The sequence below is a fragment of the Cupriavidus sp. GW823-FHT07B10 genome, assembly GCF_058794355.1.
In genome coordinates this window covers 110,955-154,007 of sequence record NZ_JBXAGS010000017.1, presented here as the reverse complement: position 1 = coordinate 154,007, position 43,053 = coordinate 110,955, and the positions used below count along the sequence as shown (strand labels likewise).

The 43,053-nt window shown below is 65.4% G+C and carries 39 protein-coding genes and 1 pseudogene (1 of these 40 cut by a window edge); 11 read left to right on the top strand and 29 right to left on the bottom strand.

The genetic code is table 11. From position 1 onward, the window contains the following. Positions 1-214: 214 nt before the first annotated feature. Together AC1Q6V_RS27590 and AC1Q6V_RS27585 are read right to left on the bottom strand one after the other, a co-directional pair. The gene (locus tag AC1Q6V_RS27590) at positions 215-1,408 is read right to left on the bottom strand and encodes a CaiB/BaiF CoA transferase family protein (protein WP_454750486.1); all 1,194 of its coding nucleotides are present in this window, start codon (positions 1,406-1,408) and stop codon (positions 215-217) included. Between the two features lie 41 nt (positions 1,409-1,449). Next, the gene (locus AC1Q6V_RS27585) at positions 1,450-2,349 is read right to left on the bottom strand and encodes an enoyl-CoA hydratase/isomerase family protein (RefSeq protein WP_231881348.1); all 900 of its coding nucleotides are present in this window, start codon (positions 2,347-2,349) and stop codon (positions 1,450-1,452) included. Positions 2,350-2,420: 71 nt separating this feature from the next. Between AC1Q6V_RS27585 and AC1Q6V_RS27580 the strand changes: the two genes are divergently transcribed. After that, positions 2,421-3,275, top strand: coding sequence for a LysR substrate-binding domain-containing protein (locus AC1Q6V_RS27580; RefSeq protein ID WP_454750487.1), 855 nt, complete (start codon positions 2,421-2,423; stop codon positions 3,273-3,275). A 14-nt stretch (positions 3,276-3,289) separates the two neighbouring features. On the opposite strand, the gene AC1Q6V_RS27575 is transcribed toward AC1Q6V_RS27580, so the two are convergent. The 14 genes from AC1Q6V_RS27575 to AC1Q6V_RS27510 all read right to left on the bottom strand — a co-directional run bounded on the left by AC1Q6V_RS27575 (position 3,290) and on the right by AC1Q6V_RS27510 (position 21,125). After that, positions 3,290-4,336 carry a Bug family tripartite tricarboxylate transporter substrate binding protein gene (locus AC1Q6V_RS27575; protein WP_010810604.1) on the bottom strand — a complete coding sequence of 349 codons (1,047 nt, stop codon included), beginning with the start codon at positions 4,334-4,336 and terminating at the stop codon, positions 3,290-3,292. Between the two features lie 50 nt (positions 4,337-4,386). Next, a complete protein-coding gene (locus AC1Q6V_RS27570; protein ID WP_010810603.1) occupies positions 4,387-6,249 on the bottom strand; it encodes an acyclic terpene utilization AtuA family protein in 1,863 nt (620 codons plus the stop codon). Positions 6,250-6,328: 79 nt separating this feature from the next. Further along, positions 6,329-8,431: an acetyl/propionyl/methylcrotonyl-CoA carboxylase subunit alpha gene (locus AC1Q6V_RS27565; protein ID WP_454750488.1), complete on the bottom strand. Its 2,103-nt coding sequence runs from the start codon at positions 8,429-8,431 to the stop codon at positions 6,329-6,331. Positions 8,432-8,446: 15 nt separating this feature from the next. After that, positions 8,447-9,613, bottom strand: coding sequence for an acyl-CoA dehydrogenase family protein (locus AC1Q6V_RS27560; RefSeq protein WP_010810601.1), 1,167 nt, complete (start codon positions 9,611-9,613; stop codon positions 8,447-8,449). Positions 9,614-9,700: 87 nt separating this feature from the next. Beyond that, the gene (locus AC1Q6V_RS27555; RefSeq protein ID WP_234788214.1) at positions 9,701-11,254 is read right to left on the bottom strand and encodes an acyl-CoA carboxylase subunit beta; all 1,554 of its coding nucleotides are present in this window, start codon (positions 11,252-11,254) and stop codon (positions 9,701-9,703) included. Between the two features lie 461 nt (positions 11,255-11,715). Beyond that, positions 11,716-12,831, bottom strand: a complete 1,116-nt coding sequence (locus AC1Q6V_RS27550; RefSeq protein WP_037024070.1) for a CaiB/BaiF CoA transferase family protein — start codon at positions 12,829-12,831, stop codon at positions 11,716-11,718. A 131-nt stretch (positions 12,832-12,962) separates the two neighbouring features. Then, entirely contained in the window at positions 12,963-13,955 is a 993-nt protein-coding gene (locus AC1Q6V_RS27545) for a tripartite tricarboxylate transporter substrate binding protein (RefSeq protein WP_010810598.1), read from the bottom strand. Positions 13,956-13,980: 25 nt separating this feature from the next. Beyond that, positions 13,981-14,391 (bottom strand): Zn-ribbon domain-containing OB-fold protein, encoded by a 411-nt coding sequence (locus AC1Q6V_RS27540; RefSeq protein WP_010810597.1) that lies wholly within the window; start codon positions 14,389-14,391, stop codon positions 13,981-13,983. A gap of 3 nt (positions 14,392-14,394) precedes the next feature. Then, complete coding sequence (locus AC1Q6V_RS27535; RefSeq protein WP_010810596.1) at positions 14,395-15,555, bottom strand: acetyl-CoA acetyltransferase; 1,161 nt, start codon at positions 15,553-15,555, stop codon at positions 14,395-14,397. Positions 15,556-15,562: 7 nt separating this feature from the next. Continuing rightward, positions 15,563-16,723, bottom strand: a complete 1,161-nt coding sequence (locus AC1Q6V_RS27530) for an acyl-CoA dehydrogenase family protein (protein WP_454750489.1) — start codon at positions 16,721-16,723, stop codon at positions 15,563-15,565. A 14-nt stretch (positions 16,724-16,737) separates the two neighbouring features. Continuing rightward, complete coding sequence (locus AC1Q6V_RS27525; RefSeq protein WP_454750490.1) at positions 16,738-18,279, bottom strand: acyl-CoA synthetase; 1,542 nt, start codon at positions 18,277-18,279, stop codon at positions 16,738-16,740. Between the two features lie 13 nt (positions 18,280-18,292). Further along, positions 18,293-19,165 (bottom strand): MaoC/PaaZ C-terminal domain-containing protein, encoded by an 873-nt coding sequence (locus tag AC1Q6V_RS27520; RefSeq protein ID WP_058697963.1) that lies wholly within the window; start codon positions 19,163-19,165, stop codon positions 18,293-18,295. A gap of 18 nt (positions 19,166-19,183) precedes the next feature. Continuing rightward, on the bottom strand, positions 19,184-20,098 hold the full coding sequence (locus tag AC1Q6V_RS27515) for an SDR family NAD(P)-dependent oxidoreductase (protein WP_010810592.1): 915 nt from the start codon (positions 20,096-20,098) through the stop codon (positions 19,184-19,186). 40 nt (positions 20,099-20,138) lie between these two features. Continuing rightward, positions 20,139-21,125 (bottom strand): Bug family tripartite tricarboxylate transporter substrate binding protein, encoded by a 987-nt coding sequence (locus AC1Q6V_RS27510; RefSeq protein ID WP_010810591.1) that lies wholly within the window; start codon positions 21,123-21,125, stop codon positions 20,139-20,141. Positions 21,126-21,249: 124 nt separating this feature from the next. On the opposite strand from AC1Q6V_RS27510, the gene AC1Q6V_RS27505 reads away from it, so the two are divergent. Then, positions 21,250-22,074 carry an IclR family transcriptional regulator domain-containing protein gene (locus AC1Q6V_RS27505; protein WP_010810590.1) on the top strand — a complete coding sequence of 275 codons (825 nt, stop codon included), beginning with the start codon at positions 21,250-21,252 and terminating at the stop codon, positions 22,072-22,074. Between the two features lie 210 nt (positions 22,075-22,284). Here AC1Q6V_RS27505 and AC1Q6V_RS27500 read toward each other — a convergent pair whose 3' ends face one another. From AC1Q6V_RS27500 to AC1Q6V_RS27485, 4 genes are read right to left on the bottom strand one after another with little or no spacing between them, the layout of a single operon-like run. Then, positions 22,285-22,734, bottom strand: a complete 450-nt coding sequence (locus tag AC1Q6V_RS27500) for a MaoC family dehydratase N-terminal domain-containing protein (protein ID WP_454750491.1) — start codon at positions 22,732-22,734, stop codon at positions 22,285-22,287. Positions 22,735-22,764: 30 nt separating this feature from the next. Continuing rightward, complete coding sequence (locus AC1Q6V_RS27495) at positions 22,765-23,691, bottom strand: thiolase C-terminal domain-containing protein (RefSeq protein WP_454750500.1); 927 nt, start codon at positions 23,689-23,691, stop codon at positions 22,765-22,767. 8 nt (positions 23,692-23,699) lie between these two features. Continuing rightward, positions 23,700-24,719 carry a hypothetical protein gene (locus tag AC1Q6V_RS27490; RefSeq protein ID WP_454750492.1) on the bottom strand — a complete coding sequence of 340 codons (1,020 nt, stop codon included), beginning with the start codon at positions 24,717-24,719 and terminating at the stop codon, positions 23,700-23,702. A 29-nt stretch (positions 24,720-24,748) separates the two neighbouring features. Further along, entirely contained in the window at positions 24,749-25,336 is a 588-nt protein-coding gene (locus AC1Q6V_RS27485; protein WP_011615525.1) for a hypothetical protein, read from the bottom strand. A gap of 209 nt (positions 25,337-25,545) precedes the next feature. Between AC1Q6V_RS27485 and AC1Q6V_RS27480 the strand changes: the two genes are divergently transcribed. The 3 genes from AC1Q6V_RS27480 (at position 25,546) to AC1Q6V_RS27470 (ending at position 26,751) form a co-directional block, all read left to right on the top strand. Further along, a complete protein-coding gene (locus AC1Q6V_RS27480; RefSeq protein ID WP_454750493.1) occupies positions 25,546-25,749 on the top strand; it encodes a hypothetical protein in 204 nt (67 codons plus the stop codon). A gap of 5 nt (positions 25,750-25,754) precedes the next feature. Continuing rightward, a complete protein-coding gene (locus AC1Q6V_RS27475) occupies positions 25,755-26,324 on the top strand; it encodes an anion permease (protein WP_454750494.1) in 570 nt (189 codons plus the stop codon). Between the two features lie 151 nt (positions 26,325-26,475). Next, positions 26,476-26,751: a hypothetical protein gene (locus AC1Q6V_RS27470; RefSeq protein ID WP_454750495.1), complete on the top strand. Its 276-nt coding sequence runs from the start codon at positions 26,476-26,478 to the stop codon at positions 26,749-26,751. Between the two features lie 277 nt (positions 26,752-27,028). Here AC1Q6V_RS27470 and AC1Q6V_RS27465 read toward each other — a convergent pair whose 3' ends face one another. From AC1Q6V_RS27465 to AC1Q6V_RS27450, 4 genes are all read right to left on the bottom strand, one after another. After that, positions 27,029-27,493, bottom strand: a complete 465-nt coding sequence (locus AC1Q6V_RS27465) for a ferritin-like domain-containing protein (protein ID WP_439667985.1) — start codon at positions 27,491-27,493, stop codon at positions 27,029-27,031. A 67-nt stretch (positions 27,494-27,560) separates the two neighbouring features. After that, the gene (locus tag AC1Q6V_RS27460; protein ID WP_010810581.1) at positions 27,561-27,992 is read right to left on the bottom strand and encodes a universal stress protein; all 432 of its coding nucleotides are present in this window, start codon (positions 27,990-27,992) and stop codon (positions 27,561-27,563) included. Positions 27,993-28,124: 132 nt separating this feature from the next. Beyond that, positions 28,125-29,108 carry a Bug family tripartite tricarboxylate transporter substrate binding protein gene (locus AC1Q6V_RS27455; protein WP_010810580.1) on the bottom strand — a complete coding sequence of 328 codons (984 nt, stop codon included), beginning with the start codon at positions 29,106-29,108 and terminating at the stop codon, positions 28,125-28,127. Between the two features lie 148 nt (positions 29,109-29,256). Beyond that, positions 29,257-30,522 (bottom strand): alpha/beta hydrolase, encoded by a 1,266-nt coding sequence (locus AC1Q6V_RS27450; RefSeq protein ID WP_454750496.1) that lies wholly within the window; start codon positions 30,520-30,522, stop codon positions 29,257-29,259. A gap of 291 nt (positions 30,523-30,813) precedes the next feature. On the opposite strand from AC1Q6V_RS27450, the gene AC1Q6V_RS27445 reads away from it, so the two are divergent. Then, positions 30,814-31,797 (top strand): efflux RND transporter periplasmic adaptor subunit, encoded by a 984-nt coding sequence (locus tag AC1Q6V_RS27445; RefSeq protein WP_454750497.1) that lies wholly within the window; start codon positions 30,814-30,816, stop codon positions 31,795-31,797. Then, positions 31,785-33,305 carry an efflux RND transporter permease subunit gene (locus tag AC1Q6V_RS27440; protein ID WP_439667988.1) on the top strand — a complete coding sequence of 507 codons (1,521 nt, stop codon included), beginning with the start codon at positions 31,785-31,787 and terminating at the stop codon, positions 33,303-33,305. Before AC1Q6V_RS27445 ends, AC1Q6V_RS27440 begins: the two co-directional genes overlap by 13 nt. Positions 33,306-33,336: 31 nt before the next feature. On the opposite strand, the gene AC1Q6V_RS27435 is transcribed toward AC1Q6V_RS27440, so the two are convergent. Further along, complete coding sequence (locus AC1Q6V_RS27435) at positions 33,337-33,621, bottom strand: hypothetical protein (protein ID WP_439667989.1); 285 nt, start codon at positions 33,619-33,621, stop codon at positions 33,337-33,339. A 301-nt stretch (positions 33,622-33,922) separates the two neighbouring features. On the opposite strand from AC1Q6V_RS27435, the gene AC1Q6V_RS27430 reads away from it, so the two are divergent. Together AC1Q6V_RS27430 and AC1Q6V_RS27425 are read left to right on the top strand one after the other, a co-directional pair. Continuing rightward, entirely contained in the window at positions 33,923-34,606 is a 684-nt protein-coding gene (locus AC1Q6V_RS27430; RefSeq protein ID WP_010810575.1) for a heavy metal response regulator transcription factor, read from the top strand. Beyond that, positions 34,603-36,021, top strand: a complete 1,419-nt coding sequence (locus AC1Q6V_RS27425) for a heavy metal sensor histidine kinase (RefSeq protein ID WP_454750498.1) — start codon at positions 34,603-34,605, stop codon at positions 36,019-36,021. The genes AC1Q6V_RS27430 and AC1Q6V_RS27425 overlap by 4 nt, the downstream gene beginning before the upstream one ends. A gap of 18 nt (positions 36,022-36,039) precedes the next feature. On the opposite strand, the gene AC1Q6V_RS27420 is transcribed toward AC1Q6V_RS27425, so the two are convergent. After that, positions 36,040-36,957 carry a LysR family transcriptional regulator gene (locus AC1Q6V_RS27420; protein WP_439667992.1) on the bottom strand — a complete coding sequence of 306 codons (918 nt, stop codon included), beginning with the start codon at positions 36,955-36,957 and terminating at the stop codon, positions 36,040-36,042. A gap of 244 nt (positions 36,958-37,201) precedes the next feature. Here AC1Q6V_RS27420 and AC1Q6V_RS27415 point away from each other — a divergent pair, with 244 nt between their 5' ends. Together AC1Q6V_RS27415 and AC1Q6V_RS27410 are read left to right on the top strand one after the other, a co-directional pair. Next, a complete protein-coding gene (locus AC1Q6V_RS27415) occupies positions 37,202-38,965 on the top strand; it encodes an ABC transporter ATP-binding protein/permease (protein WP_439667993.1) in 1,764 nt (587 codons plus the stop codon). A gap of 44 nt (positions 38,966-39,009) precedes the next feature. Next, positions 39,010-39,117, top strand: a pseudogene (locus AC1Q6V_RS27410) (magnesium transporter CorA); the annotation flags it as partial. 34 nt (positions 39,118-39,151) lie between these two features. Here the strand turns inward: AC1Q6V_RS27410 and phbB are convergent. From phbB to AC1Q6V_RS27395, 3 genes are all read right to left on the bottom strand, one after another. Continuing rightward, positions 39,152-39,895 (bottom strand): acetoacetyl-CoA reductase, encoded by a 744-nt coding sequence (gene phbB / locus AC1Q6V_RS27405; RefSeq protein WP_010810571.1) that lies wholly within the window; start codon positions 39,893-39,895, stop codon positions 39,152-39,154. 243 nt (positions 39,896-40,138) lie between these two features. Next, positions 40,139-40,696 carry a TIGR01841 family phasin PhaP3 gene (gene phaP3 / locus AC1Q6V_RS27400; RefSeq protein WP_011615535.1) on the bottom strand — a complete coding sequence of 186 codons (558 nt, stop codon included), beginning with the start codon at positions 40,694-40,696 and terminating at the stop codon, positions 40,139-40,141. Between the two features lie 365 nt (positions 40,697-41,061). Next, a protein-coding gene (locus AC1Q6V_RS27395) for a copper-transporting P-type ATPase (RefSeq protein WP_492316417.1) crosses the window boundary here: on the bottom strand, positions 41,062-43,053 show its 3' portion. 87 nt of this gene lie beyond the right edge of the window; the window shows 1,992 of its 2,079 coding nt (coding positions 88-2,079); the start codon falls outside the window, past its right edge — the gene reads right to left on this strand; the stop codon is at positions 41,062-41,064.

Genomic DNA, 43,053 nt, shown 5'->3' with positions numbered 1-43,053 from the left:
TCGCAACTCCAAGATAACAGTGGTGGGCTTGTTGGCCCTTTTTGTTTCTAAACGGTCACGCAGATCGGCGATGAACCTTTTTTTTGCCGTGAGCGGAGCGGTATTGCCGAGGCCGCTGCAGCAGTCAACAGCAAAAAAATCGCTCCGACCGATGGCCGGATTTCAGTGCGGCCAAGATGTCGCCAGTGTGCGGCTCCGCTGTCGGGGTTGCACCTTACGGAGTGCGCTTGCGCTGAAGCGCCACCCCCTGCTCGAGCAGCTTTTCGATCTGTGATTCCGTAAGGCCCGCCTCGCGCAGCACCTCCACCGTGCTCGCGCCGATCTCTTGCGGAGCTTCACGGTACGTTGCCGGCGTGCGGCTAAGCTTGACCGGCGAAGCGACCGACTTGAATTTTCCAATTTCAGCCACCATGCCCCGGTGTGCCGTGTGCGGGTGGTTCAGCGCCTCGACCACGTTGTGGATGACACCGCACGGCACGCCAACTGCCACCAGGCATTCGAACAGCGACTGCGCTTCGAAGCGGCCGAAGGCGGCCTCAAGATCGCGCTTGAGCTCGAAACGATGCACGGCTCGCTGAGCATTGGTTGCGTAGCGCGCATCGACCGCCAGTTCCGTTCGGTCCACCGCTTCGCACAGCCGCTGAAACTGGCCATTGTTGCCGACCGCGAGATAGATGGGCTCGGTGGCAGTGGCATAGGTGTCGTAGGGCGCGATGTTCGGATGGCCATTGCCAGACCGCATCGGAGCCTTGGCGGTGAAGAGCGTGTTGATGGAGTGTGGGTATAGGGAGAACAGAGCGTTGTCATACAGTGCCGACTCAATGGACTGTCCTTTACCGCTGCGCTCACGCTCATGCAAGGCCAACAACACCCCGATCACGGCGCTCAGACCAGTCGTCACATCGACGATCGGCACCCCAACGCGCGTGGCCGTTCCATCCGGGTCACCGTTGATGCTCATGATGCCACCGAGCGCCTGTACCGCGGCGTCGTAGCCGGGCAGCCCACCGAGCGGCCCCGTCGCACCGAAGCCCGTGACACGACAATGGATCAGCCTTGGAAAGCGCAAGGAGAGCACGTCGTCGTACCCCATCCCCCAACGCTCCAGGGTGCCGACCTTGAAGTTCTCGATAAGCACGTCCGCTTCGGTGAGCAGCTGCATCAGTACTTCGCGTCCTTGCGGCAACGCGAGGTCGAGGCACACAGTGCGCTTGTTGCGATTGATGCCCGCGAAGTACGAAGCCATGCCAGCCTCATTAAAGGGCGGCCCCCAGGTGCGCGTCTCATCGCCCATCGGACCTTCCACCTTGATCACGTTGGCACCGTGATCCCCGAGGATCTGCGCACACAGGGGACCACCAAGTACGCGGGACAGATCCACGACCTTCAAGCCTTCCAGCGATGCCATGATTTCCAACCTCCGAAAAGTTGACGTTCGACGCGTGTGGTTCAGTTCGCCGCAAGCGGCGGCAGTTCGGCCCCCACGTTCCAGAGCGCCGGCCTGCGCTCTCGGGCGGCTGTCACGCCTTCCACCGCTTCGGAGCGCATCTGCTGCGCAAACTTGACGGAGGCAGTGTCCAGGTAGTGCGTCAATGCCTCGTGCGACTGTGCCGAAAGTGGGCGCATCTGCGTCAGAAGGCACTTGGTTGCAGCGCTGGCTGCGGGTGCCGTGGCAACGACGGATCCCAGAATTTCCCGCACGCGCGCAGGCAACGCCTCCTCGGATTCGGCAAGGTAATCCAGCAACCCGAGACGGTGGGCCTCCGCGCCATCGATCCGTTCACCGGTGAGCATGAGGCGGCGCGCTACTTGAACGCCAATGCGTGCGCTGACGAAAGGCAGGATTTGCCCGGGCACCAGGCCAATACCGGCCTCTGGAAAGCCGAACCGGGCCGCGGGTGAACCGATGGCGATATCCACCGCGCATACAAGGCCCGCACCTCCGCCCATGGCTGCGCCGTGCACACAGGCCACCGTGACCTTCGACGACCGGATGAGCCGGGCAAGGAACTCGCCATAGCGCCGGTTACCCACCGCGATGGGATCCTGGCCATCCGCGCCGGGCTTGACCGCCAGGCGGTCCGAGATATTGCCGAGATCCCCACCAGCACTGAAGGCCTTTCCCGCTGCGGTGAAGAGGATGATCCGCACGTCATCCATTTGCTCGGCCTGATCAACCGCCTTTGACAAGGCCGCAACCATGTCGGCGCCCAGTGGATTCCTCGCATCGGATCGGTTAAGCTCGATGCGAAAAACGGCTCCGTGAACGACGGTGCGAACGAACGGTGCGTCCGTGATGACAGACGGCCCTGTAGCTTCGATGGGTGTGGAGGATACGCTGGAAGTCACGCTGTTCAATCCTGAATGTTAATGTTGGGAATCACGACAACTTGCAAGCGGCAGCCGCAACGCTATTCGACATGAGCTTTCGCAACCTTGACATCGGCCTGCTTCGCACGTTCGTTGCCGTGGCAGAGAAAGAAAACTTCGCTGTGGCGGCAGAGCAGGTCTTCCGCACCCAGGCGGCCGTGTCGCAGCAGATGCAAAAGCTGGAGACCGCGCTCGACTGCGTGTTGTTCGAGCGCGTTGGACGCAGCAAACGCCTGACCACGGCGGGCACCAGGCTCCTGGACTACGCGCGTCGCATCGTCGGCCTGAACGATGAGGCTTATCGCGCCATGACCCAGAGAGCCTTCGACGAACCGGTGAAAGTCGGAGCTTGCGCGGATGCCGTCGACTCGCTCATTCCCGAATACCTGAAGATGTGTGCAGAGGTTTTTCCCGGCCTGCGCGTGGACATCCAGGTTGGCCGCCGCCGTTGGCTGACCTCGTCCCTGCGCCGCGGCGAGATTGACCTGGTCGTCATGCTTGACCCTGTGCCCAACCCGGAGTTCGATCAGGTCGTGCTGCGCACCTCTCCCGTAACCTGGATCGCAGGCGCGCGATACCACCATCAGCCCGGCGCGCCGGTACCGCTCGTGCTCATCGAGGGGGCCTGTCCGCTTCATAGCATGGCAATCAAGTCCCTGACGGACGCGAACATCCCCTGGCGTGTCGCTTTCCAGACCTCGACGCTGGCCGGTATCCGGGCGGCATTGCGAGCGGGCATGGGGGTCACGCCTCGCACCGTGGAGATGCTGGCTCCTGACCTGAAGGTCCTGGACCCTCACGCCGGCATGCCAGCGCTGCCGACCATCAGCTACCGGCTCTATGCGCGCACCGACAAGCTTAGCGAGAGCGCACTGGGCATCAGCCGCCTGATCTCGCCGCGCTGAACGTGCTACGGGCTTCATGGCTGCTGCATTCCCGCGTCAATGATGATTTTTCCCCAGAGCCTGGTGTCGCGCCGCTGCAACTCCTGCAGATGCATCGGGGCAACCTTGGCCGGAATCAGGCCCTTGCCGATGAGGAAATGACGACCATCGGGCGAGTCCAGCGTATCGGCGATCCAGCGCGACAACAGCCTGGCCACAGGCTGGGGCGTCGACGCGTTAGCGCTCCAGATGCCGATCCACGAACTGACGTCAAAGTCCGGGAATCCGCTTTCCGCCAGTGTCGGCACATCAGGTAATGACTGCACTCGTTCGGAGCTGGAGATTGCCAGGGCGCGCACGGTTCCGGCCTGGATCTGCGGCAGCGCGGTGACCATGTCGCACAGGTAGTAGTCGAACTGGCCGCCAAGCAGGTCCGTCATGGCCTGGCTGCTGTTCTTGTACGGAACGCTGACTGCCTTGACGCCTGCTCGTTGCTTGAACAACTCCCCGCTGATACGGCCTCCCACGTTGGCGCTCGCAAAGGAAAGCGGATTGCTCTCCTTCCTGGCCCATGCCAGGAACTCCTTGAACGTTGCTGCGTGAACACGCTTTGGATTCACGAGCAACACGAAGGGTGTGCTGGCCATTGTGGCCAGCGGCGTGAAGTCCGCTTCCGGGTCATAGGGAAGTTTGCGGTAGATGGTGGCGTTTGCCGCGTGCGTCGATGAGCCGGACACCAGCAGCGTGTAAGCATCGGTCGACGCGCGGACTGCAGCGTCGGCTGCAATGTTGCCGTCAGCACCGGACTTGTTTTCTACGATCACGGGCTTGCCGGCACGCCTGGAGAGTCCGTCGCCCACGAAACGCGCGATGCTGTCCGAAGCCCCGCCGGCGCCGTAAGCAACGATGATGCGCACCGGCTTGTCGATGCGATCAGTGCCGGGAGTGGACGTTGGCTGGGCGCTGGCTGCAGCGCCCCACAGGATGGCACCCAGCGCGCTCACGGCGACGCGGCATCGTCGCTTGGCGAGCCGCCGCGTGGTGCTCTGAGCTTGGTAGTCTGGTTGCTGTGTCGCTTGCATGGCTCATGTCTCCTGGTTCGTTGTCGGTCGCAAAGTGCCCTGCCGCCCGGTCAAGGTGTGGGCGCGGTCCCCGCTGTCCCCGCCGCCGTTTCTGGCAGAAGGTCCGCGGGACATTCGATTTCCATGTCCAGCAGCATCTGTGCATAGCACTTGCCCAGCGGATCGGAACGCAGGCTGCAGGAACCACCGCCACCCAGTGCCTTTTCCAGTACAAAGTTGAAGGCGCCGATTTCCGGCAGTTCGTAGCGTTTCACCGGGCCTTCAATCAGATGCGCAAAGTAGTCGCGTACCCTCTGCGCCGTCGCCTGCGCGCTGACCACAGGCAGCCACGCAGGATCGCGCACCATCAATCCGATGTTGGCATCGTTGCCTTTGTCGCCGCTGCGCCCGACCGCCAGTGTGCCGAGCGGAATACGCACGAGGCCGCGCGCGTCCTGCCGCGGCTCGTCCCCAGGCGGTCTCCGGGGCGTGTGCGAAGTCATTGCCGGCCGCTCCGAGGGCACACCACACGCCGGCACCGCCACCGTTGTCGCCGGCTCGTCAGCCAGCCTCCATTGCACCGTCACCTCCTGCTTGGGGAGCAGGAACGAGGCCGTGCGGATCACACTCTGGATATCCGAACGCCCGCCAAAGTGGCTGCGCGTTCCCGGCCCCATGGAGGTGCCGGCTGACGCCGCCTCCTTCTGCAAGAACGTCAACGCTTGCTTGTCATCGTGCTGGGCAGCAATGCGCAGCACCACCTCCCGGCTGTCTCGTACGCGACGATGCGGCCCGTACATGGATTCGGCGCCTAGCAACTCCACCAGGGTGTCGCTGTAGTCGGCATGGCCGGCCTTGGCCATCAGGCCGCGGCTACGCGCCAGCAGCGCTTGCGCCGTACGCTCGGCCTTCTCCAACGCCCGCTGTCCGCGAATGGCCATCATCAGTGCAATCTGGTAGCCCTGCTGGTAGGTCGCTGTCACCTTGTAGCAATCGCCGGGCGCCCTTCCCCGCGCCCCACTGACGCGCACGCGGCCGCCACTGGCTTCGAAGCCCGGCAGGTCCTCGATGCGGACCTCGGAGAAATCGCAGACCACATCAGGCAGCGCATAGGCCTGCGGATCACCGATCTCGTAGAGCAGCTGCTCGCCCACGGTCTGGCGCGTCACCAGTCCGCCCGCGTCACACGGCTGGTAGAGCTCGAATACGCCGTCGGCTGTCATGCGCACCAGCGGGTAGCCAATGTTGGTCCAGTCCGGTACGCGCTCCCAGTCCGTGAACAGCCCGCCCGTGGCCTGCGCCCCGCACTCCACCAGGTGGCCTGCAAGGCTGCCCTGCGCCAGCCGGTCGTAGTCCTGCATCGACCATCCGAACTCGTGGATGGCAATGCCAAGCAGCGCGGCGCTATCCACGCAACGGCCGGTGACGACAATGTCCGCGCCGCCGTCCAGTGCCTCGGCAATGGGCAGGGCACCGAGGTAGGCATTGGCCGACATCAACCGCGGGAGGCTGGCATCGGCCTCGTCACCGGGCCAAGGCAGGAATCTCCCCTGAAGTGCCAGCACGTCGTCGCCGGATACGATCGCCACCTTCAGCTCCAGCCCTTGCTCTCGCGCCAAGGCAAGGATGGCATCGCGGCAGCCTGCCGGGTTAAGGCCGCCTGCGTTGGACACCAGGCGCACCCCATGCTGCTTCAGAGCCCGCAGGTTGGGCCTCAGCGCCGCGCTGACAAAATCCGTTGCATAACCCAGCTCCGGCGCCCGAAGGCGCGCTCGCTGAAGGATCGCCATGGTGGTCTCGGCCAGGTAGTCGAAGACGAGGTAGCCCAGTTCCGGCTCCTGCAGCAATTGCGGGACGGCAATCTGCGAGTCGCCCCAGAATCCCGATGCGCCGCCAATGACAACCGCGCGGCCGGACTTTGCGTTTTGGCCCATTCATGCTCTCCTGTAGTGTGTGCGGACGTGTTTGTGGTCGTGCCCCGCGGGTCCGATCTGCGTTTCGGCTTCCGTGCAGTCAGGTCGCCTCCTGGGCTTGGACGGCACCCTCCTCGGCGCCCGCGCCGACTTCGATCAGCACCTGGCCGGCATTGAGCTGCATACCCTCCTGGACAAGCAGGCGCGCAATGCGTCCCGTGCTTGGCGCGGCCAGGGGCATTTCCATCTTCATGGACTCCATGACGGCCAGGGTCTGGCCTCGCTCGACGGCGTCGCCCTCACCCACCATGACGGCGATCACGCGCCCGCTCATCGGCGCCCGCACGCTGCCTCCCTGCGTCTCGCCGTCGCTGGCCTCGAAGCGCGCCAGCCGCCTGAACACGAAGGTATCCGCGCCATCCTGCAGCCACCATTCGTCGCGCCGAGGCGAATCGCACAGCAGCTGGCGGTACACGCCATCGACGGCCAACCCGAGCGTGCCGCCATGTCTCCCGGCTGAGCCGGCGATCGGCGCCCAGTGCACATTGCCGACGCTGCAGACAGGCTCGTCGTCACACGCTTCGGAACGCTTCCCGTCGCGCGCGGGCACCGCTGCGCCAGCCCGGAAGCTGATGAGAACTTCGCCCCCGTCATCGGACGGCCGCAGTTCGACTGCGCTGGCCGTCCCTTGCGCGGCGGCGCCTGCGTTGAGCGCATGGGTCGCGTCCACGAGCCACAACGCCCGCGTCTGCGCCGGGCCAGCCGGCAGCCGGCGAATGCCAGATGACTCGCGGCCGACTGCGCCTGACAGCAGCAAGGCCGCCGCGGCGCGTGCATGCACCGACGGCTGTGCTCGCCAGGCCGGGCCGCCCATGTCTTCGCCCGCCAGGAAGTCGGTAGTGACTTCACCGGTCACGAAGCGTGAATGACGCAGACAGCGGGCGAGCAGGCCAAGGTTCGTTCGGACGCCCAGCAGCGCCGTGCGCTCGCAGGCCCGGACCAGGCGGTTGATGCTTTCCTCGCGCGTCTCGCCCCAGGACATGATCTTCCCGACCATGGAGTCGTAGTCGGAACCGATCTCCATGCCGTCCTGCAGCGCGCTATCAACGCGGATGTCGGGCGACGGCCGCCAGACGTCGACGCGGCCCACCTGAGGCAGAAAGCCCGCCGCAGGGTCCTCCGCACACAGCCGCACCTCGATGGCATGGCCGCGCATGCGTACATCCTCCTGCCCGAACGCGAGCCGCTCACCCTGGGCAATGCGCAGTTGCTGCTCCACCAGGTCCAGCCCCGTGACCAGTTCTGTCACGCCGTGCTCAACCTGGAGCCGCGTGTTCATCTCCATGAAATAGAAGCGTCCTTTTCCGTCAAGCAGGAATTCGAGCGTGCCGGCGCCCGTATACCCGATGGCCTCGCAGGCGCGCACAGCGACCTCTCCCATCGCGCGGCGCAGCTCGGCGTTCACCGCGGGCGAAGGGGCTTCCTCGATGAGCTTCTGGAAGCGCCGCTGTGTCGAACAGTCGCGCTCACCGAGGTGCAAGCAGCGACCATGTTCATCGCACAGCACCTGGATCTCGATGTGTCGTCCCCGTTCGATGGCGCGCTCGATGATGATCTCGTCAGAGCCGAATGCGCCTGCCGCCTCGGAGCGCGCCTGTCGCAGCGCCGCCAGCAAGGTCGAGGCATCGCGCACGACCCGCATGCCGCGGCCGCCCCCGCCTGCCGCCGCCTTCAGGATGACCGGGAAGCCGATGCGCTCGACCGCAGCGATTGCCTCCTCGTCGGTCGCGCAGCCCTGTTCTCCTGGCACAGTCGGCACGCCGGCTTTCTGCATGGCGAGCTTTGCCTGGGCCTTGTTTCCCATCAACGCAATGACGTCTGCAGAGGGCCCTACGAAGGTAATTTCCGCATCGGCGACCGCCTGCGCGAACTCCGCGTTCTCAGACAGGAATCCATAGCCCGGATGTATCGCCTGGGCTCCGGCGCGCCGGCATGCCTCGATCAGCGCATGGGCATGCCGATAGCTGCGGGCAGCCTCGGCCGGTCCAATGCGCACGGCCAGATCGGCCTCGCGCACGTGGAGGCTGCGGGCATCGGCGTCCGAATAGACGGCGACCGTGCGCAAGCCGAGCTTGCGCGCGCTGCGCAGGACCCGCAGTGCGATTTCTCCGCGGTTGGCGACAAGCAGTGTGTCAAAGCGCATGTGACTCTCCGTTGATCAGGCCGCCCGTTTCGGCAGGATCCCCATGTGCTTGCAGATGATCGTCAGCATGATCTCGTCGGCTCCCCCGCCAATGGAGATCAGCCGCAGGTCCCGCCAGGCGCGCGATACACGGTTGTCCCAGGTGAAGCCCATGCCGCCCCAGTACTGCAGGCAGGAATCGGTCACCTCACGGCACAAGCGGCCGGCCTTGAGCTTGGCCATGGATGCCAGCTCGGTCATGTCGCCGCCCGACATGTGCACCTGTGCCGCGCGGTAGATAACGGATCGCAGCAGCTCGACTTCCGTCTTCAGCTCAGCCAGCCGGAAATGGACCGCCTGGTTGTCCAGGATCGAGCGCCCGAATGCCTTGCGCTGACGGGTGTATTCAATGGTTTCGTTGATCGCATTGGTGAGCGCGGTGACCCGGCGGGTAGCGCCACTGAGGCGCTCCTCCTGGAACTGACGCATCTGGTAGGTGAAGCCCATGCCCTCATCTCCGATGCGGTAGCGCTGGGGCACGCGAACGTCGTCGAAAAATACCTGGGCGGTGTCGGAGGACCACATGCCGACCTTCTTGATCTTGTTCATCGTGATGCCGGGACGCAGCTTCCCGCCTTCCCTCAGCGGCAGGCAGATGAGCGACTTGTTGCGGTGGATATCTCCATCGCTGGTGTTCGCCAACAGGCACATCCAGTCGGCTTGCAGCCCGTTCGTGATCCACATCTTGGAGCCGTTGATCACATAGTCGGAGCCATCCTTGCGCGCCGTGGTCTTCAGCGATGCCACGTCCGAACCGGCACCCGCTTCCGACACGCCCAGGCACACCACGAAGTCGCCCGCGACGGTCGGCTTGAGAAAGGTCTCCCGCAATTCGTCGGAGCCAAATCGCGCCAGCGCCGGAGTTGCCATGTCAGTCTGCACCGCGATGGCCATGCCGACGCCGCCTGCGCTGATGCCGCCGATGGCCTCGCAAAAGGCAATCTCATATGAGTAATCCAGCCCCATGCCGCCGAATTCCACGGGCTTGTTCACGCCGAGATAACCCGCCGAGCCGAGCTTCTTGAACACTTCGTGCGCGGGAAAGATTTCGTCAGCCTCCCATTTTTCGACATGGGGTTCGATCTCCCGGTCGATCAGCTTGCGTACGCTATCCTGCAGCGCGATGTGGTCGGGGGTCATCATCTTTCGTGTCTCCTTGTGGTTCGAAGGGATGGGGCGCGGCAAGCCGGCCGGCACGCGAAGGTGCCGGCGCGCAGCGCCGCCTTGTGGCTAGAGGCGGGCGACGCCGAACTGCATCGGTTGCACGGTGCGGTGCTTCGCCTGTTCCACCGTGGCCAGGGCCATGCCCAGCCAGGACCGCGTGTCTCTCGGGTCGATGATCCCGTCATCGAGCAGCAGGCTGCTGGTGTGGATCGCGCTGGATTGACGATCGAAGGTAGCGACGATGTCGCGGCTCTCGGCCTCGATCGCCCGTTCGTCGGCGGAGTTTCCGCTGCGGCGGGCGGCGTTCTCGGCGACCAGCCGCATGGTCATGGCGGCCTGCTCGCCGCCCATGACCGCCGTGCGCGCATTCGGCCAGGAGAAAAGGAAGTCGGGGCGAAAGGCGCGGCCGCACATGCCATAGTTGCCGGCGCCAAAGGACGAACCGCACAATATGGTCAGGCGCGGCACCGGCGCATTGGACAGCGCCTGGATCAGCTTGGCGCCGTGCTTGATCATCCCCGCCTGCTCATGCTCGCGCCCGACCATGAAGCCGGTGATGTTCTGCAGGAAGACAAGCGGCCGGCCCAACTGCACGCACGACTGGATGAACTGCGCCGCCTTGGTGGAGCCATCGCAGTCGAGCGGCCCATTGTTCGTCAGGATCCCCACGTGGTGCCCCTGGATACGGGCATGACCGCAGACGGTGTGAGCCCCGTACATCGCCTTGAATTCCCTGAAGCGGGATCCATCGACAATGCGCGCAATCACTTCGCGCATGTCGACGGGCGTGCGGGTGTCGACCGGCATCAGCCCCAGCAGGTCCCCGGCAGGCTCAAGGGGCTCGTCCCAGCTCTCGCCGCCCGGCACATCGCGCCAACCGATCGTATCCATCACCTCTCGCAGGCAGGCAATGCCATCAAGATCGTTGTCGGCGACGTGGTCGGCGAGGCCGGAGACGCTGGCGTGCATGTCGGCCCCACCGAGCTCCTCATCGCTCGCCTCCTCGCCTGTCGCGGCACGCAGCAACGAGGGCCCGGCCAGGTACGCATGGGCCTGGCGCCGCACCATGATGACGTGGTCGGAAAGTCCCGGCAGATAGGCACCACCAGCGGCCGAAGATCCATGGATGAGAGACACCACCGGCACGCCGGCCGCGGACAGCCGCGCCAGGTTGTAGAACATGCCGCCACCCACGACGAAGCGTTCGACCCGGTATTTGCGCAGGTTCCCCCCCGCGCTTTCGACCAACTGGACAAATGGCAGCTTCTGGGCAAGCGCAATCTCCTGCGCCCGAATCAGCTTCTGGCCGGTCAGCGCCTGCATCGCACCGGCGCTGATGCCCGAGTCGTTTACCGCGATCATGCAGCGCACCCCCTCGATATAGCCGATGCCGACTATGAGTGCCGCACCGGGTACGCTGGTGGCCGGGTCCGGATCTTCGAGGCCGCAATACCCGGCCAGGGTCATGAGTTCAAAGAACGGGCGGTCGGCGTCCAGCAGGTGCGCCAGCCGCTCCCGTGGCAGCAGCTTGCCTCGGGCATGAAATGAATCTGCCGCCCTTGCAGATTTTCTGACCGTCCGTTGCTCCAGTTCCCGCACCTGGCCCAGCATCGCCAGCATGTGCTCACGGTTGCGTTCGGCGCCTGACGTCAAAGGACGTGCGCCTGAAATCGTTGCGTCCTGAGTGATATTGTTCTCTGCCATCTTCTGCCCTTGTGGCCATCGCATGCTGGCTCGTACGTGGATTCGAAGCGTGTCTGACTGCTGCATGATGGCCTCCTGGCACGAGAGCTTCCAGTTAGAAATTCATCCCGATTTGATAAGAAAACCTTATGTTTTCTCGTGGAAGTGCCTCACGCGGGAACGTGCAGCCGCACTCGCCGCCTGCCATGCCATGGCATCGCGTCGACAGCAGCAGACGCGGCATAGCGCGGAGCCGTCAAGGCACCGTTCAGGATCGAGTGGGAAATTTCGGGAAGCAGCAGCCCGCGGTCATGCCGCGGTGGAAGCCGAGACGTCATGGCCATCGTCCAGCGCGCAACCGCGCCGGCCGGCTCTTGGCCTGGCCAGCGCATCAACAATCAGCCGGTCTTCCAGATGCCGCTGGGGTGGCTGGCGTTTGTTGCGGCCATAATCTCGCCAGTGTGCTGGCCGCGCCGTGGAATCGCGCCCGCCGCCATGGCCTTGCCATCGAAGCGCGGCGCGGGGGCAGCCTGCAGATGGCCCTCCGCTTCGAAGTAGACGCCCCGCGCGGCAAGGTGCGGATGCCCGGCGGCCTCTTCCGGGCTCAGCACCGGGCCGAAACAGACGTCGGTGTTTTCCAGCAGAGCGCACCATTGCGCGCGAGTCCTGGTGGCAAAGAGTTCTTCGAAGTGCCGATGCAGCTCCGGCCAACGCTCGCGGTCCCATTGCCGGGCGAAGCGCGGATCCTCGGTCAGGCCCAGCTTTTCCAGCAGCAGCGCGTAGAACTGCGGCTCGATCGAGCCGAGCGTGACGAACTTCCCGTCCGCGCAGCGGTAGGTCGAATAGAAATGAGAGGCATCGTGGATATTGTTGCCGCGCTCGCCGGTGATGAAGCCCTTGCGGCGTGTGGACAGCAACAGCTGCAGCATATGGGCCGAGCCATCCACGATGGATGCATCCACCACGGTTCCCTTTCCGGTGGCGCGGGCGTTGAGGATGCCTGACAGCAGGCCCACCGCCAGGTAAAGCGCGCCACCGCCGACGTCGCCCACCACGGTAATGGCCGACGATGGCGGCTCTGCAGGCGTGCCGTGGTAGTACAGCGCGCCGGAAAGCGAGATGTAGTTGTTGTCATGCCCCGCGGCCTGCGCCATCGGGCCGCTCTGCCCCCACCCTGTCATGCGCCCGTAGACCAGGCGGGGATTGCGTTGCAGGCAGACATCCGGGCCCAGCCCCAGGCGCTCCATGACGCCGGGGCGCATGCCTTCGATCAGCGCGTCGGCATCCTGGATCAGTGCCAGCACCAGCTCACGCCCTTCGGCCGTTTTCAGGTCGGCAACCACCGAGCGCTTGCCCCGGTTCAGCACGTAGCCTTCGGTGGATAGCGCCGCATCGTTGGCCGGTGCCGCGCGTTCCACGGCGATCACATCGGCGCCGAGATCGGCGAGGTGCATCGCGCAGAACGGGCCTGGACCGATCCCGCAAATCTCGACAACTTTTACACCGGAAAGCATGAACGATCCCCCTGATTCAGCATGAAAGTGAAGGTCCTCCGTACAGTACGTTGGAGTCTTGGAGGCTATCAGCCGTCCGGCCAGGCGCGGCCTCCCCGGAACAGGGAGGGCGGCCCGGCCTGCGACACCGCTCAGTCAAGCGTGATGCGCGCGTTGGCCGCGATCCGTCCCCAGATCTCGGCGTCGCGCCGCATCAGCTTCAGGAATGCCTCGGGCTCCAGCGTTCCCGGCTCCAGGCCTTGCTCACGAATCGCCGTTTGCATGGCCGGCTTGGCCAGGATTGCCAGCACCGCCGCGGATAGCTTGTCCTTCACCGCCTTCGGCGTCGCCGCCGGCACGAACAGGCCATACCAGCCGTTTGGCTCGAAATCGCGGTAGCCCAGTTCGGTAAAGGTCGGCACCTCCGGCAGCAGCGCCAGCCGGCGCTCGCCCGTGACGGCCAGTACCTTGATCTTCGGGGAGTTGAGCGCGGCCTTGCCGCTGGCCACATCCACAAACCCGGAACTCACCTGCCCACCCAGCAAGTCCTGGATCAGTGGCGAGCCGCCCTTGTAGGCCACGTGGGTCAGGTCGACGTCCCCCTGCATCCGCAGCAATTCCCCGTGCATGTGGGAGGAGGTGCCGTTGCCGTAGGAGCCGTAGCTGATCTTGCCAGGCGTGGCCCGGGCCGCGGACAGCAGCTCGCTCACGCTGGCAACGCGGGTGGATACCGGAGCGGCAAATACGTCCGACGAGAGCGCCAGGCGCGCCAGCGGCGCGAAGTCGCGGAAGGTGTCATAGGGCAGTGACTTGTAGACGCCCTGCAACTGCACCAGCGGCGTTGCGCCCAACAGCAGCGTATAGCCGTCCGGTGCAGCCTTCGCGACCGCGCCTGTGCCAATCGCGCCGCTGGCACCGGGCCTGTTCTCGACCACCACCGTCTGGCCCCACATCGCCGTCAGCTCGCGGCCGAGCAAGCGGGCCACGGTGTCGGATCCGCCTCCGGCCGGGAATGGCACGACCAGCCGGATGGGCTTTTGCGGATAGGCAGAATCGTCCGCGGCGTGCGACCAGGCCGGCAGTGCGGCGATGCACGCCAGCGCGGCCAGGGCAGCACGCCGCCGCGGCACAGTGATGATGGGCATGGGCCCTCCTTGGGGCAGGATTGGGTCAGTCGATCAATTCGAACTGCGGCAGGCTCACGTCGTCACTCGCCTTCTCGAACACCACTCGCACGCGCTTGCCGATAGCAATGGCCTCGGGCGATGCGTTGAGGATGTTCGCCATCATGCGCACACCTTCGTCAAGTTCGACGATGGCAACGGCGTACGGCAGCCGCGCCTTCATGAAGGCATTGGGTGCGCGATGGTTGATGGTGAAGGTATAGATCGAGCCAAAGCCGCAGACCTCCGTCCAGTCGACCTGGTCCGATTCGCACGCAAGGCACAGCGTGCGCGGATAGAACTGGCGGTGGCCACAGGCGCTGCAGCCTTGCACCACCAGCCGGCCCTGCGCCGCCGCATGCCAGTAGCCTTCGGTGATCTCGGTGGGACGCGGCAGGGGACGTTGTGCTTCGCTCATGCTTCAGACTCCGAGGATCATGGTGGTGTTGCAGGAGAAGACCAGTCCGGGCGCATGGCACAGCGCCAGTTCGGCATCGGGCAATTGCCGCTCGCCACACTCCCCGCGCAACTGGCGCACGGCCTCGATCAGCACGAACATGCCGAACATGCCAGGGTGGCCGTAGGAAAGGCCGCCGCCGGAGGTATTGATGGGGAAGCGGCCACCCGGGCCCAGGGCGCCATCGGCGACGAAGGCACCGCCCTCGCCTCGCTTGCAAAAGCCCAGTTCTTCCAGCGACTGGATGACGCCGATGGTGAAGTGGTCATAGATCTGCACCACGTCGATGTCTTCGCGGGTGACGCCAGCCATGCCGAACGCTTCGTCCGCCGTCTCGGCGACGCGCGTATCCAGCCAGTCCGCCGTGCTGAACGGGGTGTAGTGGTGCGAGAAGGTCTCGGCTGCGCCCATCACATAGACCGGCTTCGACTTCAGGTCTCGGGCACGATCGGCGGAGGTGATGATCAGTGCGCCACCGCCATCCGTGACGAGGCAGCAGTCACGCGTACGCAGCGGCGACGCGATCACGGGCGACGCCATGACCTCCTCGATGCTGGTTTGCTCGCGCCGGTATGCCTTCGGGTTCAGCTGCGCCCAGCGCCGCGCCGCCACTGCCACCTCGGCGAGATCCCTGGACGTGGTGCCGTAGCGATGCATGTGCAACTGGGCAACCATTGCGTAGTAGCCGATCGGGCTGAGCTGGCCATAAGGCGCGATGAACTGGCCACGCGGCGAGTCCGGCGTATCCGCGGCGACGGCGCCACTCTTGCGCGAGCCGTCGGACAGTTGCGTACTGCCATAGGTCACCAGCGCCACCGAACACATGCCGGCGGCAATGGCCGCCATCGCATGGCGGATGTGCATCAGGTTGGACATGCCGCCGACGTTGCTGGAGTCGACGTACCTTGGCTGGATACCGAGGTATTCGGCCAGCTGCACGGTGGCAAAGCGGTCATCGGTATGCGCAAAGACGGCATCCACATCGCGCAGCGACAGCCCCGCGTCCTGCAGCGCCAGCCGCGCGGCCTGCGCCTGCAACTCCAGTGCCGTCTTGCCGGGCACCTTGCCCAGGTCGGATTCCGCGGCACCCACGATGGCGACCGAGCGAGAGAGGTTCTTGGTCATGGTGAATTCAGAGTGCGCGCGCGATGACTTCGCGCATGATTTCGGCCGAACCGCCGTAGATCCGGTTCGGACGCACGTCGGTGTAGGCACGGGCGATGGGGTATTCGCGCATATAGCCGTAGCCGCCAAAGAACTGCATCAGGTCATCGATGGCCCGCGTGGCCTCGCCGGCCCAGTACTTGGCCATGGCGGCACCATCGGGCGTCAGCGTGCCGGCCAGGTATTGTTCAAGGCAGCTGTCGACGAAGGCACGCGTGGCACACGCATGCGTCTTGATTTCGGCCAGGCGGAAGCGGATGAACTGGTTGTCGATCAGCGCCTTGTCGAAGGCACGGCGTTCCTTGACATGCGCGATGGTCCAGTCAAGCGCCACCTCCAGCGCCACGGCGCAACGCAAGGCGATCAGCAGGCGCTCACGCACCAGCCCGCTCATGGTGTAGCCGAAGCCGGCATTGCGCTCGCCGACCAGCATGTCGTCCGGCACGAGGACGTCCTCGAAGAAGAGTTCAGCGGTGTCCTGGGCCTTCTGGCCGATCTTGTCCAGCAGGCGGCCGCGGCTGAACCCGGGGCTGGTGGTGTCGACCCAGAACAGGCTGATGCCGCGCGCACCGGCGGCCGGCTCTGTCTTGGCGAACACCAGCACGCGGTCAGCGTGGTAGCCATTGGTGATAAAGGTCTTCTGGCCGTTGAGCCGGTAACCACCATCCACCTTGACAGCGCTGGTGCGGATGGCCTTCAGGTCGCTACCCGCCCCCGGCTCGGTCATCGCGATCGATCCAACCACATCGCCGCTGGCCATGCGCGGCAGGAACTCACGCTTCTGCGGCTCGGTGCCGAACTCCAGCAGGTACGGCGCGACGTTCTCCGAGTGCGTGGTGAACCCCGTCACGCCGCTGGCCAGGGCCCGGGCGATCTCTTCCACCACGATGGCGCTGTGCAGGAAGTCGCCGCCGGCACCGCCGTAGGCTTCGGGCAAGCCGGGGCACAGCAGGCCGTGGGCGCCGGCATCGCGCCAGAGATCGCGCGGAACCAGGCCGGCGGCTTCCCATTCGGCGTGTCCGGGCATGACCTTGTCAGCCAGGAAACGGGCGACGCTGTCGCGGTACATCTCGTGCTCCGGCGCGAACATCTTGCGCGGCGCGTGGTAGCTGGCTTCTTGTCGGGACATGGCATCAGTTGCGCTCAATGCGCGATTCGGTTTTCGGTTGGCCAGTAGCTGGCCTTGACGGCGCGCTTGAGCAGCTTGCCGGTTTCGGTGCGCGGCAGCGCCGCGACGAAGTCGACCGAGCGCGGGCATTTGATCGGGGAGATCCTGCTGCGGCAAAGCGCGATCAGTTCTTCGGCCAGGACCGGCGACGCCCGCTCAGGCTCGTGCAACTGGACCACCGCCTTCACTTCCTCGCCGAACTCGGTATTCGGCACGCCGACCACCGCCACGTCGAAGACCGCCGGATGGCTCATCAGCACGTTCTCGGATTCCTGCGGATAGATATTGACGCCGCCAGAGACAATGGTGTTGGCAAGGCGGTCCGTGAGGTAAAGGAAGCCGTCGGCATCGACGTAGCCGACGTCCCCATAGGTGGCCCACCCACGGTCGTTATAGACCTGCCGGGTTTTCTCCGGATCATTGTGGTAAGCAAAGGTCCCGCCGCCGGAGAAGTAGACCACGCCGGTCTGGCCCTGCGGCACTTCATTGCCATCGTCGCCGACGATGTGTACCTGCCCGAACTCGGGCCGTCCGACCGACCCCTTGTGCGCGAGCCATTCCACGGAGTCCAGCGAGGTGCGCCCGACCAGTTCGGTGCCGCTGTAGAACTCATAGAGGATCGGCCCCCACCAGTCGATCATCTGCTGCTTGACTGAGATCGGACACGGCGCGGCGGCGTGGATCGCATAGCGCATGGTGGACAGGTTGAAGCGCTCGCGCTCCGCAGCAGTCAGCCGCAGCAAGCGCACGAACATGGTCGGCACCCACTGGCTATGGGTCACGCCGTAGCGCGCGATCGCATCCAGCGCCGCCAGCGGCTCGAACTTTTCCATCATGACCGAGGTGCCTCCGGCGCGCATCGTGGCCATGTTCCAGCGCACCGGGGCAGTGTGATAGAACGGCGCGGTCGACAGGTAGACCGTATCGCGGTCCAGCGACTTCCAGCCCAGGCGAGCGTCATCACCGGTGCGGAAAAAAGCGTTGGCGCCTTGCAGTGGACGCTTGATGCCCTTGGGCCTGCCCGTGGTGCCGGAAGAATATGAGAAGTCAGTTCCCTCCACCGTGCGCGGCAACGTGACATCGGCCGGCATCTGCTCCAGCCACGCTTCATAGTTGCTGTAGCCCGGCTCGCTCCCATCCAGAAGCACCCGCGTGACCCGAAGCGGTGCCAGGGCGCCGGGCGCAAGGTCGCCAAGGGTCTGCGCCGAGCAGAACAGTACCCGGGCGCCACAGTCCTGCACGATGTACTCCACCTCGTCGGCTTTCAGGTGACGGCTGATCGTGGTGTAGTACAAGCCGATCCGGTGCGCGGCCCAAAGGATCTCGAAATAGCGGACATGGTTCTCCAGCAGCACGGCAATGCCGTCGCCCTCGCGCAGACCGGCAGCCAGCAGTGCGGCAGCGCACTGTCGCGAACGCTGCTCCAGTTCGGCCCACGTCACCGCCTGGCCGGACGGCACCATGCGGTAGGCAACCCGGTCGGGCGTGGCACGGGCGAATTGCTCGATCACGGACATCTTGACTCCTTGATTACGGATGCAGGTCGGCGACGCCGTGGCTCAGCACGACCACATTGCGCTCGTCTGCGAGCGCACGGAACCGGACCTGCCCTTCGCCGCGCCACATCTCCACGCGCAGCGTTTCACCAGGCACGAATGGCGATGAAAAGCGCACCGAAAGGCTGGCCAGGCGCGACGGATCGCCACCGCAAGCCTGCTTCAGCAGCGCCCGGCATGCCATGCCGTAAGTGCAAAGGCCATGCAGGATCGGCCGCTCGAAGCCGGCCTGCCGGGCGGCGGCGGGCAGTGCGTGGATGGGATTGCGATCGCCATTGAGGCGGTACAGCAAGGCCGCGGAAGGCTGGGTCGGCATCGACATGATCATGTCAGGCGCGCGCTCCGGCACCGCCGGCAATGGCTCGAGCGGTGCATCGCCGGGCGTGGCGGCGCAGGCAAAGCCACCATCAGCCCGGCAGAACGACACATGCTCGACGGTCGCCAGCAACTCGCCGCTGGCCTGGTCCTCGATGCGCCGCTCAGTGGCCACCAGCGCGCCCTTGCCGGCGCCCTTGTCCACCACGCGGCTGACGCGCGTCTGGCTGCGTACCGCGCCAGACGCCGCGGGCACTGAAAAAAAGCGCATCCGGTGCTCGCCGTGCAGGATCTGCATCCAGTCGATGCCCGTACCCGGGTCGCTTGCCCATGCACCTGGCGCGCCGACGGTGGCGAGGAAGGTGGGCACCACGCTCAGTCCTTCCTCAAAGACAAAGGGCAAGTCCGCCTCGTCCATCGGATCGGTGCCAAAGCCGAGGCTCAGCGCATAGCGAATGTTGTCATTCGCCGCATAGCTGGAAACCTGGTCAAAGAACGCCCACGAGCGCAGGCGGTGATAGTCGATGGCCATCGCTGCGTACCTCCGTTCTCAGATCGGGTCCCAGGAAAACACCTCGGGCGAGCGCTCCAGCGGCGTGAAAGCGCGCTTCACCGCCGGCACGGCATGCTCCGCCAGCGTCTCCAGCGTCCAGCCTTCGGCGCGATGCACCGACGCCACCGGGCGCGGCTGGCTCATGACGATCAGCTCATTGCCGCGCACGGCCAGCACCTGGCCATTGACGTCCGCCGAAGCATCGCCAGACAGGAACGCGGCAACCGGGGCAACCTGCTCCGGCTTCATCGCCTGCATCCGCTCAAGGCGCTTCTTCTCGGCCTCGGTTTCGCTGGGCAGCGTGCCGATCAGGCGGCTCCATGCGAACGGGGCAATACAGTTGGAACGGACATTGAAGCGGGCCATGTCCAGCGCGATGGATTTCGACAGCGCCACGATGCCAAGCTTGGCGGCGGCGTAATTGGCCTGCCCGAAATTGCCGACCAGGCCGGTGGTGGAGGTCATGTGGACGTAGGTGCCGCCTTGCTGTTCCTTGAAATAAGGCGCCGCGGCACGGCTGACAAAGTAAGCGCCGTTCAGGTGCACATCCAGTACCGCCTGCCATTCAGCGGTGCTCATCTTGTGGAAGATGCGGTCGCGCAGGATGCCGGCGTTGTTGATCACGCCATCGATGCGGCCGAACTCGCGGATGGCGGTATCGACAATGGCCTGCGCGCTCTCCGCAGTCGCGACCGAATCGGTGTTCGCCACAGCCTTCCCGCCGGCTGCGCGGATCTCGTCAACCACCTTCTGGGCTGGTCCGGCATCACTGCCCTCGCCGCTGCCGCTGGAGCCCAGGTCGTTGACGACCACCCTGGCGCCCTGCGCGCCGAGCAGCATGGCAATGGCACGGCCGATGCCATTGCCGGCTCCGGTGACGAGGATGACCTTGTCCTTGAAATTGTTTTGCATGGCGTTGTCTGCAAGAAGAGAGTGATGAATTTGTTCGCGCTTACTCGGGCTTGATGTTGCCGTCCTTGATGACCTGCTCCCAGCGGGCTTTTTCGGCGCGCACGAAGCTGTCGAACTGCCGCGTCGACCCGCCCGCGGCCGTACCGCCCTGCTGCGCCAGCTTCTCGCGCAGAGCAGGATCGGCCAGCGCCTTGTTGACGGCAACATTCAACGCCTGCACCACCGCGGGCGGCGTTCTGGACGAGACAAAGAGGCCGAGCCAGACCGAAACGTCGAAGTCGCGGTAACCGGATTCGGCCATGGTCGGCGTATCCGGGAGTTCCGGGGCACGCTGCCTTGTCGTGACCGCAAGCGCGCGCAGCTTGCCGGCTCGCACCAGCGGCAATGCGGTGATGAGGTTGTCCACCATGAAATCGACTTGCCCCGCCACCAGGTCGGTCAGCGCCGGCGATGCGCCCCGATAGATCACGTCGACGGCGGTAATGCCGGCGCGCTGCTTCAGCAGGTCCCCGGCGAGATGGCCGGAAGAACCGCTCGTCGACACCGCCATGGACAAGCCGTTGGGGCGCGTCCTGGCATAGGCCGCCAGCTCGGCAATGGTCTTGACCGGCAGTTTCGGGTTGACCACCACGACGTCCGGCATCGTCAGCACATGCGCCACCGGCGCAAAGTCCTCGAACTTGTAAGGCAGCTTGTCGTGCAATGCGTAGTTGGCCGCATTGGGGCCAAGGCTGCCCATCACCAGCGTGTGGCCGTCCGGTTCCGCGCGCAGCATGGCCTGCATCCCGATCACGCCGCCCGCGCCAGGCAGGTTCTCCACGACGACGGGCTGCCCCAGCTGCTCAGACAGCGTCTTGCCGAGCAGGCGGCTGGTCAGGTCAAGGATGCCGCCGGGCGAACTTGGCGCGATCAGGCGCAAAGGACGCTTGGCCTGGAAGGTCTCGGGGGACGGGTTGGCGAATGCAAGGCCCGAGGTGGACACGACAGCGAGGCAGGCTAGCGCCTGGCAAAGAAAACGCCGCTTCATGGTTGTCTCCTGTTTAATTTTTTTCGGACACTTATGTCCGCCTAGCGGTCATTGCCGCCCGTTTTTTCGAACTTTACGTCCGGCCTTGCTACAATGTCAACCTGAAATCAGACCTCGTACAGACATGACTACTACCGACAACGATGGCTTCGTACGCTCTTTTGCCCGCGGACTGGCCGTTATCCACGCGCTCGGGCGCAGCGGCACGCACACCGTTGCCAGCATCACGGCATCCACTGGCCTGCCGCGGACCGTGGTGCGGCGGATCCTGCTCACGCTGTGCGAGCTGGGCTATGCGGCGGAATCCGAAACGCGGGGTTTTCGCCTGACCCCGAAAATCCTTACCCTCGGCATGACCTACCTGACCTCGCTGCCCTTCTGGGGGCACGCGCAACGCGCGCTGGAAACCCTGTGGACGCAGGTCACCGAGTCGTGCGGCATGTGTGTGTTCGACGGGCACGATGCGGTATATGTCCTGCGCATTCCGTCGCTGAAGATCCGCTCACTGGGGCTTGGCGTGGGCAGCCATGTGCCGGCCTTCGCCACAGCACCAGGCCGGGCGGTGCTGGGCTTCCAGACCACGGAATTTCTCTCGCAGTTTCTCGACGAGGCCTCCCTGCGCGCCTACACGGACCGCACCGTGCACGACAAGGCAGCATTGCTTGAAGCGTTCGCTGCCGTGCGCCGCGATGGCTATGCGTGGGTGGATGGAGAATTCGACCAGCACATCGCAGGCCTCGCCGTACCGGTACGCGACGAACACCACAACGTGGTGGCATCGATCAGCGTCAACCTGCCCTCGGGCGAAGTCACGAGGGAGGAAGCGGTGAAGCGCTTCCTGCCGCCCTTGCGAGCGGCCGCGGAACAGTTGACTGGCCTGGCGCCGGCATTCCTGAACCCGGTCGTGGTGCCCACGCAGCGTGAAGCAGCGGTCAGCATGCAAGCTTGAGCAGGCTACATGCCAGCAAACGCCGACTTCCAGTATTGCTTGCGAAGTTCGTGCTTGAGCACCTTGCCGACGCTCGACAAAGGCAACGCCTCCACGAATTCAACGCTGCGGGGGACCTTGTAGCTGGCAATGCGCTCTCGGCAGCTTGTCGCCAACCTTCACGTCGGCGAAACGGGGGGGCTTGCATGGTTCTGTTCTCCTTGTGCGCGATCAGCCGCGGCGTTCCACCAGGGTGCTGCGCATGTCGGCGACATGTTCGCCGTCCTGGTTGGTCACGCGGGTGGTGTTGACGACAAGATGCAGCGCGCCCCCCTTCTTGTCGTAGACGTCGCTGACCGTCGTGTCGAAGTGCAGCGTGTCGCCGGCGTAGGCCATGCGGTGATAGTCGAAGGCCTGTTTAGCGTGCAGGATGCGGCCCAGGTCCACTTGCAGCACCTTCATGCGGTCGATGCCCGATGCGGCCGACACATCGCTGTTCAGGCACATGAAGAACGTCGGCGGCACCGGCAGTGAGCGATGCCCCGCGTCGCGCGCGGCGGCTTCGTCGATATAGACCGGATTCGTTTCGCCGGTTGCCTTGGCGAAGAAGCGCAGGCGCCCCTTCTCCACCTCGATGGAGCCTTTGCCGAGGTCCATGCCAATCATGCTCTTGTCAGCCATCTGATCTCCTCTGGATTGTCGGGATCTGGTTCAGCCGCGGCCGTACAGCGTCACCACGCAGGCGCCGCCCAGGCCGAGGTTGTGCTGCAGCGCCAGCTGCGCGCCTTCCACCTGCGTCGGACCGGCGCTGCCGCGGATCTGGCGAGTCAGCTCGTAGCACTGCGCGAGGCCGGTGGCGCCCAGCGGGTGGCCCTTGGACAGCAGCCCACCCGACGGGTTGACCACGACCTTGCCGCCGTAGGTGTTGTCACCGTCCCGCACCATCTTCTCGGCCTCGCCGGCCCTGGCGAAGCCCAGCGACTCATAGCTCAGCAGCTCGTTCTGCGCGAAGCAATCGTGCAGTTCGCAGACCTGGATATCCGACGGGCCGACGCCGGCCTGCTCGTACACGGCCTGCGCGCCCGCCTCGGCCATATGGAAGCCCACCAGGCCGATCATCGAAGGCGGCTCAAAGCTCGGGGCCACGTCGGTGGTCAGCGACTGGGCCAGGATGCGCACGTCGGTGCGCAGGTTGTGCTTGTTCGCGAAGGCTTCGGTGCAGACAATGGCAGCGGCGGCGCCGCAGGTCGGCGGGCAGGCCATCGAGCGGGTCATCACGCCGGGCCACATCACCTTCTCGGCCATCACGTCTGCTTCCGTGACGACGGTGCGGAACACGGCCAGCGGGTTGTTGGCAGCGTGGCGGCTGGCCTTGGCGCGGATCCTGGCGAAGGTCTCCAGCCTGGTGCCGTAGCGCTGCATGTGCTCGCGGCCGGCGCCGCCGAACAGCGTCAGCGCGCGCGGCACGCCGGCCTCGACCGCATCCTGCACCATCGGGGCGGCGATGTTGGTGAACTCGACCATGGCCGCCTCGCGGTCAGTCCACGCGCTCTTCAGCGGGCCCGGCTGCATGAACTCGAAGCCCAGCGCCAGCGCGCATTCCACCGCGCCGCTCTCCACTGCCTGGCGCGCCACCATCCCCGCTGTCACAGCAGCCGCTCCGCCTCCTCGATCAGGGCGGTCGGCGACAGCATGTCGCCACGCGCGAACCGCACCAGTGCGATGGATCGCACCAGTGGAGGATCGCCCGGGACGTGGGCAGTGAGCAGGTCGATGTCGTATGCCGGCCCCGCGCTGTCCGCCGCGAGCAGCACGTTCATGGCACTAAGCCGCAAGTGTCTTTGCTCGATGGAAAAGCAGGAGCGTGCGTCCGCCAGGACCTCGGCCAGGCATTCCAGTTGACGGTCAAGCGCCCCGGTTTCGGGGCCGAGCTGCGCAAGTTCCTGCTCGTTCGCGGCAATCTGCCCGCCCAGGGCGGCCTGCTCGCCGGGACTTGCGTCGGCATCGCCGCCGAGCACCGAACGCATGCCGGTGCCTTGCTGCTGGAGCAGGCGCAGGCGCGCCACCAGCAGCGCCTGCTCGCGCGTGAGCACGTCGCGGCGTGACTTGCCGGCAGCGAAACGGGCGAGACCCTCCATGCTGAACTGATCGAACATGCGCCGGACAATTTCCTCGCGCAGCGCGGCCTCGCTGCGAGCGATGATCCTGACCTTGTGATCGCCGAAACTGACGGTGGTTTGCGGCACTTCCGTGCGCATGACATCCCCTTCCAGCGCAACCCCGAGCGTGCGCCGCTCGGTCATCGCCATCCCCAGCACCGCAAACGCCTGCGGCGCATCGGGCGACTGTTCGAAGAACGCGCGCAGTTCAGGAGAGCGGCTGAAGGCCAGCGGCACGTCACGCGGCGCGCCGAAGAAGGCGTGAACATAGGGATCGTCACCCCATGCCTGCATGCTGGCTTCCCGCGGCGCGGGAAGACCCTGGACGAGTTCGCGCACGTAGTCCTGCGCTTGCTCGAGCGCAGGCCGAAGCCGCTGCTGGTAGCGTGACACCAGCCGCAAGCGCGGATAGATCCGGGTCACGCGCTCGGTCAGCTCGGCAATCTCCTGCTTGCCGTGCGCATGGACTTGCGCATTGCGCCAGCGCAACCACCGCAGAAAACCCATCGGCATGCTCCCACCCGGCGCCGCCTTACTCAGCGGGCACGCCTGGGCGTGACAGAAATGGCAAGGGCTTCGGTGTAGACGGCCTGCACCTGGTCACCGCGTCTAACCGCCTTCAGTTGCTCCGGATCCTCGACATGCACGTCCACCGTCTTGCCCTTTGGCCCCTTGAGCGTCACCATGCCGGTCTTGGCGTTGACGGCCACCACATCGGCAGTGACCGTCACCTCGCGCCCGACCATGCCGCCGGGCTTGGCGCCAGGAGCGGCCCGCTCGGCGGTCTCGCGTTCGGTGCTGGAGCGCATGCCGCTCTGCTTGGCGAGAGCCACTGACAAGGCCTGCGTGTACTCGACGGTGACCATGTCGCCCACGCGGAGCTGCTCGAAGTTGCGCACGTCCTCGCCGACCTGTACGTCCGTGACCTTGCCCTGCTTGTTCTTGAGCGAAATGGTGCGCGTGGCGGCATCGATGGCCACCACCGTGGCAGTGGCCTTGACCGTGCCGGTGGTCCTGGTAGCCCCCACGCCCGACACCGTGTCCACGCGCGTCTCGGGCTGTGCCAGCACCGGAAGAGTTGCCGCGGCAAGTATCGCCGCCACGATTAGCTTGCTGGGATGCATGACTTACTCCTCGAGCCCCGTCTGCTGGCATGCCGTCGTTCGGCGGCGCCGGCACGACGCCGGCGCTTCTACCGGAAAGGTCTATAAACCATAGCATACGAACGGTTATTCGCCTGCCCCGCGTCCCTCACGCCACATTTGTCGTCGGCGTTCACGGACTGGCCCCTGATTCAGGTATTCGACTATCCACGCACGTCGGAGGCATGCCAATGCATCAATCCAAGATCGTCGTGGTCGGCGCAGGACTGGTTGGCGGCTCGGCGGCCCTGTTTGCGGCCGTGGCCATCCCGAGCGCGGAGGTGGTCATCATCGATGTTGCGCGAATCCGGGCCGAAGGCCAGGCGCTGGAAGCTCCCCCGCCGCGAAGCCAGCGGCCCCCGCAGGGCATCTCAAAGATCTCTGGAGATTTCTAGTCCCGGTGGGAATCGGCATCGTGCTCTGGTTCCTGCCGGCGCCGGCCGGCCTCGCGGTGAAGGCGTGGCGCATGTTCGCGGTATTTGTCACCACCATCGCCGGCATCATGACCGCCCCTGCCCATGGCGGCCGTCGCCATCATCGGCGCCAAGGAAATCATCATGGCGGCAATTTTCCTTGGCTGCTGGTGCTCTGGATTTTCGGTGAGGACCTGGCCATCGGCGCAACGCTGGCGGCGGCTCTCGGCGTCTCGCTGCTGTTCATCACCGGCGTGCTGACCTGGGAGGATGCCCTGAACGGGAAATCCGCCTGGGACACCATGATCTGGATCGGCCTGCTGATCATGCTGGCCTCCAAACTCAATGAGTACGGCATGGTTGCCTGGTTCGGCAAGGAGTTCGGGGCACACCTCGAGGGCTTCCACCGGCTGGCCGTCTATATGCTGGTGGCGGCGATCTATTGCTACGCTCACTACTCCTTCGCCAGCGCCACGGCACACATCAGCGCCCTCTTCCCGCTATCCATGGCGCTGATGGTCGCGGCCGGTATCCCGCCTTTCACCGCGGCGCTTTGATCGCGCATGCGCTAACAAGCACTTTTCACATTCTTTGGTTGGCGGAGCAAATCGCGCTAACAATAGCTTACATACACGGACATCCGCTTGATTTACCCTCCGCTGCCTGAACCTTGCCCGCCCGGGCCCACCACACGAAAAACAGGCAAAAATGAAGAAGATCCACGCGTACCCGCTGATGGCAATCGCCATGCTGACCGCCTCGGGGGCCGCCTTTGCGCAGCATGTCGTCGGGGGGATGGGCGAGGAAGTCAGGATCGGCGCGTTCTCCGGTCCGACGCACCGCACCGACAGCAGTCGCGGCACGCCCACTGGGCGCACGGACAATACGGCAAAGCCAGGCCGGCAAGCCGCCGATCCGCGTAGCGCACGTCCGGTCAGCACGCGCGGACCTGCACCCACGCTTCCCGGCAAGCATTTGCCATAGCCGCGCACAGGCGAACCTCACCGAAGCCAACCTGGCACAGAACCAGTTGCTGCCGGCACGGAACGCGTCAGCTGACGCCTATCACGGAGCGCTCGCCGCCGCGGCGACATTGGCGCTGGCAACCAGCTCGGTTGGCGCGGCGCGCGATGGGGGTGGATGGCCGGTGCGGTGACGCGGCCTGTGCCCTGCTCCCGGCGTCGGGGACGAAAGCAATGGGGGCGAAACCTTGTGGCACGCGCGCTTTTGCACGCACGAGAAGGCAGCGGGCCGACCCAGATCAGCCCTGCCGCGGCTGCACCGTCGCCGCAAGGCCGGGCTTGCGCAGCATTTTCTCGACCTCTCCCGCATGCAGTTCCTCCAGCTGGATCAACTGCCGCGCATACTCCTCGAGCGCGACTGAGCGCCCCTCGACCAGGCTTAGCAGCTCACGGTACAGGTCCAGGGCCTCCATCTCGGTCGCGAGCGATTCACGCAGGATCGCGCCGATATCGGTCGTGTGGGTGTCCAGCAGCTCGCCGATGCCAAGCGAGGGATAGGCGCCGAGGGTCGTGATCCATTCGCCGGCCTGGTGCGCGTGCAGCAGCGACTCATTCGCCTGCTCACGCAGCCACGACACGATGGGAATGCGGCCGAAGCCGAATATCAGGAACGAATAGTGCGTGTAGCGCACAACCCCGGCGAGCTCGGCTTCGAGTATTCGATCCAGCACACCGACGACTTTCTCCTGTTCGATTTCCGTCATGGCAGGTTCCCCCCGTGAGGTGGATTCGACAGTACGCCAGCACCCGCGGCGGCACGCCGCGCAGTGTCTAGCGGTAGACGAGGACAGGAACCCGGCAGTGGGTAAGAACCTTCTGGGTTTCACTGCCGACCAGCAGCCCCTCCAGGCCCCTGCGGCCGTGCGACGCCATGAAGATCACGTCACACCCGTGCCTCGCGGCCGCATCGATGATGCCCTTGTAGGGTACCGAAGTCGTCATATCCGTTTCGCATGTGACTCCCGCGGCCCTGGCCGCAGCAACAACCGCTTCCAGCCTGGCGCTTGCATGTGCGGCCTCTTGCTCTTCGAAGGCCTTGCGCCTGGGATGGCCGGCATCGCCTGACGCCACGTAGGGATACTCTTCCATGCACGTATAGGCCGTCAGCCTGGCGCCGCCGGCTTTGACAAAACCAATGGCCGCATCCATTGCCATTTTTGACAGTTCCGAGCCATCGGTGGCCAGCAAGATGTGCTTGAACACGATTCTTCTCCTTGGGCGATTGATCCCGGCGGGCAGCGACAGCCCGCCAGTCAAGTTCAGTATGGACAAGAATCCGCCTCTCGCCACCCACGCCGATGCACCCGCGCACACGCCGACGCTGCCGCGGCGCCCTCACCCATCGATCTTGAAGCCGATATCCTTGATGAACTGCCCCCAGCGCGCATGATCGGTCCGGATCTGCGCGGCGAAGGCCTCAGGCGTGACCGCCTGCGGCGGCAGCACGCCAACGCCGGCCAGCCGCTTCTGGTAGGCCGGGTCGGCCAGCACCTTGCGCACCGCAGCAGAGACCGCATCGACCGTGGCCTTGGGCATGGCCTTGGGGCCGAACAGCGCGAAATAGCCGCTGAGCTGCTCCATCTCAGGAAAGCCCTGCTCACGGAAGGTAGGCGCCCCGGGCGCCAGATCAGAGCGTTCCGGGATGGTGGTGGCCAGCGCCTTGGTCTTGCCGGCCTGGTATAGCGGCACGCCGGTGGTCAGGCCGTCGATCATCAGCGGCACCACGCCGCCCACGAGGTCCTGCGTGGCCGGCGCCGAGCCCTTGTACAGCACCGGTTCAAGGTTGGTGCCTGCCAGCCGGTTGAACAGCAGCGGACCGAAGTGCGACGAGGTGCCCGGACCGTACGAGGCCGAGTGGATCGGCTTGGTCGGATTCGCCTTGGAATAGGCGATCAGTTCCTTCAGCGTGGAGTACGGCGCATCCTTGTTGGCCGCCAGCAGCACCGGGGCGCGGCCAAGTTCCGCCAGCGCGGTGAGGTCGGTCAACGGGTCGTAAGGAACGCGGTTGATATGCGCGCCCGAGGTGGCCGAGGAACCCAGCGTCACCAGCAGCGTCTGCCCGTCATTCCTGGCGCGGATCACGTCCTGCGTGGCAGGAATGGTGGCCCCGCCGGGCTTGTTCTCCACCACCACCGACTGCCCGGTCACGCGCGTCAGGTAGTCGGCAAACAAGCGTGCCACCACGTCGGTGCCGCCACCAGGCGGATAGGCCACGACCAGCCGGATGGCGCGCGCCGGCCACTGCTGCGCGATGGCGTGCGGCGCGACGCCGGCGGTCGCCGCGATGGCCGCGGCGCTCAGGAACTTTCGACGATCCATGTATGAAGTCTCCACGTTATCGTTGTTTGCCGCGATGGCGGCGGGTACTTCATGTTAGAGGCTGATGCGCCGTGGGACAGGCCCGGGTTTTCCTCCATGCGGCGGAGCCGGGCGCGGACTGCCGGTGGCTTGCCTGCCTTGCATTCGCCTACATCGCCTGCGAGCTGCTGCCGTTGTCGTCCCGCGTCATGCGCTGCGTTTCTGGCGCACGGTCGCCGGCACGCAAGTCCGCGCCGGCGAAAACCCCCGCGATCACCTCGCCTTGCCAGGAGAAATAGGGATTGAACGTCAGCCGCGCATGCGCCTTGCCGGCTTCGCGATAGCCCCAGTCCGAATACCACACGGTCTCGCCACGCTCGCAAGCCCTCGTCGCCAACTCATCCTGCCCGTTCCAGCAGATGCGCAGGCGGCCCTGTTCCCCGTACAGCGGATTCGCCGGCGAGAACAGCAAACCCATATGGGAGAACTGGCTGATCCGCAATTGCGGCAGCGTATCGCCACGCACCAGCACGCGGCCGCTGTCCGCCGTGGTCTCCGGCCTCTGGCCATACCAGATCAGGCGGCTTGCGGGATGCGTAAACCTGTCCTGGAACACGGTCAGCAAATAGCGGGTATCGAGCACCGAATCGTGCTGCGCCACCGCCATGAAGACCGGCTTGTCGTAGGCCCCCTGCTCCAGCCGCAGGCGCGCCGCGCGACTGCTGCGGTAGAACTGGGCGAAACCGTTGGTTGGCACCGTCATGTAGCGCACGGCGTTCTGTATCGGCCGGCGCCCGTCCGGCTCCAGCAGCCATGGGCGGATCCAGCCAATCAGCGGGGTCAGCCAGTCGTAGCGGCTGTTGGACTGGAATGCCGGTGAAAACAGCACCAGCCCCGCCACGTCCGGGTGAGCGTAGGCGTATTCAAGTGCCAGGTTGGCGCCAGTGGAGAAGCCTCCCAGGTAGACCTGCCCGACATCGCGGCGCAGCACCTCGGCCTGCTCCCGCACCACGCGCTGCCAGTCTTCCAGCGTCACGTCCAGCAGGTCCTCCGGCCGGGTGCCATGACCGGGCAGCAGCACGGTCCTGACCAGGAAGCCCTGCGCGGCGAGCTGCCGGGCGAGGTCATGGAACGACCACGGCGAATCGCCAAGGCCGTGGATCAGCAGGATGCCCTTCTCCGGCTTCGTTCCGGCACGGGACAGCGCCGGCAGCCATTCGCCGGGGCCGTTCCATGCGAGTTCGGCTGCCTTGTCGGCAAGCTGGAAGTGGCGCCGCGCCTGCAGCTGGCTGAGGGTTTCGCTACGGTAATCGCTGAAGCTCGCGCGCGCGGGCAGCGGGCCGCCGCTGCCGATGCCGGCGCACGCTGCCACGGTCAGTGCCATGGCACCCAGCCCGGCCCTGGCTGCGTTCAGCTTGTTGCGGTTGGATCTCAACCTGTCCTCCACATCGTCTGCCCTCACTGGCAGCGTCGCTGCCGTGCGCCGGATTCCGGGCATGATGGCCCGGCCCTGCCAATCGATAAACCGCGTAGCTTAGCTGCCCGCAGCCAACGGCGTGCTGACAGGCAACTGGCAAAGCCGTCAGCAAGCACGCTGCGACTACCGCATGCGCGCGCGCCGCGGCCTTCCTGACAGCCCTGACAGGCTGGCGTCACCGTTCCAACCGCCTCCGTTGGCTATAAACCAGCATGCCAATGACTTGTGGATCCGGCGGGTCCGACTGCCATGCCTGCGTTCTCCCTCACCTCCTATCTGCTCGCGGCGCTCGGGCCTTATGCGCGACGGTTGTGGTTTGCAGCCGCGGCGCTCTGCGTGCTCGCGCTCGGCACGCTCGGCCTGGTCCGGCGCAGCCAGTCCGATGCGCCCCCACCGCCGCCACCGCCTGTTCCTGTGCGCGTGGCGCGCGTGGAGGCACGCGACGTCGCCCGCCAGGCGGAAAGCGTCGGCACCGTCCGGCCCTTGCGCGACGTGGTGGTGCGCACGCAGATCGACGGCCAGCTGATGCGCCTGCATGTGCGCGAAGGCCAGCAGGTGGCCCGCGGCGAGCTGCTCGCCTCGCTCGATGACCGGCCGATCCAGGCCGCACTGGGTCAGGCCCGCGCCACGCTGGCGATGAACCTGGCGCAGCTGCGCGCGGCCGAGCTCGACCTTGGGCGCTACCGCACGCTGATCGCCGCCGATGCCATCCCGCGCCAGACGCTGGACCAGCAGCTCGCCACCGTCGAGCAGCTGCGCGCCACCGTGCAGGGCAACCGCGCCGCTATCGTCGCCGAGGAAGTGCGCCTGTCATACACCCGCATCCGCTCGCCCATCGCCGGGCGCATCGGCTTGCGCAACGTCGATGAAGGCAACCTGGTGCGGGTCGGCGACGCCGACGGGACCTTCACCGTCACGCAGCTGTCGCCCATCACCGTGGAATTCACCATGCCGCAGTCGGCGCTGCCGGTGCTGCAACACCTGAGCGCCGGCGGCGCGAACGCGGCCGTGCACGCGCATGCACGCGACGGCGGCGCGCCGCTGGCACAGGGGCGCCTGCTGGTGATCGACAGCCGCGTGGGCACCGGCAATGGCGCGGTCCGGGTCAAGGCCGAGTTCGACAACCGCGCCGGCGAGCTGTGGCCGGGCCAGTTTGTCGCGGTGCGGCTGCACACCGGGCTGCTGCGCGATGCGCTGGTGGCCCGGCCCGCGGTGCTGCGGTGTTCGGCCTGACGGTATGCGCCAGCGTGGCAGGCTTCGTGCTGATCCCCAAGGGCTTCTTCCCGCTGCAGGACACCGCATTCGTGCTGGGCACCTCGCAGGCGGCGGCGGATATCCCCCATGCGGACATGGTCGCCAAGCATCGCGCCCTCGCCGACATCATCGCTGCCGACCCGGCCGTGCTGACGGTCACCCATTCGGTCGGCATGACCGGCGGCAGCCAGACCCTGGCCAATGGCCGCTTCTGGATCGTGCTCAACGACCGTTCCGACCGCGACGTCTCGGCCAGCGGCCTGATCGACCGCCTGCGGCCCAGGCTGGCCGCGGTGCCGGGCATCCGGCTCTACCTGCGCGCAGCACAGGACATCAACATCGGCGCCGGGCAGCCGCGGGCCCAGTACCAGTACGTTCTCAAGGGCAACGAAACCGCCGAGCTCTATGCGTGGTCGCAGCGGCTCACCAGCGCGCTGCAAGGCGAGCCGCTCTACCGCGACCTGTCCAGCGACCTGCAGCTCGGCGCCAATGTCATCCGCATGCGCATCGACCGCGCGGCGGCAGCGCGGCTGGGTCTCACCTCAGCCGATATCGACGAGGCCCTCTACAACGCCTTCGGGCAGCGCCAGATCAACGAGTTCCAGACCGACACCAACCAGTATCAGGTGGTGCTTGAAGTCGACGACGACGGGCGCGGGCATATCGAGACGCTGCAGTCGTTCCGCCTGCGATCCCCGCTGTCGGGCGAGATGGTGCCGCTCGCCGCGGTGGCGAGCATCGCGCCGCCGGGCGCCGGGCCGGTCTCGATCCTGCACCACGGCATGCTCCCTGCGGTCAACCTGTCTTTCAACCTCGCGCCGGGCGCACCGCTGGGCGATGCGGTGGCACGGCTGGAGCAGGTACGGCAGCGCATCGGCATGCCGGCCGCCATCCAGGGCACGTTCCTGGGTTCGGCCCAGGCGTTCCAGGAGGCCCTGGCCGGGCAGCCCTGGCTGATCCTGGCGGCGCTGCTGGCGGTCTACATCATCCTTGGCGTGCTCTACGAAAGCCTGGCGCATCCGCTGACGATCCTGTCCACGCTGCCGTCGGCGGCCATTGGCGCGCTCGCGCTGCTGTGGCTGGGCGGGTTCGACTTTTCCATCATGGCGCTGATCGGCGTGATCCTGCTGATCGGCATCGTCAAGAAGAACGGCATCCTGCTGATCGATTTTGCGCTGGCGGCGCAGCGCACCCGCGGCATCAGCGCCGGCCAGGCGATCTACGAGGCGGCGCTCACACGCTTGCGCCCGATCATGATGACCACGCTGGCCGCATTGCTGGGCGCGGTGCCGCTGATGCTGGGCTTCGGCACCGGCGCGGAACTGCGCCAGCCGCTGGGCGTGGCCGTGGTAGGCGGCCTGCTGCTCAGCCAGGCGCTGACGCTCTTCACCACGCCAGTGGTCTACCTCGCGCTGGACCGGCTGTCCCGCTATCGCCGGCCCCTGGCGGCGGTGCCGGGCGCTGCCACACCTAATGGCAGGCCGTGATGGCTGCATGGGTGGTGGTGGGCTGCGGGGCTCAGCCGTTCGCGTCAGCGGGCCGTGGCTCGCTGCGCGCGCCGTCCGTGTACGTGTCGCGCGGTTCACGCACCCGGGCGCCGTCGCTGTACACATCGAAGCGGCCCTTGGCTGTCGCCGCGCTGGCCGCGCCATCGGTATACGGGTCAACGGCCCGCGGTGCAGCCTTGGCCGACAACGAAATGCTTGCGCCAACCATCATCAGCAAGGTCGGGATCAGGGCGCGCAGCAGCGCGGAACGGTGGCCTGCGCTGTCGTGGTGGTGGGATCGCTTGGGTGAGGTCATGGAAGGACTCCTGTGCAAGTGGGAAAACCGGCCCGGCCGGGCACGCATGGAGTCTAGGGAGCGCAGCCGACGCCACCCTGACGCAACGCTGACAATTGCGTCAGGCTGGAGCGGCGGCGCGTCTTCAAACAGTCTTTTCCACCAGTGTGAACAAAAGCGGCACGTGCTCCTGTCATGCTTGCGGAGCGCGCGCCGCAAGGCCTGGCCGCACAGCTTCGGTGCGGCACCGGGAAACTGACAGGATTGACAGGTTGGAGCCGCACACATCTTCTATATTGTTTAGATTCCGAGGATTGGACCAATGAAACTCTTGCTGGTCGAAGATGAGATCAAGACGGTCGATTACCTGCGCCGCGGCCTGTCCGAGAATGGCTACGTAGTCGATACCGCGCACAACGGCGTGGACGGCCTGCACCTGGCCTGTACCGAGCCCTACGACGCGATCGTGCTCGACGTGATGCTGCCCGCGCTGGATGGCGTCTCGGTGCTGAAGTCCCTGCGCCGCGAGCAGCAGACCCCGGTGCTGATGCTGACCGCGCGCGACGACCTGGATGACCGCCTCAATGCCTTCGATGCCGGCGCCGACGACTACCTGTCCAAGCCCTTCTCTTTTCTGGAGCTGCTGGCGCGGCTCAACGTGCTGACGCGGCGCGGCCGGCAGACTGAGCCGTCGCAGCTGACCGTGGGCGATCTGCGCATCGACCTGCTGTCGCGGCGCGCCACGCGCGGCACGCGGCGCCTGGAACTGAGCGCACGCGAATTCACGCTGTTGTCGGTGCTGGCCAGGCGGCAGGCGCAGATCGTGTCCAAGACCGCGATCACGGAACTGGTCTGGGACATCTCGTTCGACTGCAACACCAACGTGGTCGAAGTTGCGGTCAAGCGTTTGCGCGCCAAGCTGGACTGGCCCGGCGAAGCCAAGCTGCTGCATACCATCCGCGGCATGGGTTACGTGCTGGAGCACCGCGACGGATTGAGCGCATGAACCGGCAACGCTCGATCGCGGCGCGGCTGGCCGCCATGTTCGGGCTGGCGGCAGCCCTGGTCTTCACCGTCACCGGCATGGTGCTGTACCGCGTGCAGTGCGTGGAACTGGAAAAGCGCCAGCTCGGAGAGATCCGCGCCCGCTTCGACCTGGCCGGCACCAAGGCCGCGGGCCTGGGCACCGAAAAGCAATGGGAGCACTTTGCCGCCATGCTGCGCACCCTGACGCCGGCCGATCACAGCGTGCGCTACTTTGTCGAAAGTACCGACCGCCGCTTCGACTACGGCGAGCCCTTCCCGCGCGAGGCCGACACCAGCCCGCGCGCACCCGACGTGTGGGCGGTGGAGTTCGGCGACCACCGCTTCCTGATGCTGAAGCGCCGCATCCCGGCGCTGAATGATCGCCCCGAGGTGGCGCTCGCGGTCGCGGTGGACCAGGCGGCATTCTTCGAGACCAGCCGCACGCTTGGCATCGCCCTGGTGGTGTCGTCGGTGCTCGGCGTGATCGCGGTGAGCCTGCTTGGCTGGCGCATTGCCAAGTCCGGCCTGGCGCCGATCGAGCGCCTGTCGCAACATGCCGGCGCGCTCGACCCCAAGCAGCTGGAGCACCTGCCCGACGCCGACCTGCCCGCCGAGCTGGGCGGACTGGTGCATGCCTTCAACGGCGCGCTCGACAAGCTCGAGCACGCCTACCAGCAGCTATCCGCCTTCAATGCCGACGTCGCGCACGAACTGCGCACGCCGCTGGGCAATGTCATCGGCCAGACCCAGGTGGCGCTGTCGCGCCCGCGCAGCGCCGAACAGCTTGAAGAGATCCTGCAGTCCAACCTGGAAGACCTGGAGCGCCTGAGCCGCATCGTGATCGACATGCTGTTCGTGGCGCAGTCCGACCGGGGGGCGCTGGCGCGCGACCTGGTCGAGGTCTCGGTCGCCCAGGAAGTCCGGCGCAGCGCGGACTTCCTCGACATGCTGTTCGAGGAAGCCGGCGCCACGCTGCACGTGACCGGCGATGCACGCGTGCGCGTCAACGTCTCGCTGCTGCAGCGCGCGCTGACCAACCTGATGAGCAACGCCCTGCAGCACGGCCGGCCCGGGCGGCCGGTGACGGTCACGATCGCGCAATCGGCGGACACGCTGACCATCGCCGTGCGCAATGAATCCGATCGCCTGCACACGATCCGGCCCGAGCGGCTGTTCGATCGCTTCTACCGCGCCGACGCCGCGCGCAGCGACAGCCGGCAGAACCACGGACTGGGGCTGGCCATCGTCAAGGCAATCGCCACCATGCACGGCGGCAGCGTGTTCGCGCAGGTGCAGGCGGACGCGATCCGGATCGGCATGACACTGCCGGTCAGCGAGCCGGCGCAAGCCGCACCCGCGCCGGCACGGCCGCTGCCGCGCCCCGCGGCGGCCTGATTGCGCCGTGTTGATGCCTCAGGCCGCGCCCCGGAGCGGCCCGAACCGCTCCACGTACAACCCCGCCACCCAATCGACAAACACCCGCACCCGCGGTGCCAGCTGCCGGTGGAACGGATACAGCGCCGACACCGGCAAGTCCGGGCAGGGCCAGGCCTCAAGCACCGGCACCAGCCGTCCCGCGCGCAGGTGCTCTTCCACGCGGAAGCGCGGCACCTGGATCAGGCCGCAGCCGGCCAGCGCCGCGCTGGTATAGCACTCGGCATCGCTTACCGAGATCCAGCCGCGCGCCTTGAACTCCTGCACCTCGCCATCGACGGTCAGCGTGAAGGGATAACGGCGGTCATGGTTGCGCGAGAAGAATCCCACGCCGATGTGCTGTGCCAGCTCCGACGGGTGTTCCGGTTTGCCATGCGCGGCCAGGTATGCGGGGCTGGCGCACAGCACCTCCGGCATTTCCGCCAGCCGCCGGGCCACCAGCGAGGAATCGCGCGGCTGGCCGGCACGCACCACGCAATCGATGCCCTCCCCGACCAGGTCGACCAGCCGGTCGCCGCTGCTGACGATCAGGTCGATATGCGGATAGCGCTCCCGGAACTCGCCGATGCGCGGCAGGATGATCATGGTGGCGTGGGTGCCATGCAGGTCCAGCCGCAGCGTGCCGCGCGGGTTGGCCACCTGCGTGCTGAGCGAGGTCTCGGCGTCTTCCAGGTCCTGCAGCACGCGCTTGCTGCGCTCATAGAACGCCTGCCCGTCCAGCGTGGGGCGCACCTGGCGCGTGGTGCGCTCCAGCAGGCGCGCGCCGACGCGGGCCTCAAGTTCCTTGATGGCGTGCGTGGCGGTGGCGCGTGGCATGTCCAGCGCGCTGGCGGCGCCGGTGAAGGAGCCCAGTTCCACGATCCGGGTAAAGAGTTGCAGCGCGTCGAAGCGGTCCATGCGGAGGGGCTGTCATAGCGGAAAGGTCACTTCCGGATTGGAATCAGGTTCCGGGCGCGCGTCAAGCCAGATCTCCGCTCGCCTGTCCGGGGTCGGGTCCTTGACTGCGGGCAGGGACCACGAATCAGCCAGGCATCGATGCTGCTAGCCTATATTTCATTAATAGTCTTCTGCCGTTCTCCCACGTGTCCCGTGCCGGGCCATGTGGCGAGTATGCAATCCGGTTAGTGCTGGGAGATGGGATATGAGCGCCGTTCCTGAGTCGCGGGTCACCGGCACCACTTCGTCCCCAGGGAAACGTCCCGTCACTTCCACCCGGCATGTGTGGACCCGATACTGGGCCATTGCAAAACTTTACTGGTTCTCGCGGGAAAAATGGAAAGCCTCCGGCTTGCTGGTCCTGCTGATCCTGCTGCTGTTGGGCCAGACCCAGACCGAGGTACTGATCGTCCAGCAAACCGGTGAATTCACCTCGGCCCTGGCAGCGCAAGACGCGGATCGTTTCTGGGCCTCGATCAGGAAGTGTCTCTATATCCTGATGGTTGCAGTCCCCATCTACGCGGTCTATTACTACCTGAGGAACAAGCTGAGCCTGCTCTGGAGACGCTGGCTGACGCATCACTATCTGGACGGGTATTTCAAGGGCCGGGTCTACTACAAGCTCAATTCAGATGCCGCGATCGACAATCCGGACCAGCGCATCGCCGAGGACATCAATACCTTCACGCGGCAATCCCTGTTCTTCCTTTCAATCGGTATCGGCGCGCTGCTGCAGCTCATCGCCTTCAGCGCCGTCCTGTGGTCGATCTCAAGGGAGCTGGTCTACTTTCTTGTCATTTATGCCATCGCCGGTACATTTGTCTCCATCTTCTTCTTCGGCCGCGTCCTGATCGGCCTGAACTTCTTCCAGCTAAGGCGGGAGGCGGATTTCCGCTTCAGCCTGATCCGGGTGCGTGAGAACGCCGAGTCCATCGCTTTCTATCGCGGCGAGGCGCTGGAGTCATCCCATGTGAGAGGCCGTTTTGGCAAGGCCTTCCAGAATTTCGACCGGCTCATCAAGTGGCAGCTGAGCCTGAACATGTTCCAGTATGCCTATGGCTTCCTGACCATCCTGCTGCCCAGCGCCATCGTCGCTTCACGCGTGCTTTCCGGCGAGCTTGAAGTCGGCAGCGCCATCCAGGCGGCCGGCGCGTTCGCCGCCATCCTGAACGCGCTGACCGTGATCGTCGACAACTTTGAAGACCTGAGCCGCTTCGTGGCGGGGCTGGATCGACTGGACACATTCTCCATCTCGCTGACCGGGACGGCAGCAGCCTCCGTGAAGCCGGCCACCACGATCGAGTCCATCCATGACTCCCGCCTGGCGCTGGAACATGTGACCTTGCGCACGCCGAATCAGGAGCGAACGCTGGTCACCGACCTGACGCTGTCGGTCAACCCGGGAGAGGGCCTTCTTATCGTCGGCGCCAGCGGCGGCGGCAAAAGTTCGCTGATGCGCGCGATCGCCGGATTGTGGAACAACGGCACGGGATGCATCGTGCGGCCAATGCCGCAGGAAATGCTGTTCCTGCCGCAGCATCCTTACATGGTGGTCGGCAGCCTGCGCAGCCAGTTGCTATACCCGAACCACATCGGCCAGCGGATCCCCGACGAGGAGCTTCTGAAGCTGCTGGAAGCGGTCAACCTGAAGGACATCGCTGGCCGCTTTGGCGGCCTGGACACGGAAGTGGACTGGGGCAAAGTCCTGTCCCTTGGCGAGCAGCAGCGGCTGACCATCGCCCGCGTACTGCTGTCAAAGCCGCGCTATGTCATGCTGGACGAAGCGACCAGTGCCCTGGATATCAGCAATGAGGAAGCCATGTACCAGTTGCTGGCCGACATGCAGTCGACGCTTGTCAGCGTCAGCCACCGGCCCACGCTGCTGAAGTTCCACCACCAGGTGCTGGAACTGCCCGGGAACGGAAAGTGGTGGCTGCATCCGACCAGGGACTATCGCTTTGGCTGGTAGGCATCCGGCCCGCCCCCAACCATCATCGTGCAGTGCTAACGTCGAACGTCGCCCAAATCGAGGACCAGTTGCTGTCGCAGCGCCTGCAAGGCAACCGCGCCGACCTGGGTTCGATGCGGCGCGGGCCGGTGCGGCTGCAACGGGCCCGCGCCGCGCATTCGCCTGGCGGCGCCTGGCCCAGCACCCTTACTGCATGTGCTGCCCGCCATTGATGGCGATATTGGACCCGGTCACGTAGGCCGCTTCCTCCGAGCACAGGTAGGCAATCAGCGCTGCGACTTCTTCCGGCTTGCCGACGCGGCCGACCGGAATCTGCGGCAGGATCTTGGTCTCCATGATTTCCTTGGGCACGGCGTTGACCATCTTGGTGGCAAGGTAGCCCGGAGAGACGGTGTTGACGGTCACGCCCTTCCTTGCCACTTCCAGCGCCAGCGACTTGGTGAAGCCGTGCATCCCGGCCTTGGCGGCGGCATAGTTGGTCTGGCCGAAGGCGCCCTTGGATGCGTTGACCGATGAGATGTTGATGATGCGTCCCCAGCCGCGTTCGACCATGCCTTCGCAAAGCGGCTTGGTGAGATTGAACACCGAGTCGAGATTGGTCCGCATCACGGCGTCCCAGTTCGGCTTGTCCATCTTCTTGAAGGCCATGTCGCGGGTAATGCCGGCGTTGTTCACCAGGATATCCACGCGGCCTACGTCAGCCAGGATCTGCGCCGCGCAAGCCTGGCAGGCATCGTAGTCGGATACATCCACCTCGTAGGCACGCATCTCGCGGCCGCCGGCGGCCATCGCGGCAAGCCAGTCCTGGGCGGCCGCATTGCCCGGCGAGTGCGTCACCACCACCGCATAGCCTGCGTCGTGCAGCTTGATGCTGATGGCTTCTCCCAGCCCACCCATACCACCTGTTACCAGTGCAATTTTCTTCATCATCCTGCCTGCTTCATTCTCGTAAAGTTGAAAGACCCCTGCCTTGCCGGGACGGGCTCTTGCCTGATTGTCCCGAGCACATTCCCGCTGCCCTGGCGCGGACAAAGCGAGGGCGAGCCGGGCCGGATGACTCCGGGCCCAGCTTGTATACCGATGCGGGAAGATTGGCGTCGCAGTGCTGTGGCCTGCAAGCCTGCGATCTATGTTCAGCGCGCTGGCCTGGCCTGCTTGGCCAGCCGCACGCCGTTATTGCTTGGAAGCGCGGGGCGCCGCCTGCTGGGCCGCGCCGGAGGCCGCTGCGGCGGTCTTGGCAAAGTTGGCCTTGGCGACTTCAGCCGTCTGCTTCGCGGCGTCCTGGAAGGATTGAAAGGTGCTGCTGGCGGCTGCAACGCTCGATTGCAGCAGCGCGGTGATCGCTTCAGACCCGGCTGGCGCGTTCTTCACGAAGTTGTCAACGAAGGCTTGCACATTGCGGTTGTGCTGTTCGTACTGGCCCTCGACTGCCTTGGTCAGTTCCACCTGCGTGTTCGATGCGATTTCGTACACATGGCGTGCATATGCAACCGCCTTCTCCGCGGCAGGCTGTGCCAGATTGCCCTGCACGGCGAACACTTCACGCAGGTCCTTTCCGGCCAGCACCGCTTCGATATTGCCCTGGCCTTCGGCAAGCGTCGTCCTGACTGCCTGCAGGTTCAACTCGGTCAACTTCTGGAAGCCGTCAAAAGCCATGTTCGTCAGCGCGAACAGTTGGTTCAGACTGGACTTTTGCACTGCAGCAAATTGCTCGGGCATAAAAGGGGACATGCAAAATCTCCTGTGGATTGATCGAACGGATTCGCGCAACAGTTTGCAACGTGAATCCGCTTCGGTTTGGCTTCCGGATTGACAGCGCCACCAATCCTGCAGCGCAGCATCCGAGTGCGAATCCTAGAGGGTTTCCTCTAATTTGATCCCTAGGTATATACCCAAAAAGTCTTTAAAACATGACAATAAAAGTGCGTCGTACATCTCTAAATTTACATGTGCTTACGCAGAAATGTTGCAGTGCATGACATGTGTAGGGCGCACTTCACCCCAGACGCTTGGAACGGATCTCTGAATACAGCAAGGGGAAAATGGAAATGGGCCCTGAGCGGCCACACAGGGCAGCCCCGAGCTGCCGGTATTCCTCACGTCGCAGCCTTCCTGAGCCGCAACGCATTGGTAATGACCGAGGCAGAACTCAGGCTCATCGCCAGCGCCGCAATCATGGGCGACAACAACAGGCCTGTCATTGGATACAGAGCGCCCGCCGCCAGCGGAACGCCCAATGCGTTATAAACGAACGCAAAGCCGAGGTTCTGCTTCATGTTTCGAATGGTCGCTTGCGAGAGTTTCCGGGCACGGGCAATCCCGCGCAAATCCCCCTTGACCAGCGTGACCTGAGCGCTGTTCATCGCGACATCAGTGCCCGTGCCCATGGCAATACCGACGTCGGCCTTCGCCAGCGCCGGCGCATCGTTAATGCCGTCGCCCGCCATCGCCACCACCGCGCCTGCCTGTTGCAGCGAACTGACAAGTTCAAGCTTGTCCGCCGGCTTCACCTCGCCGTGGAACTCGTCAACGCCAAGTTTCCCGGCCACCGCCTTCGCCGTCGCAATCCCGTCGCCGGTCGCCATCACGACACGGATACCTTCTCCCCTGAGATGCGCCAGCGCCTCCGGCGTGGTGGCCTTGACCGGATCCGAAACGGCGAGCAGGCCAGCAAGCTTGCCATCGACGGCAAGATACATCACGCTGGCGCCTTGCGCCCGCAGCTCATCGGCCTGCGCCACGAGCGGATCGATGGGAACGCCTTCGGCTTCCATGAGCGCAGTATTCCCGATCGCGACCTTGCTGCCTCCCAACTTGCCTCTTACCCCAATCCCGGAGCTCGACTCGAAGCCCTCCGGCTTTTCCAACTGCAGGCCGCGCTCACGGGCTGCTGCAACAATCGCGGCAGCCAGGGGATGCTCGCTGCCCTGATCCAGGCTGGCAGCTAACCGCAGCATGTCCTCCTCGGCATAGCCATTGATGCCGATCGCACGCTCAAAAGCCGGCCGACCCTCGGTAAGCGTCCCGGTCTTGTCGACAATCAGGGTATCGACCTTGCGCAGGTTCTCGATTGCAGCGGCGTCGCGGAACAGCACGCCGCTGGAAGCGCCCTTCCCGCTTGCAACCATGATGGACATCGGCGTGGCGAGACCCAGCGCGCACGGACATGCGATGATCAGCACCGCGACGGCATTGATCAGTCCGAACACCCAGCTCGGCTCGGGGCCGAAGAGTCCCCACGCGACAAAGGTCAGCACCGCAATGCCGATGACACCGACGACGAAGACGCCGGCAACCTGGTCGGCCATCCGCTGCATCGGTGCCTTCGATCGCTGCGCTTGCGCCACCATCTGGACAATCTGGGACAGCACGGTCTGGGAGCCGACCTTTTCGGATTGGATGACAAGGCTGCCCGAAGTGTTCATCGTGGCGCCGATGACGCGGTCGCCGACGCGCTTGGTGGTCGGAATGGGCTCGCCAGTGATCATCGATTCGTCGACCGCGCTGGTGCCTTCCGTTACCACGCCATCGACCGGCACCTTCTCGCCGGGCCGCACGCGCAGCAGGTCGCCCACGTGGACATGGGCGAGCGGCACGTCCTCTTCGGCGCCGTCGGGACCGATACGCCGCGCCGTCTTGGGCGCCAGTCCCAGCAGCGACTTGATGGCGGCGGAAGTCTGGGAGCGGGCCTTGAGTTCAAGCAACTGACCCAGCAGCGTGAGGGAAATGATCACCGCCGCTGCCTCGAAGTAGGCACCGATACGGCCATGCTCGGCGAACACCTGCGGAAATGCGCCAGGTATGACGGTCGCAATGACGCTGTAGACATAGGCCGCACCGGTGCCGATTCCGATCAGCGTCCACATGTTCGGACTACGGTTGACGATCGAGTGGAAACACCGCACAAAGAACGGCCAGCCTGCCCACAGCACCACAGGCGTCGCCAGCGCAAGCTCGACCCAGCTCTGGGTCGACACCTCCATCCAGCCAAGGCGATGCCCGAACATGGCCATGACGAACACCACACCGGTGAGCGGTAGCGTCCACCAGAAGCGGTGACGGAAATCCACCAGCTCGGGGTTCTCGCC

Coding starts and splice junctions, on each gene's coding strand:
- AC1Q6V_RS27480 (WP_454750493.1), top strand. CDS start 25,546: ATGCATCAATCCAAGATCGTCGTGGTCGGCGCAGGACTGGTTGGCGGC.
- AC1Q6V_RS27470 (WP_454750495.1), top strand. CDS start 26,476: ATGAAGAAGATCCACGCGTACCCGCTGATGGCAATCGCCATGCTGACC.
- phbB (WP_010810571.1), bottom strand. CDS start 39,895: ATGATGAAGAAAATTGCACTGGTAACAGGTGGTATGGGTGGGCTGGGA.
- AC1Q6V_RS27540 (WP_010810597.1), bottom strand. CDS start 14,391: ATGAGCGAAGCACAACGTCCCCTGCCGCGTCCCACCGAGATCACCGAA.
- AC1Q6V_RS27560 (WP_010810601.1), bottom strand. CDS start 9,613: ATGATGACCCCCGACCACATCGCGCTGCAGGATAGCGTACGCAAGCTG.
- AC1Q6V_RS27510 (WP_010810591.1), bottom strand. CDS start 21,125: ATGAAGCGGCGTTTTCTTTGCCAGGCGCTAGCCTGCCTCGCTGTCGTG.
- AC1Q6V_RS27435 (WP_439667989.1), bottom strand. CDS start 33,621: ATGACCTCACCCAAGCGATCCCACCACCACGACAGCGCAGGCCACCGT.
- AC1Q6V_RS27455 (WP_010810580.1), bottom strand. CDS start 29,108: ATGGATCGTCGAAAGTTCCTGAGCGCCGCGGCCATCGCGGCGACCGCC.
- AC1Q6V_RS27445 (WP_454750497.1), top strand. CDS start 30,814: ATGCCTGCGTTCTCCCTCACCTCCTATCTGCTCGCGGCGCTCGGGCCT.
- AC1Q6V_RS27530 (WP_454750489.1), bottom strand. CDS start 16,723: ATGTCCCGACAAGAAGCCAGCTACCACGCGCCGCGCAAGATGTTCGCG.
- AC1Q6V_RS27495 (WP_454750500.1), bottom strand. CDS start 23,691: ATGGTGGCGCGCCAGGCAGTGGAGAGCGGCGCGGTGGAATGCGCGCTG.
- AC1Q6V_RS27535 (WP_010810596.1), bottom strand. CDS start 15,555: ATGACCAAGAACCTCTCTCGCTCGGTCGCCATCGTGGGTGCCGCGGAA.
- AC1Q6V_RS27415 (WP_439667993.1), top strand. CDS start 37,202: ATGAGCGCCGTTCCTGAGTCGCGGGTCACCGGCACCACTTCGTCCCCA.
- AC1Q6V_RS27525 (WP_454750490.1), bottom strand. CDS start 18,279: ATGTCCGTGATCGAGCAATTCGCCCGTGCCACGCCCGACCGGGTTGCC.
- AC1Q6V_RS27505 (WP_010810590.1), top strand. CDS start 21,250: ATGACTACTACCGACAACGATGGCTTCGTACGCTCTTTTGCCCGCGGA.
- AC1Q6V_RS27565 (WP_454750488.1), bottom strand. CDS start 8,431: ATGCGCTTTGACACACTGCTTGTCGCCAACCGCGGAGAAATCGCACTG.
- phaP3 (WP_011615535.1), bottom strand. CDS start 40,696: ATGTCCCCTTTTATGCCCGAGCAATTTGCTGCAGTGCAAAAGTCCAGT.
- AC1Q6V_RS27575 (WP_010810604.1), bottom strand. CDS start 4,336: ATGCAAGCGACACAGCAACCAGACTACCAAGCTCAGAGCACCACGCGG.
- AC1Q6V_RS27515 (WP_010810592.1), bottom strand. CDS start 20,098: ATGCAAAACAATTTCAAGGACAAGGTCATCCTCGTCACCGGAGCCGGC.
- AC1Q6V_RS27520 (WP_058697963.1), bottom strand. CDS start 19,165: ATGGCCATCGACTATCACCGCCTGCGCTCGTGGGCGTTCTTTGACCAG.
- AC1Q6V_RS27425 (WP_454750498.1), top strand. CDS start 34,603: ATGAACCGGCAACGCTCGATCGCGGCGCGGCTGGCCGCCATGTTCGGG.
- AC1Q6V_RS27490 (WP_454750492.1), bottom strand. CDS start 24,719: ATGGGTTTTCTGCGGTGGTTGCGCTGGCGCAATGCGCAAGTCCATGCG.
- AC1Q6V_RS27580 (WP_454750487.1), top strand. CDS start 2,421: ATGAGCTTTCGCAACCTTGACATCGGCCTGCTTCGCACGTTCGTTGCC.
- AC1Q6V_RS27500 (WP_454750491.1), bottom strand. CDS start 22,734: ATGGCTGACAAGAGCATGATTGGCATGGACCTCGGCAAAGGCTCCATC.
- AC1Q6V_RS27485 (WP_011615525.1), bottom strand. CDS start 25,336: ATGCATCCCAGCAAGCTAATCGTGGCGGCGATACTTGCCGCGGCAACT.
- AC1Q6V_RS27555 (WP_234788214.1), bottom strand. CDS start 11,254: ATGCTGGCGATGCTGGGCCAGGTGCGGGAACTGGAGCAACGGACGGTC.
- AC1Q6V_RS27465 (WP_439667985.1), bottom strand. CDS start 27,493: ATGACGGAAATCGAACAGGAGAAAGTCGTCGGTGTGCTGGATCGAATA.
- AC1Q6V_RS27590 (WP_454750486.1), bottom strand. CDS start 1,408: ATGGCATCGCTGGAAGGCTTGAAGGTCGTGGATCTGTCCCGCGTACTT.
- AC1Q6V_RS27420 (WP_439667992.1), bottom strand. CDS start 36,957: ATGGACCGCTTCGACGCGCTGCAACTCTTTACCCGGATCGTGGAACTG.
- AC1Q6V_RS27570 (WP_010810603.1), bottom strand. CDS start 6,249: ATGGGCCAAAACGCAAAGTCCGGCCGCGCGGTTGTCATTGGCGGCGCA.
- AC1Q6V_RS27550 (WP_037024070.1), bottom strand. CDS start 12,831: ATGCTTTCCGGTGTAAAAGTTGTCGAGATTTGCGGGATCGGTCCAGGC.
- AC1Q6V_RS27430 (WP_010810575.1), top strand. CDS start 33,923: ATGAAACTCTTGCTGGTCGAAGATGAGATCAAGACGGTCGATTACCTG.
- AC1Q6V_RS27545 (WP_010810598.1), bottom strand. CDS start 13,955: ATGCCCATCATCACTGTGCCGCGGCGGCGTGCTGCCCTGGCCGCGCTG.